Raw genomic sequence first — 43,946 nt, 5'->3', positions numbered from 1 at the left:
CCGGCCGTCCCGCCCGCGCCGTTCCGGCGCGTCGGGCACGACCGCGACGTCGACCGAAGCCGGTCGCGCCGCTGCCGCCGCGAAGAGCGACAACGCGACCGAAGCGGCCCCGGCCGCCGAGACCGCAGAAAAGACGGAGGGCTGAGACGTGCTCATCCCGCGCAGGGTCAAGCACCGCAAGCAGCACTCCCCGAAGCGCCACGGCGCCGCCAAGGGCGGTACCAAGGTCAACTTCGGCGAGTACGGCATCCAGGCGCTTGAGCACAGCTACGTGACGAACCGGCAGATCGAGTCCGCTCGTATCGCCATGACCCGTCACATCAAGCGTGGCGGCAAGGTGTGGACGACGATCTACCCGGACCGCCCGCTGACCAAGAAGCCGGCGGAAACCCGCATGGGTTCCGGCAAGGGTTCGCCCGAGTGGTGGATCGCCAACGTGAAGCCGGGCCGCGTGATGTTCGAGATCAGCTTCCCGAACGAGGAGACCGCCCGCGAGGCGCTCCGCCGCGCGATCCACAAGCTGCCCATGAAGTGCCGCATCGTGACCCGGGAAGGTGAGTTCTGATGGCTAACGGAGCCGCACAGGCATCCGAGCTGCGTGAGCTCACCGCCGAAGAGCTCGTGCTGCGTCTGAAGGAATACAAGGAGGAGCTCTTCAACCTCCGCTTCCAGATGGCGACCGGGCAGCTGGACAACAACCGTCGGCTGCGCACCGTCCGCACGGACATCGCGCGGATCTACACGGTCATGCGCGAGCGCGAGCTCGGCCTGTCCGTGGCTCCCGACGCCGAAAGTGAAGGTGCCGCATGAGCGAGGCTGCCACCGAGAAGACCGCCCGGAACTACCGCAAGGTCCGCGAGGGTTACGTCGTCTCGGACAAGATGGACAAGACGATCGTGGTCGAGCTCGAGGACCGCAAGAAGCACCCGCGCTACTCGAAGGTCGTCCGCACCACCTCCAAGGTGAAGGTGCACGACGAGAACAACGAGGCGGGCGTGGGCGACCGGGTCACCCTGATGGAGACCCGTCCGCTGTCGGCGACCAAGCGCTGGCGTCTGGTGCAGGTCGTGGAGAAGGCCAAGTAAGCAGGGCTCTTTCGGGAGTCCTTGGTTCCGCAAGGCTCGCGACAGCGAGAACCAGCGCGACATACAGGAGTTGACGTGATCCAGCAGGAGTCGCGGCTTCGGGTTGCCGACAACACGGGCGCGAAGGAAATCCTTTGCATCCGCGTGCTCGGCGGATCCGGGCGGCGCTACGCCGGCATCGGCGACATCATCGTCGCCACCGTGAAGGACGCCATCCCGGCCGCCGGGGTGAAGAAGGGCGATGTCGTCAAGGCTGTCATCGTCCGCACGGTGAAGGAGCGCCGTCGTCCGGACGGTTCCTACATCCGGTTCGACGAGAACGCCGCCGTGCTCATCAAGAACGACAACGAGCCCCGGGGCACCCGCATCTTCGGCCCGGTGGGCCGCGAGCTGCGCGACCGAAAGTTCATGAAGATCATTTCGCTCGCGCCGGAGGTGCTGTGATGAAGGTGAAGAAGGGCGACACGGTCGTCGTTATCGCCGGCAAGGACAAGGGCGCCAAGGGCAAGGTCATCCAGGCCTACCCGGACCGCGAGCGCGTTCTGGTCGAGGGTGTCAACCGGATCAAGAAGCACACCCGGATCACCCAGACCCAGCGCGGCGCGCAGTCCGGCGGCATCGTGACCCAGGAAGCGCCCATCCACGTCTCGAACGTGATGGTCGTGGACTCGGACGGCAAGCCGACCCGGGTGGGCTACCGCATCGGCGAGGACGGCAAGAAGGTCCGGGTCTCGCGCCGGAACGGCAAGGACATCTGACATGACCACCGCAGAGAAGATCGTGCCGCGTCTCAAGACCCGGTACCGCGAAGAGATCAAGGGCGAGCTCCAGAAGGAGTTCTCCATCCCCAACGTGCACCAGATTCCCGGCGTCGTGAAGATCGTCGTGAACATGGGTGTCGGGGACGCCGCCCGGGACAGCAAGCTGATCGACGGCGCGGTCCGCGACCTCGCCCTGATCACCGGGCAGAAGCCGGAAATCCGCAAGGCCCGCAAGTCGATCGCGCAGTTCAAGCTGCGCGAGGGCCAGCCGATCGGCGCGCGCGTCACGCTGCGCGGCGACCGGATGTGGGAGTTCCTCGACCGGCTGCTGACCATCGCGCTGCCCCGTATCCGCGACTTCCGCGGGCTTTCGCCCAAGCAGTTCGACGGCAACGGCAACTACACGTTCGGTCTCAACGAGCAGTCGATGTTCCACGAGATCAACCCGGACGACATCGACCGCCCTCGCGGCATGGACGTCACCGTCGTCACGACCGCCACCACCGACGACGAGGGCCGGGCGTTGCTGCGCAAGCTCGGTTTCCCGTTCAAGGAGAACTGAGCCGATGGCCAAGAAAGCGCTAGTCAGCAAGGCTTCGAAGAAGCCGAAGTTCGCGGTGCGCGCCTACACCCGTTGCAACCGGTGCGGTCGCCCGCACTCGGTGTACCGCAAGTTCGGCCTGTGCCGGATCTGCCTCCGGGAGATGGCGCACGCGGGCGAACTGCCCGGTGTCCACAAGTCCAGCTGGTAAGGCTCGAAACTCTATTCCCAGTTCGCCACAGGCCCCGCCGACCCGGCCGGAGACCGCTCCGGCCGGGCGAGGCGGGGAACCAGGCGAGAAAGGTTGACAGGTCACCATGACGATGACCGACCCCATCGCAGACTTCTTGACCCGTCTGCGCAACGCGAACTCGGCTTACCACGACGAGGTCGTGCTTCCGCACTCGAAGATCAAGGCGAACATCGCCGAGATCCTCAAGCGCGAGGGCTACATCGCGAGCTACCGCGACGAGCCGGGCGAGAAGCACAAGAACCTGGTCGTCGAGCTGAAGTACGGCCCCAACCGCGAGCGGAGCATCGCCGGCCTTCGCCGCGTCTCCAAGCCGGGTCTGCGGGTCTACGCAAAATCGACCGAACTGCCGTCCGTTCTCGGCGGCCTCGGCGTCGCGATCATCTCGACGTCCGGCGGCCTGCAGACCGACCGGCAGGCCAAGCGCAACAACGTGGGCGGCGAAGTCCTCGCCTACGTCTGGTAAGGAAGGGGGCACAGACATGTCACGCATCGGAAAGCTGCCGGTCGCCGTCCCCTCCGGGGTCGAGGTGACCATCGACGGCCAGAACGTCAAGGTCAAGGGGCCGAAGGGCACCCTGGAGCACACCGTCGCCGAGCCGATCGTCGTCGAGCGCGACGAGGACGGCGCCCTCCTGGTGAAGCGCCCGGACGACGAGCGCACGAGCCGCGCCCTGCACGGCCTCACCCGCACGCTGGTGAACAACCTCGTGGTGGGCGTGACCGAGGGCTACGAGAAGAAGCTCGAGATCCACGGCGTCGGTTACCGCGTGCAGGCCAAGGGCTCGGACCTCGAGTTCGCCCTCGGCTACAGCCACCCGGTCAAGATCGAGGCTCCGGAAGGCATCACCTTCAAGGTGGAGTCGCCGACCCGGTTCTCGGTCTCCGGCATCGACAAGCAGAAGGTCGGCCAGACCGCCGCGGTCATCCGCAAGCTGCGCCGCCCGGACCCGTACAAGGGCAAGGGCCTGCGGTACGAGGGTGAGAAGATCCGCCGCAAGGTCGGAAAGACGGGTAAGTGATGAGCGACACGACTACCACGAAGCGCAAGCCGGTCGGCAAGGACATCTCGACCCGCCGCCGCGTCGCCAAGACCCGTCGGCACTTCCGCCTCCGCAAGAAGATCAGCGGCACGCCGGTGCGTCCGCGCATGGTCGTCAAGCGGTCCTCGCGGCACATCACCGTGCAGGTGATCGACGACCTCGCCGGTCACACGCTGGCGTCGGCGTCCACCCTCGAGTCGGACCTGCGGTCCTTCGAGGGCGACAAGAAGGCCAAGGCGGCCAAGGTCGGCGAACTGGTCGCTTCGCGCGCCAAGGACGCCGGCATCGAAGCCGTGGTGTTCGACCGTGGCGGCAACGCCTACCACGGCCGCATCGCCGCGCTCGCCGACGCCGCCCGCGAGGCGGGGTTGAAGTTCTGATGCACATGCTCGTGAATGGAAGGAAAGCCTGATGCCGGGACGTACACGGCAATTCGGCGGCGGCCAGGGCGGACCGGGTCAGGGCGGCAACGACCGCGGTGACCGTCGGGACCGTCGCGACCGGCGCGACGGCGGCCGTGGCGGGGCGGCCCAGGACAAGACCCCGCACCTTGAGAAGGTCGTGACGATCAACCGCGTCGCCAAGGTCGTCAAGGGCGGTCGTCGCTTCAGCTTCACCGCTCTGGTGGTCGTCGGCGACGGCGACGGTCAGGTCGGCGTCGGCTACGGCAAGGCCAAGGAAGTTCCCGCGGCCATCGCCAAGGGCGTCGAGGAAGCGAAGAAGAACTTCTTCCGCGTTCCGCGCGTCGCCGGCACCATTCCGCACCCGATCCAGGGTGAGGAAGCCGCCGGGGTCGTGCTGCTCCGTCCCGCGTCCGCTGGTACCGGTGTCATCGCCGGCGGCCCGGTGCGCGCGGTGCTGGAGTGCGCGGGCGTCCACGACGTGCTGTCGAAGTCGCTCGGCTCCGACAACGCCATCAACATCGTGCACGCGACCGTGGCGGCTCTGAAGGGTCTGCAGCGTCCGGAGGAGGTGGCCGCTCGCCGCGGTCTGCCGCTCGAGGACGTCGCCCCGGCCCGGATGCTGCGCCAGCGTGCCGGCCAGGGGGTCTGACATGGCTCAGCTCAAGGTCACTCAGGTCAAGAGCAAGATCGGCACGAAGCACGCTCACCGCGAGTCGCTGCGCACCCTCGGGCTGCGCAAGATCCGCCAGAGCGTCGTGCGTGAGGACACCCCCCAGGTGCGCGGCCTGATCCACACCGTCCGCCACCTGGTGGAGGTCGAGGAGGTCCAGGCATGACCGCCATCAAGATCCACCACCTTCGTCCGGCTCCTGGCGCCAAGCGCGACAAGATCCGCGTCGGCCGTGGTGAGGGTTCGAAGGGCAAGACCGCCGGTCGCGGCACGAAGGGCACCAAGGCCCGGAAGAACGTGCCCGCCGGTTTCGAGGGTGGGCAGATGCCCATCCACATGCGGCTGCCGAAGCTGCGTGGGTTCAAGAACCGGTTCCGCACCGAGTACCAGCCGGTGAACGTGGGCGACATCGCCCGCGTGTTCGCCGACGGTGGCAAGGTCGGGCCGGAGGAGCTGGCTGCCAACGGGCTTGTTCGCAAGGGCAAGCTGGTTAAGGTTCTCGGGAACGGGGACCTGAACGGGGTCAAGCTTGAGCTGACCGCGCACGCTTTCTCCGGTTCTGCCAAGGAGAAGATCGAGGCTGCTGGTGGTTCGGCCACCGTTAGCTGATCTGGCTGCGTTTTAGGCGGGCCCGTCCGGTTTTCCGGGCGGGCCCGTTTTTTTGTTGCTGTGCGGGGCCTCGTCGCCTGGCGGCGACATTGGCCCGTCCNTTGTTGCTGTGCGGGGCCTCGTCGCCTGGCGGCGACATTGGCCCGTCCTGGTTGCGTGGGGCACCCCGAAGTTTGATTGTGCTGACGGTTCGGGGGTGCTTGTCAAGGCGGGAAAGATGCCTTGACAAGCACCCCCGAACCGCAGGGAGGCTTCGTATCGGGGTGCGGGGGAGGGGCTGGGTGCCTCGCTCGTTGGGTGCATCGGCTGCGGTTGGGGCCTCGATGCGGTCGGGTGCGTCGGCTGCGGTTTGCCGGTGGTGGGGGTTAGCGCCCCAATGTGGCATTGGGTGCGTTGGATGCACCCAATGTGGCGTTCGGTGCGTCCTATGCACCCAATGCCACATTGGGGCGGCATCCCGGCCAGCGGTTGCGGCTGGCGGCGGGGGCGGTCCGTGAAGGGCTCCTTGAGGGAATCTGAGTCTGTGAAGGAGCCCCTCACGACCAGAGGTGGGTCGTGAGGGGAACCCTGAGGGAATCAGAGTCAAGGAGGGTGGCCCTCACGTACGGCGGGCGGGCGTTGGCGGTGCTGTTTTCCGTGCTGCTGTGGGAAAGCCCGCCGAATGGTGCGGGCCGAACAGGTGATCATCTGTGGTCCGACCGGCCCTACCTGCGGCTCTTCTGCGGCGAAGCGGCCCGGGGTGAGACGTAAAACGCACACGCGCTGCGGGCGGCCCATGCGAAGCTGTTAGAGTCGGCGGCACGCTTCCGGGCCTGTTTGCCCTGAAGCGTTCCTGGCTTGCCAGTGAGTCAGACATCCCGCCGGTCTCGTACCGGCCAAGCCGATCGTCGGTTGGGACGACCGACGACGCCGAGGAGGTCCCCCGCGTGCTCAGCGCATTCCGCTCGGCTCTCGCGACGCCGGATCTACGCAAGAAGATCCTGTTCACGCTAGCCATCGTCGCGGTCTACCGGATCGGTGCAACCATCCCGGCTCCGGGGGTCTCGTTCGCCGCCGTGCAGGCCTGTACCGCACAGGCCGACCAGCAGGGCGTGTACCAGCTGCTCAACCTCTTCAGCGGCGGCGCGCTGCTGCAGTTGTCGCTGTTCGCGACGGGCATCATGCCCTACATCACCGCGAGCATCATCGTCCAGCTGCTCACCGTGGTCATCCCGCGGTTCGAGGAGCTGAAGAAGGAAGGCCAGTCCGGCCAGAACAAGCTGACCCAGTACACCCGGTACCTCACGATCGCGCTGGCGATCCTGCAGGCCACCGGCGTGGTCGCGCTGGCTGACCGCGGCACCCTGTTCCAGGGCTGCTCGCAGCCGATCATCCCGGACAACAGCATCTACTCGCTGACGCTGATCGTGGTCACCATGACCGCGGGCACCGCGGTGATGATGTGGCTGGGCGAGCTCATCACCGAGCGCGGCGTCGGCAACGGCATGTCGGTGCTGATCTTCCTGAACATCGCGGCCCGCATCCCGGCCGAGGGCGCCAACATCATCAGCAACGGCGGCGGCGTCGCGCTGGCCGTGGTGTGCGCGTTCGGTCTGGTGATCATCGCCAGCGTCATCTTCGTCGAACAGGGCCAGCGCCGGATCCCGGTGCAGTACGCCAAGCGCATGGTCGGCCGCCGGATGTACGGCGGCACCTCGACCTATCTGCCGATCAAGGTGAACCAGGCCGGTGTCATCCCGGTCATTTTCGCCTCGTCGCTGCTGTACCTGCCGCAGCTGCTCAGCCAGCTGATCGGCGACCCGAACAGCAACGCGGGCTGGCAGTCGTTCATTCAGAACTACCTGGTCAACCAGAGCAGCTGGGTGCACATCCTGCTCTACTTCCTGTTGATCATCTTCTTCACCTACTTCTACATCACGATCACGTTCAACGTGGACGAGCGTGCGGAAGAGATGAAGAAGTTCGGCGGCTTCATCCCGGGCATCCGGCCCGGCCGTCCCACCGCCGAGTACCTCAGCTTCGTGCTGGGCCGGATCACTCTTCCCGGCTCGCTGTACCTGGGCATCATCGCGATCCTCCCGAACTTCTTCCTGTCCCTCACCGGCAGCGGGAACAACCAGAACTTCCCGTTCGGTGGCACGGCTGTGCTGATCATGGTCGGGGTTGGCCTCGACACCGTGAAGCAGATCGAAAGCCAGCTGATGCAGCGCAACTACGAAGGGTTCTTGAAGTGACGCGACTGGTTCTCGTCGGACCGCCCGGCGCGGGCAAAGGCACGCAGGCGGTTGCCCTGTCCGAGCAGCTGCGGATCCCGCACATCTCGACGGGCGACCTCTTCCGGGCGCACGTCGGCCAGGAGACCCCTCTCGGCCAGGAGGCCAAGCGGTACCTGGACTCGGGCGAGCTCGTGCCGGACTCGGTGACCAACGAAATGGTCCGCGAGCGGCTGGCCGAACCGGACGCGAAGGCGGGCTTCCTGCTCGACGGGTTCCCGCGCAACACCAAGCAGGCCGAGGTCCTCGGCGAAATGCTGAGCGAGGCCGACACCAAGCTCGACGCGGTCATCCAGCTCGACGTGGCCGAGGACGTCGTCGTCGGGCGGCTCATGTCGCGCGGCCGCTCGGACGACACCGAGGACGTCATCCGCCGTCGCCAGCAGGTGTACGTGTCGGAGACCGCGCCGCTGCTGGAGTACTACTCCGACATCCTGGTGAAGGTCGACGGCGTCGGCGAAGTGCAGGAGATCTCGGACCGCGTGCTGAAAGCGCTGCGCGACCGCACGTGAATCTCGGAGGATTGCGTGTTCTGCAAGTGCTCCGCCGCGGGCGCATGATCGAGGTCAAGACGCGCGGCGAGCTGGAGGCCATGCGGGCGGCCGGTCTCGTCGTCGCCCGCACCCTGGCCGCCGTGCGCGAACTCGCCCGGCCCGGGGTCAGCACGGCCGACCTCGACGAGCTGGCCGAGCAGACGATCCGCGACGCCGGCGCGGTGCCCTCGTTCAAGGGCTACCACGGGTTTCCGGCGTCGATCTGCGCGTCGGTGAACGAGCAGATCGTGCACGGCATCCCGTCGGCCAAGCAGGTGCTCGCCGAGGGCGACCTGATCTCGGTCGACTGCGGCGCGATCCTCGAAGGCTGGCACGGCGACTCCGCGGTGACGCTGGAGATCGGCGAGGTCAGCGAGAAGGACCGCCAGCTGTCGGCCGCCACCGAGCGCGCCATGTGGGCGGGCATCGAGGCCGTCCGCGCGGGCTCCCGGCTCACCGACATCTCGTTCGCCGTGCAGACCGCCGCCCGCCAGGCCGGCGAGGACGACGGCCGCGAGTACGGCGAGATCCTCGAGTACGGCGGCCACGGCATCGGCCGGCAGATGCACATGGAACCGTTCCTGCCGAACGTCGGCAAACCCGGCAAGGGCCCCCGGCTCAAGCCCGGCATGGCGCTCGCGGTCGAACCCATGCTGACCGGCGGCAGCGGCGAAACCCTCGAACTGGACGACGGCTGGACGGTCGTCACCGTCGACGGTTCGCGCGCCGCGCACTGGGAGCACACCGTCGCCATCACCGAGGACGGTCCCTGGGTGCTCACCCTGCCCGAAGAGTCCTGAGCGACCACTCACACGGGTCTACTTACACCCCGGTCGACGGGGTACTGCACGGGTTGCGTACACTGTCAAGTCGGTGCGCTCATGCGCCGGTTCCAGCATGCTCGTGAATTCTCGCGAACCTCATGGACCCGGGGCCGAGTGTGGCCGAGCACCACCCAGTAAGCAAGGACTCGAGCTCAAAGCCGATCACGCTGTGCACATCAAGCGTGCATCAGGGATTGCGGAGGACATGGCTAAGAAAGACGGGGCCATCGAGGTCGAAGGCCGCGTGGTCGAGCCGCTCCCCAACGCGATGTTCCGTGTCGAGTTGGAGAACGGCCACAAGGTCCTGGCACACATCAGCGGCAAGATGCGGCAGCACTACATCCGCATCCTGCCCGAAGACAGGGTTGTCGTGGAGCTTTCGCCCTACGACCTCTCCCGTGGTCGCATCGTCTACCGCTACAAGTGATCACGCCAGAGCCGAGCAGAGCAGGAAGCAGGAAGACGTGAAGGTCCAGCCGAGCGTCAAGAAGATCTGCGACAAGTGCAAGGTGATCCGCCGTCACGGCCGGATCATGGTGATCTGCGAGAACCTGCGTCACAAGCAGCGTCAGGGCTGAGAACCGCACTGCAGCAGGCCGCTTGACGGCTAACCCACCCTCCCCGTACCTGCCGGGCCGCGCGAGCGGTCCGGTGCACCCCCGGACTTCAGGCCGGGGCCGGGACACCCGGGGCGCAAGCCACGGGCACGACAGGCGAGTCGGTTCCGGAACCGGACGGGGAGCAGACCTGAAGACAAACTCGATAAAGGAGCACCAGTGGCACGACTCGCTGGCGTCGACCTCCCCCGCGAGAAGCGGTTGGAGATCGCGCTGACTTACATCTACGGGATCGGCCGTACCCGCTCGAAGCAGATGATCGCTGCTGCCGAGCTGAACGCCGACACCCGCGTCAAGGACCTCAGCGACGAGGATCTCGTCAAGCTGAAGGACTACATCGACGAAAACTTCAAGGTCGAGGGTGACCTTCGCCGTGAGGTGAACGCCGACATCCGGCGCAAGATCGAGATCGGGACCTACCAGGGTCTGCGCTGGCGTCGCGGTCTGCCGGTGCGCGGTCAGCGCACCAAGACCAACGCCCGCACCCGCAAGGGCCCGAAGAAGACGGTCGCCGGCAAGAAGAAGGCTGGCAAGAAGTGAGCACCCAGGGCAAGAAGGTCGTTCGCATGGGCGGTTCCGTCCGTCGCTCCACGGCTTGTGTCTCGCCCAAGGCGCTCTACGCCCGCCCGATGGCGCTGCGGAACCTCTACACCGACGCCGGATCCATCATCCGCCGCGGGCAGCAGGAAGCCGTCGCCGCTCACCAAGAGAACGCGCGTTAACAGGAGAACCCTCAGACAATGCCACCCAAGTCCCGCACCGCGGGGGCCAAGAAGGTCCGCCGCAAGGAAAAGAAGAATGTCGCGCACGGTCACGCGCACATCAAGAGCACCTTCAACAACACCATCGTCTCGATCACGGACCCGACCGGCGCCGTGATCGCGTGGGCGTCGAGCGGCCACGTGGGCTTCAAGGGCTCGCGCAAGTCGACTCCGTTCGCCGCGCAGATGGCCGCCGAGAACGCCGCCCGCAAGGCTGCCGAGCACGGCATGAAGAAGGTCGACGTTTTCGTGAAGGGCCCGGGTTCGGGCCGCGAGACGGCGATCCGCTCGCTGCAGGCGGCCGGCCTCGAGGTCGGCACCATCCAGGACGTGACCCCGCAGCCTCACAACGGCTGCCGCCCGCCCAAGCGGCGCCGGGTCTGAGGAACGGGGAGGAGTACTAAGAAATGGCTCGTTACACCGGCCCCGCGACGCGTATTTCGCGTCGCCTCAAGGTTGACCTCATCGGCGGCGACCAGGCGTTCGAACGTCGCCCCTACCCGCCGGGCCAGCACGGCCGCGGGCGCATCAAGGAGTCCGAGTACCTCCTGCAGTCGCAGGAGAAGCAGAAGGCTCGCTACACCTACGGCGTTCTCGAGCGCCAGTTCGTCCGGTACTACAAGGAAGCCGTGCGGCGTCCTGGCAAGACCGGTGAGAACCTGCTGCAGATCCTCGAGTCCCGGCTGGACAACGTGATCTACCGCGCCGGCATCGCCCGCACCCGCCGTCAGGCGCGGCAGCTGGTGAGCCACGGCCACTTCCTGGTCAACGGCGTCAAGGTCAACGTGCCGTCCTACCAGGTCACCAAGTGGGACATCATCGACGTCAAGCCGAAGTCGGCGGGCACCCTCCCGTTCGTCGCGGCGAAGGAAGCCTTCGGCGAGCGCCCGGTTCCGGCGTGGCTGCAGGTCGTCCCGTCGAACCTCCGCGTGCTGGTCCACCAGCTGCCGGAGCGCGCGCAGATCGACGTTCCGGTTCAGGAACAGCTGATCGTCGAGCTTTACTCGAAGTAACCGGTCTCTGCGACTGGTTACGGGGCGGCGGCGCCCACAGTGCGCCGCCGTCACGCCATCCCTTCGACGTCATATGGCGGGCGTCGTCTGGAAAGGAAACTAAGAAATGCTGATTTCCCAGCGGCCGGCTCTCGGCGAAGAGACGGTCAACGAGACCCGCTCCCGGTTCACCATCGAACCGCTGGAGCCCGGCTTCGGCTACACGCTCGGCAACTCGCTGCGGCGCACGCTGCTGTCGTCCATCCCGGGCGCGGCCGTGACGAGCATCCGCATCGACGGCGTGCTGCACGAATTCACCACCGTTCCCGGGGTGAAGGAAGACGTCACCGACATCATCCTGAACCTGAAGGAACTGGTCGTGTCCTCGGAAGAGGACGAGCCGGTCACCATGTACCTGCGCAAGCAGGGCCCTGGTGAGGTCACGGCTGCCGACATCGTGCCGCCCGCGGGCGTCACCGTGCACAACCCGGATCTGCACATCGCGTCGCTGAACGGCAAGGGCAAGCTCGAGATCGAGCTCGTCGTCGAGCGCGGCCGCGGTTACGTTCCGGCCCTGCAGAACAAGCAGGCAGGCGCGGAGATCGGCCGGATCCCGGTCGACTCGATCTACTCGCCGGTGCTGAAGGTGACCTACAAGGTCGAGGCCACCCGTGTCGAGCAGCGCACCGACTTCGACAAGCTGATCCTGGACGTCGAGACCAAGCCGTCGATCACCGCGCGCGACGCGGTGGCCTCGGCGGGCAAGACGCTGGTGGAGCTGTTCGGTCTCGCTCGCGAACTGAACGTCGACGCCGAGGGCATCGAGATCGGCCCGTCGCCGCAGGAGGCGGACACCATCGCCGCCTACGCGATGCCGATCGAGGACCTGGACCTCACCGTCCGGTCGTACAACTGCCTGAAGCGCGAAGGCATCCACACCGTTGGCGAGCTGGTCTCGCGCAGCGAGGCGGACCTTCTCGACATCCGCAACTTCGGCGCCAAGTCGATCGACGAGGTCAAGCTGAAGCTCGTCGGCCTCGGCCTCGCGCTGAAGGACAGCCCGCCCGGGTTCGACCCGTCCGCGGCTGCCACCAGCTACGACGGCGAGGGCTGGTCGGAAGGTGTCGCCGGCATCGGCGGCGGGATTTCGGACGACGGCCACGACGATGGCCAGGACTACGCAGAGACCGAGCAGCTCTGAGGCCTCGTGCCCGGACGCTGTGAGCTGAACTAGGAGAAAGTCATGCCCACCCCTACCAAGGGAGCCCGGCTCGGCGGGTCTGCCGCGCACGAGCGGCTGATCCTGGCCAACCTGGCCACTCAGCTGTTCGAGCACGGCAAGATCACGACGACCGAGGCCAAGGCCAAGCGGGTCCGCCCGCTGGCCGAGAAGCTGATCACCAAGGCGAAGCGGGGCGACCTGCACAACCGTCGCCTGGTGCAGAAGGTCGTCCGGGACAAGGACGTCGTGCACAAGCTGTTCGCCGAGATCGGCCCGCACTTCGCTGAGCGCGCCGGCGGTTACACCCGCATCACCAAGACGATGCCGCGCAAGGGCGACAACGCCGCCATGGCCGTCATCGAACTGGTCGCGGAGAAGACCGTGACGTCCGAGGCCGAGCGGGCCCGCAAGACCAAGTTCGCCAAGGACGAGGTCGCCGCCGCTCCGGTCGCCGAGGAAGCCGCTGAGGCTCCCGCCGCGACCGAAGAGGCCCCGGCTGCCGAAGAGGCTCCGGCCGCTGACGAGGCCGCTGCCTCCGACGACGCCGACGCCAAGAAGGACTGAGTCCTGCCGGCACTGTCTACACCGGACGAGCCCGCCGCTCCCCACGGGGAGGGCGGGCTCGTTCGTCTGCGCTTGGACGTGAGCTACGACGGCACGGACTTCTCCGGCTGGGCCCGCCAGCCCGGCCGCCGCACCGTGCAGGCCGAACTGGAGCAGGCGCTGCAGCGTCAGCCGCCGGGGGAGTCGGTGCCGAAGTCCGTGGTCGTCGCGGGCCGCACGGACGCCGGAGTGCACGCGACGGGCCAGGTCGTGCACGTCGACGTCGTCCCGTTCGCGCCCGGTGCGCCAGGCCGGATTCCCGTGGACGACCAGGGAATCCCAGACCTGACGCGCATGCGCGGCCGCTGGAACAAACTCTTGCCCGCCGATGCGCGGGTTCTGCAGGCGCGCGTGGCCCCTTCGGGTTTCGATGCCCGGTTCTCCGCGATCCGTCGGCACTACCGTTATCGCGTCTCAGACGCTCCGTGGGGCGTCGATCCGTTGCGCCGCAACGACACCCTGGCTTGGGGCCGTCCACTCTCGACAGAGCGGATGAACGCCGCTGCTCGGGAACTCCTTGGCCTGCAAGACTTCGCGGCGTACTGCAAACAGCGCGAGGGCGGCACGACGATCCGCGAGCTGCAGCGTCTGGAGTGGACTCGGATCGACGAGCACCTGCTGGAAGTCCAGGTGAGCGCGGACGCGTTCTGTCATTCGATGGTCCGCAGCCTGGTCGGTGTCTTGCTGCTCGTGGGGGACGGCCGACGCGGAACCGATTGGCCCGGCGAGGTTTTGGCGAGCGGAACGCGGGACAGCGCGGTCGCCCCGGCACACGGACTGACGCTGACGGCGGTGGATTACCCGCCCGACGAGCTGCTGGCGGCGAGGGCGGAACAGACTCGGAACGTGCGGTCGTCGACCGAGCTTTAGGCCAGGGACGGCCGAAAAGAGCAGGCCAGAGATGATACCACTCTGGTATCATCGGCGTCATGGCGATGACTCTGCGGTTGAACGACGAGGTGGAGCGTGCGCTCGCGCTGCTGTCTGAGGCGGACGGGGTGAGCAAGCACGAAGCGGTGGTGCGGGCGATCACGGACGCCGCGGCGCGCCGGGTCCGGGACGACCGGGTGCACGAGCTTTCCCTCGAAGGCCGCTCCCGCTACGCCGCCCTGCTCGATCGCCTGGCGCAGTGAAAATCGAGTACCTGACGCTGGACGACCTGCTTCTGTTGTCGGCTGACCTCCGCGTGCCCGGAGTGCGCGACCTTGGCCTGCTCGACGCGGCGGCGCACCGGCCGCAGTCCTCGCTGATGGGGCAGGACGCTTATCCGGACCTGCATGAGAAAGCCGCGGTGCTGCTGGAATCCATCGTCCGGAATCACCCGCTGATCGACGGGAACAAACGGCTCGGCTGGATGTCGATGTACGTGTTCTACGGGCTCAACGGCTTCGACCTGGACGCGCCGGAGGACGAGGCGTACGACCTGGTGATCGCGACCGCGACCGGGACGTTGCCGTATCAGTCGGTGGCCGAGCGGCTGGCGGAATGGGCTCGCGCCCTGGACACCGCCGATCGCTGAAAACGACGAAGGCCTCCTTGCCGGAATCCCGCAAGGAGGCCTTCACCATTTCTCACCGCTTAGTCGCCCCGGCGAACCGGCCCGAGCAACTGCTGTTCCTTCTGCGTCGTCACCAGCCGCAGCGGGCGCCACAGGTTCGTGCCCAGCGCCACGACCTGGTCGTCCTTCAGCGTGGTCAGCTGGCGCATCATCTGCGGCGGCAGCCGCCAGATCCGGGCCGCCAGCTCAGCCTGTCCGGCGGGGAGCCGCTGCATCAGGACGAGGTCCGCGGCGTTCGCCGTCGTGCCCGCCTGCGGGTGCAGGTACGGCAGCACGTACACCGTGGTCTGCCAGGGCGACCGGGGCGGGAACAGGTCCTGCGGGGTCGGCCCGCCGTCGGTCACGACGAGCAGCGGGGCGTCCTCGGACGGGCGCGGCAGTTCGACTGGCGACAACCGGCGGATCTGCACCAGCGGCGAAGGGCGTCCGTCGCGGCTTCCGGCGGCCTGTTGCAGCACCTGCCACGCCGCGGGGCGTCCGGTGGCCACGACCACCCACGCACCCGTCGCCATGGCGCGCATCGCTACCTGGCGGGCCAGGTAGAGCCCGCCGACGAGCACGATGCGGGTCGGCTGCGAGCGCAGTGCGGAGACGGTCAGCGGTTCGCCCTTGAGGCCGGAGCCGAGGACGACACCGCCGCGGTCGCCGGACGGGCTGATCGCGTCGAGCATGGCCGGGTCGACCGTGAACTCCGGGGCGATGCCGGGGTTTTGCCCGGCGTCGCGGACTCGAGTGCTCATGCTGTGCCTCCGATCGGCAGCGTCGCGGAGAACGCCGAGATCTGCATGCCCTTCATCGGGGTCAGGTCGACGTCCAGCCGCTCCGCGATGCTCTGCAGCCGCTGGTCGGCGGCGTCCAGCTCGCGCGGGTTGCGGGCGCTCAGCCGCACCACGCCGCGCAGGCCGATGCGGCCCTCGTCCGCCGACGGCGAGATCGCCATGGCGACCGTCGCGGACAGGGCGCGCACGCTGGTCAGCCCGTTGAGGCTGCCGCTGATCTTGCCCTTGGGCCAGCCGGTGATCGCGTAGCTGGAGTGGCCGATGCCCGCCGCGGTGACGCCGGTCCAGCTTTCCTGCAGGCTGACCTTCTCGTTCGAACCGGCGACCGCGGTGAGCTCAGCCGCCGAGATGCTGGCGCGCAGCAGCTCGTCCGGGTCCAGCGGCCGGGTCGGCACGCCCTGGGACTCCAGTGCGTTGCGCACCCGCGACAGCGCACCGATCATCGCGCGGTGCGCGCCGACGACGCCGCCGCCGCGTTCCCGGATCGCTTCCGGGCAGCGCCGCGGGTCGAGCCGGACCGCGATCCACGTGGTCCGCCGGGCGGCCGCGGGCAGCGGGCCGAGCACCTCGAGATACGAGCTGAGCGCCGGGGCGTCCGCGGGCATCGCGGCCGAACCCGGGTAGCTGTGCCAGATCATCTGGATGGAGTCCAGCAGCACGCCGCGGTCTTCCAGGCACGGCGCGAGCGCGGACAGCGGAAGGCTGGGCGCGCCGCCTGCCTGGGAGATCATCGCCGGCATCGGCTCGACGAGCAGGACCGCGGTCCACGTCCCGTCGTTCCAGGCGATGCCGACCTCCTGCCGTTCGTGGTCGACGGCGTGCGCCACCACGAGGTCCGGCACGGCCAGCCGCAGCAGGCTGACGCGCGCGTCCTCCGGGCCGGTGACCGCGCTTTCCTCGGCGAGTTCCTCGATGCTGGTCGGCGGCGGAGGGGTCGCCACACGGCCGTGCGAGCGGAACCGGTACCGCAGCGTCAGCGCGAGCCACTGGGTGAACCAGCGCCCGCCCACACGCAGGAAGGCGAGGATCAGGCCGAGCGCCGCGACGCCGATCGCGACGTACTTGAGCTGCATGTTGATCGCCAGCAGCACGAGTCCGATCGCGACGCCGACTTCCAGCACGACCAGGTTGACCACCGGCAGCGGGCCGAGCGAGATGCCGCCGGAGCGCCGCCGCGAGGGCGGGGCCATCCGGAGCGCGGTCGCGGTGCCGCCGCCCGTCGGTGCGGGTTCGCTGTTTTCCGGGCCGCCGCCGCTGGGACCGCCGGGCCCGCCTGGGCCGCCAGGTCCGCCGGGGCCGCCGCCGCCGGGACCACCCGGACCGCCGGGGCCACCGCCGCCGGGTCCGCCCGGGCCTCCGGGGCCACCAGGTCCTCCGGGGCCGCCAGGGCGCGGACCGTTAGGACCGCCGCCGCCAGGACGTCCCGTCCGAGGGCCAGTGGGACCACCAGGCCCGCCGGGCCCACCCGGACCGCCAGGCCCTCCAGGACCGCCGGGCTTGGGTCCGCCCGGACCAGGCTTGGGCCCGCCGGGACCACCGGGTCCGCCAGGCTTGGGCCCGCCCGGGCCAGGAGCGCCGGGAACCCCGGGCTTGGGAACGCCGGGCCCGGGAGTGACCGGTCCGCCGGGGCGTCCGGGTCCACCAGGTCCGCCGGGACCGCCCGGGACGCCGGGAGGGGGAGTGCGCGGGGGCATTCCGGGTCCGCCGGGAGCAGCGCCGGGTCCGCCGGTTCTTCCGGGCCGCTGCGGCGGACCCGGGGGACGTCCCCCGGGAGGCGGTGGCGGTCCCTGCGGACCAGGCGGACGTGGAGGCGTGCTGACGGACATCCGCGCGTTCTCTTCCCCTCGTGAGTGCTGCGTACCCGGAAAGCCGGTCCCGGGATGCCTGACCCTAACCGGAGTTGGTAGAAACCCCACACCAGACGGTCCCCGTACGGCTATCCTGCGGAACCGTACCGCGACGGGGAGGACTGTAGGTCGAGAATGCCATCAACACCCACGACTAAGTCTCAGGTTCAGGCATACAAGTTCGTCCTGCGCCGGATGCAGTCCGCGCTGGTCCGCCGTGACGCGGTGATGTTGCACGACCCGATGCGCTCCCACGGGCGCGCGACCGCGGTCGGCGTGATCCTCGGCGTGCTGGGCGCCGTCGTCTTCGTGCTGTGGGGCCTGTTGAGCCCCGCGCCGTCGGTGCCCGCGTCGGACAACATCGTGATCGGCGAGCAGTCCGGCACCGTGTATGTCGTCACGGGGAATCCGGCGCGGCTGATCCCGACGTTCAACCTCGCGTCGGCGCGGCTGATCCTCATGGCGCAGAAGCAGCAGGGCGCACCGGGGCAGCAGGGCGGCGGACAAGGCGGCCAGCAGGCGGCGGAGGTGAAGAACCCGACCGTCGTCTCGGATGAACAGTTGAAGAACATGCCGCGCGAGAAGCTCACCGGCATCCCGGACGGCCCGCAGCTGCTCCCGTCGATGGACCAGCGGACCACCCCCAACTGGGCGGTGTGCGACGAGGTCGTGCTCGACCAGTCGCTGCCGCAGCCGGACTCGGTCAACAAGACCAACACCGACGTGATCGCCGGCATCGACAAGCTCGGCACCGAGCTGCAGGAGAACCAGGCGCTGCTCGGCGACACGGGCAACGGCAAGACCTACCTCATCTACCGGCTGGCCGCGACGCAGAGCCACCCGAACGCGAACACCGTGCGCGCCGAGGTGCCGTCCGGCAGCGCCGACCCGGTGCGGGCCGCGCTCCATCTGCCGACGAAGGCGCGCAAGGTGTCGCAGGCTCTCCTCAATGCGATCCCCGAGGTCACCAAGCTGGTTCCGCCGCTGGTGGCGGGCGAGGGCACGGCGCCGTCGAGCAACTTCGACGGGCTGACCGTCGGCAGCGTCTTCTCGACCCAGCCCTCCGGCGGTGCGCTGGAGTTCTGGCTCATCGCCAAGAGCGGCATCCAGAAGGTGTCGCCCGCCGTCGCGGACATCGTGCGCACGGCCAAGAGCGGCGGTTCGGCCATCACGCCGACCCTGACCCTCGACAAGATCAACAACGTCAAGGTGCTGCAGAACGGCGACCCGGACTACGTGGACGTCGACACCTACCCGAAGGTCGTCCCGACCGTCCTCGACGCCGTGCCGAACCCGGTGGCGTGCCTCGGCTGGTCGCTCAACGCCGGTGGCACCCAGGCGCACACCTCGGTCTACATCAACAAGCAGGTCCCGGTCGAGAAGAACGCCGACGGCAGCTCGAAGATCATCAGCGTCAGCAACACCGGCCCCAACGGCGTGCCGATCACCGGCTTCTACATGCCGACCGGCTACGGCGCGGTGGTGCAGTCGGCCACCGAATCGGAGAAGACCTTCGGCAAGGGCCCGATCCAGCTGATCTCCGACCGCGGCATCCGCTACGGCGTTCCGGACGCGGCGACCGCGGACGGGCTGGGGCTGAACAACCGGCTGCCCGCGCCGGAGTCGATCATCGGGCTCCTGCCGACCGGTGCGTCGCTGAACGTGCAGAACGTGATGAAGCAGTTCGACTCGGTGCCGATCGACCCGAACGCCGGCTCGTACAAGCAGCAGGCGGCCGGACAGCAGCAACCTGCCGGGAACTGACGGCGGGTTCCGCCCGTCACACTCGGACATAGCCGGGTGAGCGGAGGGTTGAACGTGGCAGCGCCGGGAAGCAGTCCGGGAACGAGCGCCGTGCGGATCGACGGCGCGGTCGTCGGCGGCTACGCGGCGAAAGTCGCGCGGGCGGCCGACGAACTGGAGGCCGCCGCGGGCGAGGTGGGCACGAGAGCGACCACCGTCGAGGCCTACGGCGAGGTGGCCGGGCAGCTGGGCGTGCCGGAGTCGTACGCACAGGCCTCGCAGGCGTTGCGCGGCCAGCTCTCCGCCGGGGTGGCCGCGCTGCGGTCGGTCACCGCGGCGCTGGAGCAGCTCACCACCGGCCACGCCGAGCGGGACGCCGACGCGGCCGAGCGGATCGAGCGCGCCGGGAGGATCTCGTGACGGAGCCGTCTCTGGCGTACGTGACCGAGCTCGCCCGCGAGCTGGGCGTGACGGATCCGGTCGCCGCGTACTACCGGCCGCTCACTGGTCGCTGGGAGGAACTGGACGCGGAGGCCGAGAGCCTGCGCGCCGCGGCCCGCACGGCGGCAAGGGTGTCCACGGACCTCGCGGACGATCTCGGCCGGATCGACGCGTCGTGGTCCGGTCCCGACGCGGACGCGTTTGTCGCCTACCTGGGTGAAATCCGCGCCGCGAGCGAGGGCGCGGAGGACGCGCTCGATGCGCTCGCGGACTCGATCGACCAGCTCACCGAATCGCTGCGCAAGATCACCGGCGCGGCGGAAGAGGTACTGGTCGACGCGGCGGATCTGCTGTCCGAATCGGCGATGCTGCCCAAGGGCGGCGCTTCCCGGGCGCGGTCGCAGATGCGGGAGACCGAGCAGTCGCTGAAGTCCTTGCACGAGGCCGCGGAGGACGTCCTGCGCGAGTTCGGCCGGTTGTGCGCCGGAGTGGACGCGCCGGCCGGGAGCCCGTCGAGCATCGAACTGCGGCACCACTATCCGGCGCAGCAGTTCCGGCTGCACGACGCCGACGCGCCCGCGGGAACGGCTCCGGCTGCCGCCGGAGAGTCCACAGTGGCCTCTTCAGCGTCCTCTTCGGACGATTCGGTGAGCCCGTCCGCCGCGGAGAATCCCCACCACGGCAAGGAAACCGCCGCCGACCCGCGGCTGGAGCAGGGCCAGGCGGGCCTCCCGCCGGTCGAGCCGGTCACCCCGGCCCCGCAGCCCGCGTCGGCGAACCAGGGCTCGGGCATGTCGATGATGCCGATGATGGGCTTCGCCGGAATGGGCGGCGGAGGCGGTGGCGGCGGCAGTTCGCAGCACAAGCCGCGGCAGCGCACGGCGGCGAAGACGTCGGAGATCTTCGGCGAGCCCGCGCAGGTGACTCCGCCGGTGATCGGCCAGGACCCGCCTGCGCGGCGGCCGGAGAAGGACGGCAAGCCGCCGAAACCCGGAAAGTGACCAGGAAGGCCGCCGCCGCGACATCCGCGGCGAGCGGCCTTTTCCATGCCCGGAACCGAGTCGCTTCTGGCCGCAAAAGCAAAAAAGGGCCGCTCCCCGCTGCGATCGCGGAGAAGCGGCCCCTTTTCTGATGCCTATTTTGTCGGCGGCGACGACCTGGAGCGGTTCCGCCGGATCGTGTGCACCACGAACAGCGTGATCAGCAGCGCCGCCACCCCGCCGCCAGTGCCGGCGAGCGCGACGATCATCGGGGTCGAGCTGATCCCGTCGGCGGGCGGCAGCTTGGCCTCCTGCACCACTGGCTTAGGCAGCGCGAGGTTGCCGGTGTCGCCCGGCAGATTCGCAGTGAGCGCGGCCACCGGGTCGATCACGCCGTAGCCGACGAAGTTGTCGCGCCCGCCAGGAGCGGCCGGGTGCTGCGCGGTCGCCTTGAGCCGCTTCACCACGTCGCGCGCCTTCATGTCCGGGAACATCGAGCGGACCAGCGCGGCGACGCCCGCCACGTACGGGGCGGCGAAGCTGGTGCCCTGGATCGGCGACGGGTTGCCGTTCGCGATGGTGAGGTTCGCGAGCCCGGTCGAATGCTCCGCCGGGTCGAGCGACACGATCTTGGTGCCCGGCGCGGCGACGCCGACCCACGGGCCGTGCACGCTGAACGGCGCGACGCCGCCGTCTTCCTGGATGGCCCCGACGGACAGCACGTCGTCGGCGAACCACGGCGGGGTGACGATCGACTTCGGCTTGTTCGGGTCGGCCTGGTCGTTCTGCGGGCAGTTTTCCGAGACGTTGCCCGCGGCCGCGATGACCACGATGTTGCTGTCGGCCGCGTAACGCACCGCGGCCTGGACCTGGCGCTCGCCGGTCTGGATGTCGCCCGGCGCGGTGCCGGCGCGGCAGTGGTCGACCGACATGTTGATCACGCCGGCGCTGTGGGTGTCGGCGATGCTGCGGATGATCTGCGCGAGCGTGTTCAGCGTGCCCGCGGTGCCTTGCTTCGCCAGATCCCGGTTGTCGCCCTTGTTGTCCTGCTGGGGCGCGGTGCCGGTGCCGCTGCCGGTGCCGCCGCCCGAGGACGGGGGCAGCTGGCTGTTGCTGCTGCCCGCCGGGGGCTGCTGGCTCTCGCCGCCCGAGGGCGGTGCGCCGGTCCCGCCGGACGGGGGAGCCGAGGGCTGCTGCGGGCTGTCGTCCTTGGCGTAGTTCTCGCTCAGCTGCCGGTAGGACACGATGTGCGCGTCCGGGGCCACGCCGATGAAGCCGACCTGCGGATCCTGCGGATTGCCCGCGATGATCCCGGCGACCTCGGTGCCGTGGCCGTCACAGTCCTGCAGCCCCGGCTGCGCTCCGTTGTCCGGGGTGGCGACGTAGTCCCCGCCGCTCTCCACCCGGCCCTGGAACCACGGATGCGGCGTGACGCCGGTGTCGATCACCGCGACCTTCTGGTTGCCGCCGACCGATCCGGTCGCCGCGCGGACGATCTGCTGCGCCCGGTCCAGTTGCAGGTAGTCCTGACCCCACGGGCGGAAGTTGATCTTGACGTCCTGCCCGAGACTGCGCTGGACGCATTCGTTCTTCTTCTTGTACGTGGTGTCCGGGTGGCCGGTGGCCGCGGGCGGCGCGTCGCCAGGGCCCAGCGGCGGCGGGGTGGCCCAGGTGCCCGCGGGCGCGTCCGCCGTCTGCGCCGACGCCGGAGCGGCGGCGAACGGCGACATCAGCCCGAGGCCGGCGGCGAACAATGCCACCCCGGTCCGGCCGGGAAGGCCGAGCCTGCGGGGGAAGGAACGTCGGGAGCCCATCGCGCGGCTCACTTGAGGTTGAGGTGGCGCAGCGTCGAGTAGAGGTCCATCACGCCGAGGGCGAGCGGCAGCACCACGGCGATGCAGATCGCCTCGATGATTTCCACGGTGCGCCGCAGCGGCGGCGAGAAGCGCTGGTCCGGGAAGATCACGCCGACCACGAGAGCGGCCGCGGCGATCAGGATCAGCGCGCCGAAGACGTACAGCAGCCGCTGCTCCGCGGTGGCGGAGAAGAACAGCCAGCCGAGCAGGATGCCCGCCGCGGCGACCATGCCGGTGGTGAGCAGCGCGATGGCCTGCGCGCCGTTGGCGTAGGCGCGGGCGCGCAGCAGCAGGACCAGCGTGGCGATGATGCCGAGGATGATGCCGAAGGCGTTCGGCGCGGTGGCCGCGAGGACCGCCGCGACGGCCGTGGTGGCGCCGCAGCCGATCATCAGGCCGGTCATGTAGTCGTGCGCGACCGCGGTGCGCTGCTCGATCGCCTTGTAGTCCGGGAAGCCGGAGTCTTCCTTGAGTTCCTCGGCGGTGCTCGGCACGTAGGGCAGCGGCAGCTTGGCGAGCCAGATCGTGGCGCGCGGCAGGAACGAGATGCAGCCCAGCGCGACGGCGACCGTGCCCGCCGCGACCGCCGCGGTGTCGGCGCTGGTCACGAGGGTCGCGACGAGGAAGGCGAGCGCGCCGAACACGCCCGCGGTGGCGGTGGCGATGAAGACCCGGATGCCCGCGCCGACGACGAGGATGCAGACCGCCGAGACGATCAGCACCAGCACCGCGCCGAGCAGCAGGTTCGCCCGGACCGACAGGCCGGGCACGATGTAGAACCCGCTCACGAAGGCCAGCGGGAGGCCGCCCGCGGAGGCGATCAGCACGCCGGTGGCCTCGGCCTGGTAGGCCTTGGTGAGCGTGGCGCCGATCGCGACGCAGGCGATCGCGCCGAGACCGCCCGCGATCGCCGGGCCGAGCGCGGAACCGCCGTAGAGGGAACCGCTGAAGAACAGGGCCAGCGCGGAGAAGAACAGGGCGAGCCCGCCCGCGGTGTGGCCGAACCGGCGCGCGGTTTCCTTCGTCCACGGACGGAAGGTGTCCGGGTCGGCCTCCGCGATGGCGTCGACCACGTCGTCGTACATCGGCGGCGGCGGGTTCTCGTTGCGCTTGCGCAGCTGCAGCAGCTCGCCGTCGACCACGCCGAGGGACGCGAGCGTCCGGCTCGGGTCGAGCGGGGCGTCGCCGAGCTTGGCCAGCGCCCAGCCGCCGTGCCGGGCCCCGCCGTCCGGAGTGACCTCCTTGGCCATCTCCAGAAGCATGGGCAGCAGGTCGGCCACCGCCACGTCGGCCGGAAGCGCGACGTCGATGCGTGTCGTCGGTGCGACCACCGTGACCCTGCTGAATACCGTCGTGCCCGTTGCCACTAGATCCCCCGCTCTGAAGAGTCAGCTCCCGGGGGAACTTATACCGAACCTGGTGACAGGTTTCAGCGCGTCTCCGCAAATCATCGGCGAAAGTACCCGTCCAGGCCTGGTTGGGCCATACCGACCAGCGGGTTCGTCCGCCTGGTCCGATAACTGTCGGTGGTGGTCCTTACACTCGGGCGCACTGGGAGGACGGGTCCCGCCGGGGCCCGAGGAGGGGGTGTGAGATGCCGATCCTGGAGTTGGCCGGATTTCCGGGACGACGTTCGATAGGTTGTCCCGCGCACCCGGGTGCAGGCGTCGAGCAGGAATAGAGGGGTCCTTCGAGATGAGCACGCTGCAGTTCAAGAAGTCGCCGCGGCTGGCCGCGCCGCGCCCGCCCGGCGGCGAGGTGCATCTCGAGCCGCCGCCCGAGGTGCCCCGGACGATCCCGGGAAGCATCGTCGCCAAGGCGATTCCCGGCGTGATGATCTTCGCGTCGCTCGGGATGATGGTTTTCATGTTCACGGCGGGCGGCGCGAAAAACCCGACCACGATCATGATGAGCGGCATGATGCTGATGGGCACCGTCGGCATGCTCGCGGGCGGCGGCGGCAAGGGCGGCGGCCAGAAGAAAGCCGAGATGGACGAGGACCGCAAGGACTACCTGCGGTATCTCGGCCAGATGCGCGACCGCGCCCGTGAGGCGATGGTCGACCAGCGCGCGGCGCTCGAATGGGTGCACCCGGACCCGCAGTCGCTGTGGTCGCTCGCGGCCAGCCGCCGGATGTGGGAGCGCAGGCAGAACGACCAGGACTTCCTGCACCTGCGCGTCGGCCGGAGCTCGCACCGCCTCGCCACCCGGCTGGTCCCGCCCCAGACCGGCCCGGTGGACGAACTGGAGCCGATCGCCACCCTCGCGCTGCGCCGGTTCGTGCGCGCGCACTCGATCGTGCCGGACCTGCCCACCCAGATCACCCTCCGCGGGTTCGCGGCGGTCAGCATGCAGGGCGAGCGGCACCGCACCCGCGCGCTGACCCGCGCGATGCTGGCCCAGCTGGTCGCTTTCCACAGCCCGGACGACGTCATGATCGCGGTCGCCACCGCGGGCCGGGCGAAGGAAGAGTGGGAGTGGGCGAAGTGGCTCCCGCACGCCCAGCACCCCACGTTGTCCGACGGCATCGGCCAGCTGCGCATGATGGCGGGCTCGCTCAAGCAGATCGAAGACTGGCTGGACGAGGAGCTGCGCGACCGGCAGCGGTTCTCCCGCAACGCGACGCCCGCTCCGGACCAGCCGCACGTCGTGATCATCATCGACGACGCCGAGGTCACCCGCGAGGAGCAGATCATCCTCGAGGAGGGCCTGGTCGGCGTCACCCTGGTCGACCTTTCCGACTCGATCGGCAACCTCGCCGCGCGGCGCGGCCTGCGGCTCGTGGTCGAGGAGGAGCGGCTCGGCGCGCGCAGCGCGGGCGGGGTCGAGTGGTTCGGCCGCCCGGACAGCCTCAGCGTGGTCGAGGTCGAGGCGCTGGCCCGGCTCATCGCGCCGTACCGCGTCGGCGGGGGCGGCGGAGCGGACGTCAGCGAGGAAGAGCCGCTGCTGTCCAACCCGTCGCTGCTGGAACTGCTCGGCATTCCGGGCGACCCGATGACGTTCGACGTCCAGCAGGCGTGGCGGCCCCGGCCGATCCGCGACCGCTACCGCGTCCCGTTCGGCGTCGGCGAGTACGGCCAGCCGGTGGAACTGGACATCAAGGAAGCCGCGGCCGAGGGCATGGGCCCGCACGGCCTGTGCATCGGAGCGACCGGTTCCGGTAAATCGGAGTTCCTCCGCACGCTGGTGCTGGGCATGCTGGCCACGCACTCGTCGAGCACGCTGAACTTCGTCCTCGTCGACTTCAAGGGTGGCGCGACGTTCCTGGGCCTGGACAAGGCCCCGCACGTGTCCGCGGTCATCACCAACCTCGCGGACGAGGTCACGCTGGTCGACCGCATGAAGGACGCGCTGGCGGGCGAGATGAACCGCCGCCAGGAAGCGCTGAAGAACGGCGGCAACTTCAAGAACGTCTGGGAGTACGAGAAGGCCCGCGAGAACGGCGCCGACCTCGACCCGCTGCCCGCGCTGTTCATCGTCTGTGACGAGTTCTCCGAACTGCTGGCGGCGAAGCCGGACTTCATCGACCTGTTCGTCGCCATCGGCCGGCTGGGCCGGTCGCTGCAGATGCACATGCTTCTCGCGTCGCAGCGGCTGGAAGAGGGCAAGCTGCGCGGTCTCGACTCGCACCTGTCCTACCGGATCGGCCTGAAGACGTTCTCCGCGGCGGAATCCCGCGCGGCGATCGGCGTGCCGGACGCGTTCGAGCTGCCGTCGGTCCCCGGTGGCGGTTACCTGAAGTACGACACCTCGACCCTGGTGCGGTTCAAGGCTTCCTACGTCTCGGGTCCGTACCGGCCCGCGGGCATCAAGGCGGCCGGCCCGGCCGCCACGGTGGTGCGCGCGGACAAGCGGCCGCAGCTGTTCGTGCCGGACTTCGTGGAACTGCCGAAGGAACCCGAGCCGGAACCGGTCGTCGAGGAAGAGGCTCCGAAACAGCAGGAGTCCGAAGAGGCCGTCGAGCCCAGCGAACTGGACGTCATCGTCAGCCGCCTGGTCGGGCAGGGCCCGCCGGCGCACGAGGTGTGGCTGCCGCCGTTGAACGAGCCGAACTCGCTCGACACGATGCTGCCGAACCTCAACCCCACCGACGACCGCGGTCTTTCCCCGGTCGGGTTCTTCGGCAACGGCAGGCTGCAGGTGCCGATGGGCATCGTCGACCGGCCGTACGAGCAGCGGCGCGACCTGCTGTGGGCGGACTTCTCCGGTGCGCAGGGCCACGGTGTCATCGCGGGCGGCCCGCAGTCGGGCAAGTCGACCATGCTCCGGACGCTGATCATGTCGATGGCGCTCACCCACACCCCCGAGGAAGCGCAGTTCTACTGCCTCGACCTCGGTGGCGGTACCCTCGCCGGCCTCGCGGACCTTCCGCACGTCGGCGGGGTCGCGGTGGCCCGGCGCGAGCCGGACAAGGCGCGCCGGATCGTGGCCGAGCTGACCACGCTGCTGACCGAGCGCGAAGGCCGGTTCGGCGCGCTGGGCGTCGACTCGATGACGGAGTTCCGCAACCGGAAGCGCCGCGGCGAGATCACGCCGGAGCAGGACGCGTTCGGCGACGCGTTCCTGATCGTGGACAACTGGCGGGCGCTGCGCGACGACTTCGAGGAGCTCGAGACGTCGATCACCCGGCTGGCCACGCAGGGTCTCGCCTACGGCGTCCACGTGATCATCTCGGCGAACCGGTGGGCCGACCTCCGGCCCGCGATCAAGGACATGCTCGGCACCCGGTTCGAGCTGCGCCTCGGTGACCCGACGGAGTCCGAAATGGACCGCCGGATCGCGGTCAACGTCCCGGCCGGGCGGCCGGGACGCGGGCTCACCCGCGACAAGCTGCACCTGCTCACCGGCCTGCCGCGGATCGACGGGTCGAGCGACCCGGAGACGGTCGCGGCGGGCGTCGCGGACGCGGTCGCGAAGATCCGCGGCGCGTGGCGCGGCCGGGTGGCCCCGCAGGTGCGCCTGCTGCCGGAGATGATCACCTACGAAGAGGTCCTGCGGATCGACCAGAAGCGGGACACGAAGCTCGTCCCGATCGGCGTCAACGAGGAAGACCTGCAGCCGATCTACCTGGACTTCGACGCGGACCCGCACTTCTTCGCGTTCGCCGACGGCGAGTCCGGCAAGACGAACCTGCTGCGGCAGATCGCGCGCGGCATCACCGAGCGCTACACGCCGCAGGAGGCCGTGATCCTGCTGGTCGACTACCGGCGCACGATGCTCGGATTCCTCGAGGGCGATTCGCTGCTCGGCTACGCCGTCTCGTCGGCGCAGCTGGACAGCATGGTCCAGGACGTGCACGGGTCGATGACGCGGCGGCTGCCGGGTCCGGACGTCACCCAGGAGCAGCTGAAGACCCGGTCCTGGTGGACCGGTCCGGAGCTGTTCGTCCTGGTCGACGACTACGACCTGGTGGCGACGCAGTCCACCAACCCGCTCAAGCCGCTGTCGGAGTTCCTCGCCCAGGCGAAGGACGTCGGCCTGCACTTGATCGTGGTCCGGCGCACCGGTGGTGCGTCGCGGGCGGCGTACGACCCGGTCATCGGCAAGCTCAAGGAGCTCGCGGCCACCGGCATGGTGATGAACGGTTCCCGCGACGAGGGCAACCTGATCGGCAACATCCGGCCGAGCGCCATGCCTCCGGGCCGGGGCAACATGCTGAGCCGCAAGAACGGGAAGCAGCTCGTGCAGGTGTCGTGGATCCAGCCCGACTGACCGACCGGGGAGCCGTCGCGGTTGACGGAAGGGGTGCCCGGTGACGGTGCGGGTCGCGGTCGACTTCGGGACCTCGAGCACCTGCGTCGTCGTGTCGGTCAACGGCCGCGAGCCGCAGGTCGTGGTGATCGACGGGCAGCCGCTGATGTCCTCGGCGGTGTACGCGGCGTCCGACGGCACCCTGTTCGTCGGCCAGGAGGCCGAGCGGCAGGCGGCCGTCGACCCGTCGCGGTACGAGCCGAATCCGAAGCGGCGGATCGACGAGGGCGATCTGCTGCTCGGCGATTCGGTGCTGCGGGTCATCGACGTCGTGCACGCGGTGCTGGACCGGGCGGTCGCCGAGGCGCGGCGCGTCGCGGGCGACGTCGAAGTGGACCTGCTGGTGCTCACCCACCCGGCGGACTGGGGCGCGATCCGCACCCGGCTGCTGCGCCAGGCCGCGGGCAGGCTGGCGCGCGAGGTGGCGCTGGTGCCGGAACCGGTGGCCGCGGCGGTGTACCACGCGGCCACCTTCGCCCCGGAGATTTCGCCGGGCGGTCGGACGGTCGAGTTCTCCGGCCGTCCTGGCGACGCGCTGGCGGTGCTCGATCTCGGCGGCGGCACGGTCGACGTCAGCGTCGTCCAGCGGTCGCCGGAGGCAGCGCGCGCGGCCCGCGTGCCGGGTGCGCCCCCGCAGCGGGGCGGGTTCCAGGTGCTGGCCACGCGAGGCGATCCGAGCTTCGGCGGGGCCGACATCGACCAGGCGTTGCTGGAGCACGTCGGGTCGCTGGTGTCCGGCACGGATCCGCAGGCTTGGCAGCAACTCGTCGAAGGCCGCGAGCTGGCTGAGCGCCGGCGGCGCCGGGTGCTGCGCCAGGACGTCCGAGGTGCCAAAGAAACGCTGTCGCGGCACACGTACACCGATGTGCCGTTGCCGCCGCCGTTCGCGGACGCGCACGTGACGCGGGTGGACCTGGAACGGCTGATCGCGGCTCCGCTCGGCCGGGTGGTCGAGCTGACCAGTGCCGCGATCGCGGATTCCGGCCTGCGCCCCAAACAGCTCGCGGCGATCTTCCTCGTCGGCGGTTCGAGCCGGATCCCGATGATTTCCCGGCTCGTGCACGAGCGCACCGGCGTGGTGCCGACGAGCCTGGACCAGCCCGAGACGGTCGTGGCACGCGGCGCGCTCCGGGCGGTGCTGCTGGAACCGGACCGCACCGGCGTGCTGCCCGGTTCGTCGATCCCGGGGCACTCGGAGCACCGCACCGAGATCGTCCGAGGAGACGCGCCGATCCGCCGTGGTCCGCCGCCGGCACCGAACGCACTGAACGCGCCGCCGCGGAGTGCTCCGGCGCAGCCGTTGCCGCCGCGGGGGTTCTCGCCCGCAGATCCGGCGAGGGGGCCGCAAAGCGCGCCGTTCGGCGTCGCGGTGCCCGCCGGGCCGAGTCCATTGCAGACTGGACCGGGCAAGAACTCGTTGGGGCAGAACAGTTCCGCGAACGGCGGGTTCACCGCTCCCGGCGCGGACGCCGCGGGCGACTCCGGCGGAAAGGCGAAGAAACGCCGTCGGCTGTGGTTGATCACCGCGGCGGTGGCGGTCGTGGCGCTGATCGCGGGCGGAGTCGTCTACTTCGTCAGCAGCGGAGACAGCTCCGATCAAGGCCGTTCGTTCTCCCAGTACGACTTCAGCCTCGTCGCGCCCAACGACTGGATCCAGACCACCGACGAGGTCGCCGACCGGCAGGTCATCCTGCACCCGCAGGACGCCGACAAGGGCAACGATCTCGTGCTCGCGCAGGAGTTCGTGATGGACTACGACGCGACGGCCGACCGGCAGAAACTCGTCGACGCCTTGCGGTCCGGGGTCAGCGGAAACGCGAACTACACTGCGTTCCAGCCTGATCTGACTTACGGTGGCCGGAACGTGATCGGCTACGTCGAGAGCAAACCGGAACGGATTACCGTCCGCTGGTATGTGCTCGTGCAGGGCCGGATCCGCGTGCACGTCGGCTGCCAGTACCAATCACCCGCGGTGCAGCAGCGCGTCGACGCCGCGTGCGAGCAAGTGGTGCGCACGCTGAAGATCACCAGCTGAAGGAGCATCTGTGGCCTCCGAACCGGAATCCGCGCCGGCGGCCTTCACCCGAGCCGGACAGGACGCCGTCACCTTCTCGCGCCGCGTCGCGGGCACCGCGCTCGCGCGCAGCGAACGGCACCGCAATGAGAACCGGGAATTGCTGAAGGAGTTCGGCAGGCGGCGGCTTTCCGGCGCCGCGGAACCCGCGCCGTCCGCGTTGCGCGGGGCCGCCCGCCGGTTCCGTGCGGCCCGCGGATTGCCGATGCCGGCCGAGCCCGTCGCGCCCGAGCCGGTTCCCCTTCGTCCGGAGATTCCGCCCGAACAGACACGGACGAGTGAAGAGGACGAGGACTTTTCGCAGTCGCGAATCATGAGCCGGGACTCCTGAAAGTTTCCGGGAACCGGCTGTGCGTGTGCTAACCACGCTGGTGGACAAGGTTTTTTCGGGGTCGCCGGCACGCCGTTCACCCGGCCGTTGCCGACCGGTTCCCTGATGGCGCGTTCACGCAAGCAACTACTTGCGAAGAAGTCGCGACAAGTGTGAACCGAACTGGCAATGTCTTCGTCGTAGGTGCAGTGCCGGAAACACCAGCCGGCGCGCACAACCACTGACGAAGGGGGTAGCTCCCATGGCTGCTGGCGGTTTCACTGGGGATCCGAAGGAATTCACCGCGGCGGAAGGGCGCGTCGTCGACGCGACCAGCCGGATGAACAAGAACCTGAGCGACCTGCGCTCCAACATCGAAGCGACCCGCGCGGGCTGGGAAGGCGACGCCCAGCGTGCCTTCGACAACGTCATGCGCCGCTTTGACGACTGCGGTCGCGGCCTGAACGACGCGCTGCACCGCATCGGTGAGCTGCTCCAGGAAGCGGGATCCACCTACGCCAAGAGCGAAGCGGCTCAGCACGAGCACATCAACTCGCTCAACAAGGGCTTCGGCGTTCTCGGCTGATCCAGTTCTTTTCCGTTCCAGATTCGCCTCCATCTTTCATTCTTTCTTCTGACAGGAGTTCGACATGCCTGACGGCCGCATTGTTGTTGATCCGGGTACCATCCACCGCGCCGCTGAGGACTGCACCGCCACCGGTGGCGAGCTGCGCACCCTCTTCGACAACCTGCAGAGCGACCTCGCTCCGCTGACCAACAGCTGGACCGGTGAAGCGAAGGACCAGTACCACCAGGCCCAGAACGAGTGGAACCAGAAGTTCGAGGAGTTCGGTCAGCTTCTCGCGCAGATCGCCGCTGTGCTGCCGCAGATCGCGGACGGCTACACGGCGACGGACCGCTCGGTGCAGAACCTGTTCTGAGCCAAGCTCCGAAACCACGGCGGGCCAGGCACCTTCGGGTGTCGGCCCGCCGTTTTCGTTTTCGGGAAAGGCTTTCGCCGGGGGGCGATGGAATATTCTGGCTAGCCGCCGAGTGCGCTGCCCCGGCTGAAAGCTCCGGTTCCGGAACGACCCTCGCTGCTCAGTGCGGAGCGCCGACGGAATATTCTGGCTTGTCGTTGAGCACGCGCACGGTGACCTTCTTCGGCTGTCCGCCGACCTGCACTGTGCAGTCGAAAGTGGTGCCGTTCTCGATCGTCTGGCCGGAGGGGCAAGCGACGTTCTTCACGTCCGGCTCGCCGTAGCTCTCGTTGAGAACTCGGGAAACGCCTTCCTGCAACGACTTCTGGTCAAGGGTGTCCCCGCGGAACACTCCGGTCGCCCACGCGATCCCGCCCGCCGCGGCGAGCACCACAACGACCGCTCCGGCGATCAGGAACGGTTTCTTCGACCGCGGTTTTCCCGGCTTGGCAGAGGAAAACGCGCCGAGCCCGCCGTATTCGGATGGCTGGAACCCGCCGCCGTAAGGGTTTCCTCCCGACGGCTGCTGCGCCGGGGTCGGCTGGCTCTGCGGCTGACCGTAGGGCGGATAACCCTGCTGCGGATACTGCGACGGTGGGTACTGCCCCTGCGGAAACTGTTGCTGCGCCGGAGGTTGTGCCCACTGCCCTTGCTGTCCGGAACTGTCCACTCCGGACGGATAACCCTGCTGCTGCGGCGCGTTCGTCCCCGGCTGCCACCACTGCGGCTGCCCCTGCGGGTACTGGTCGGGAGGCTGGGTCATCAGTGCTCACCTCGGAGATCGATCGGCGGAAGGGCGCGCATCAGCGACCCTGCAGTTCGCCGAGCCTGCGGTAGAAGTCCTGTTTGGCCGCGTCGTCCGCGAGGACGGTGACCTGCGAGGCGTCCGGCACCGTCGGCAGGTCCGAGGAGGTGGCCTCTCCGGTGAACTTGAACTCGTAGCGCAGTTCGACCTTGTGCCCGTCGCCCTCGAACTTGGCTCCCATGGTGAACGCGGCGAGCGAGCCGTCCGGCTTGAGCGTGATCGTGCTCGGCACGACTGCCTTGCGCAGTTCCGGCCCGACCTGGTTGAGCACCTTGTCCGGGAGCAGTTCGACGCGCCGGTCGAGGAAGATCGGGAACGGCACGTTCACGGTCAGCTGCTCGGTGCCGTCCGCGGAGCTCTTGGCGCCGCGCAGCGCTTTCTTGTCCGCCTTGTACGCGCTGTCGACCGCGTCGCCCATCTTGCACGCGATCTGCACCCCGCCCCACGCGCACGGCTGGACGAGCCCGGCCTCCGGCTTGGGCATCGATACCCACGGCGTCGGCGCGAGCGTTTTGTAGGCCGGGCCGAGGTAGAGGTACTCGACGGCGCCGTCGGCCGGGGTGAACGAGTCGAGGAACTCGTTGGGGTTCTTCTGCGACCGGTTGTGCACGATCCGGCTCTCCGGGCTGCCGGTGCGCGCGGAGGTGACGATGTTGTGCAGGTACTTGTCGTCGAACTTGAAGTACCGGTCCGCGGAGTTGGTCACATTGCGCGGCTCGACGATCGTGTCCGCGAGCTTCGACATGGCCTTCTCGAACTTCGCGCCGACGTACGCGGCGGCCTGGTCGCCGTCGGGCAGCGCGGTGCCGGCGCGGGCCTGCCCGCACGCGGTCGCGAGAGCCAGCACGGCGGCGACGGCTCCCGCTGTCCGTGCGGCTCGGATCGTCCTCGCTCGTGTCTTCAACTGCTGTCCCCAGGTGCTCGTCGTGCTCGCGCGTCCGCGCGTCGGAATCGTCTCATCCTGGTTCGACCCGCGCGGCGGCGTGGTGGTTCCGGGAACCGGTCGGGTACGCTGTGACCGGCCGACGAGGCGCCTTCGCACCCCCGCTGCACAAGAGGCGGGACCACAGGGGTATCTTCATATGTCGTTGTGCGTTGCGGCGCGTCAGCGCTCGGCCCGCACATTACCCACACGCAATGACGACGAGGTAGACCCTTGCCCACGTACAGCCCCAAGCCCGGCGACGTCACTCGTGCCTGGCACGTGATCGACGCCGAGGATGTCGTGCTCGGACGGCTCGCGACCGAGGTCGCCACGCTGCTGCGCGGCAAGCACAAGCCGACCTACGCCCCGCACGTGGACACCGGTGACTTCGTCATCATCGTCAACGCCGAGAAGGTCGCTCTCACCGGTAACAAGCGCGAGCAGAAGTTCGCGTACCGGCACAGCGGTTACCCCGGCGGTCTGCGGAAGCGCTCCTTCGGCGAGCTGCTCGACACCAAGCCTGAGCACCTCGTTGAGAAGGTGGTCAAGGGCATGCTGCCGAAGAACAAGCTCGGCCGCGCCATGGCCAAGAAGCTGAAGGTGTACGCCGGCCCGCAGCACCCGCACGCCGCGCAGCAGCCGCAGGCGCGCGAGATCACCAAGATCGCGCAGGTCGCGCAGTGAGTGAGGAACAGTTGACCAGCACCGAGACCGAGGTCGTCGCTTCGACCGAGACCCCCGCCGAGGCCGTGGCGACCAGCGAGTCCGCCGCCGCCCCGCGCCCGTCGCGTGCCGCCGGTGGCAACGCGCAGACGGTCGGCCGCCGCAAGGAGGCCGTGGTCCGCGTCCGCGTCGTGCCGGGTACCGGTGAGTTCAAGCTCAACGGCAAGTCGCTCGAGCAGTACTTCCCGAACAAGGTGCACCAGCAGCTCATCAAGGAGCCGCTCGTCACCGTCGAGAAGCCGGACTCCTTCGACATCTTCGCCAACCTCAAGGGCGGCGGGATCTCGGGCCAGGCGGGCGCGCTGCGTCTCGCCATCGCCCGTGCGCTGGTCGAGGTCGACGCCGACGACCGCCCGGCCCTGAAGAAGGCCGGCTTCCTGACCCGTGACGCGCGCGCCACGGAGCGGAAGAAGTACGGCCTCAAGAAGGCCCGCAAGGCCCCGCAGTACTCCAAGCGCTGATTTTCGCGCCTGGCGCAACCCCGGAAGCGCCCATCCGTCCATCGGATGGGCGCTTCCGGCGTTTTCCGGGCTGGTTGATGCGTTTTCCGCCGCCGGCACGACTCTCTTGGGGTAGGGCAGGGGATCACCCCTGCCGGGTCCGGCGCTAGGTTTGTCGAGGCCCGGCGCGCCCCGAGGCCGGTGAATCAAGGGACAAGGAGGTCGAGATGGCTCGACTGTTCGGCACCGACGGGGTACGCGGTCTGGCCAATGCCGACCTGTCCCCGGAGCTGGCCCTGTCGGTCGCGGCGAGCGCCGCCCGAGTGCTGGCGGCGCACGACCGTTCGCACCGTCCGGTGGCCGTGGTCGGCCGCGACCCGCGCGCCAGCGGCGAGATGCTGGAGGCCGCCGTGGTGGCGGGCCTCGCGTCGGCCGGTGCGGACGTCCTGCGGCTCGGCGTGCTGCCGACGCCCGCCGTCGCGTACCTCGTCGGTGCGCTGGAGGCGGACCTCGGCGTGATGATCTCCGCCTCGCACAACCCCATGCCGGACAACGGCATCAAGCTCTTCGCCGCCGGCGGGCACAAACTGCCGGACAGCATCGAGGACGAGATCGAATCCGGCCTCGACGCGACCGGCGTCACCCGCCCGACCGGCGACGGGGTCGGCCGCGTCACCGACGTCCCGGACGCGCTCGACAAGTACATCGAGCACCTGGTCGCCGCGACGCCGCATCCGCTGGCCGGCCTGAAGGTCGTGGTGGACTGCGCGAACGGCGCGTCGTCCGCGGCCGCCCCGGAGGCGTACCGCCGGGCAGGCGCCGAGGTCGTGGCCCTGCACGCGGAGCCGGACGGCATCAACATCAACGACAGCTGTGGCTCAAACCACCCTGACCTGCTGCGCGCGGCAGTCGTCGAACACGGCGCCGACCTCGGCATCGGCCACGACGGAGACGCCGACCGCTGCGTGGCCGTCGACGCCGCGGGCGAACTGGTGGACGGCGACCAGATCATGGCCGTCCTGGCGCTGGCGCTGGCCGAAGAGGGCGCGCTGGTGAAGGACACCCTGGTCGCGACTGTGATGAGCAACCTCGGCCTGCACCTGGCGATGAAGGCACACGGCATCACGGTCGTCACGACCGCGGTGGGTGACCGCTACGTGCTGGAGGAACTGCGCGCCTCGGGCCTGGCCCTCGGCGGCGAACAGTCCGGCCACGTGGTCCTCCCCGCCCACGCCACCACCGGCGACGGCCTCCTGACCGCGATGCGCCTGATGGCCCGGATGGCCGCGACGGGCAAACCGCTCGCCGAACTGGCCGCGGTGATGAACCGGCTGCCGCAAGTCCTGGTCAACGTCCCGGTCGCGGACAAAGCGGCGGTGGCAGGCTCGGCTGAAGTCCGCGACGCGGTCGGCGAGGTCGAAGCGGAACTCGGCGAGGAGGGGCGGGTTCTGTTGCGTCCGTCGGGAACCGAGCAGCTGGTGCGGGTCATGGTCGAAGCCCCGGCCCACGCCACGGCCCAGGCCGCGGCGGACCGGCTGGCTGGAGTCGTGTCCGCGGTCTCCTGACCGAACTGCCCGAATCGCTGCGCCCCTCGTCACTCTCCGGGTACATTCCGTAGACGAGTGTCCGGCACCGCCGACGGCTTCCGTGCGTCCAAGGTCCGGAAAAACTCGGCAGTCGAGGAGGGGCGAGCGTGGGGAACCGACAGAACGTCGATCCGCAGATGCTGGAAACGGCGGGCGGATTTGTCCGGGACGCGGCGAAGGACCGTCTGCAGACGACGCTGCCCGCGTTGAAGCAGATGCAGATCACCGAGGCGGACTTCGGGCGCAAGCACCACGGCTCGTTCCAGCTGTACAAGACCGGCATCGAAGCGGTCGGCAAATGCGTCGACAGCTACGTGAAGGCGTCTGAGGACTTCGGGAACAACCTCGGGTCGGCGAGCAAGAAGTACACCGCCAACGAGGCGAGCAGCTCGGATTCCATCACGAAGAGCGGCAAACGCTGATGGCCGAGCGCAACGGGACTATCCCGTCCTTCCAAGAGTTCCAGCAGTTGATGAACGACCCCAGCGTTCCCGATAACACCAAACGGGGTCTGGCGCTTCGCTACTTCGACTACGTCGAGGACGAAGAAGAAGAGGGCGACGCGCAGAGTTACGGCTTCCAAGGGGACGAGGACCGCAACCACTGGCGGGACTTCTACAAGAAACGGTTCAACATCTCCGAAGGGGATATGGACTGGGAGACGTCGAGCGCTGGCGACGTCGACAAGTGGTACAGCATGGCGAAGGGCGACGCCGACAAAGGCGCGAAGGCTGCGCAGGACAAGCAGCAGCAGGCGGTCGACGGCGACAAGCAGAAGCTGAAGGACCAAGGGGCCAAGAACACTGACACCGACCCGGGTGTCGCGAACTCCAACGAGATCCTCGACCTCGGCGTCTCGGGTCTGCAGCCGTTCCGGAACCTGCTGCCCCTCTACAACCGCGCCCGCGGTCTCGTCGCGCAGAACCTGCCGGAGCACCCGTTCCAGCCGCACGTCGGCGACCCGTTCGACGAGCAGCGGGACATCCCGTTCGACAAGTTCAAGGCCGCTGCCAAGGAATTGACGGACGTCAACGCGTCCATTGTGGACGCCGCGGCCGACCAGGACAACCGGATGGCGACCGTGTTCGCCAACTGGTCGGGCAACGCGCGGGATTCGGCTCAGCAGTCCTGGAAGGGGATCACCGACGGCACCAAGGCCGTCGAGCAGACCCTGAAGGACGGGGCGGGCCTGATCGACCGCAGCATCGCCTCGATCGCGAAGCTGATCCGGGCGAAATGCCAGTGGCTGCAGGAGTACTACATCACCGAGTACCCCACCAAGGGGCAGTTCTCGCCCGGCGACATCGATCGGTTGATCCGGGTCGCCGAGATGGGCCGCAACGCGAGTGACGACGACTTCAAGCACTTCGTCCGGTTCATGCCCGAAGACTTGAAGAACACCGTCAACGGAGACAAGTGCGACCTCGGCGACGACACCAAGGACGCCGGGCAGGAGTGGGCCAAGAAGTGGCTCGCCGGGTTCTGCGGGTTCATGGACAAGCACGTCACGAACTGGCAGCAGGTCTGCGAGCACACGCGCACGAGCGTCGACCAGGTGTGGAACGAGCTGGGCGCTTCGCTGGGCAAGGCTCGCGAGGATCTCTTCACCACGTCGTCGAAGCCCGCTGACCAGGGCGGCGGCAAGCAGTCCGACGGGGGCGGCCAGCAGACCACGCCGTCGTCCTCCGGCGGCGGTGGCAAGGACTCGGGAATGCCGAGCACCGGCGGCTCCGGGCCGACCCCGGCCGCGGCGCAGACGCCCAAGATGCCGGAGACTCCGCAAACCCAGCCGCAGTCGGCGGAGGGGCTCAACCCGGTCACTCACCAGCCGCTCGAGGTCGATCCGAAGACCGGGCAGCCGTATCCGATCGACCCGAAGACGGGCGCGGCGCTCAAGCCCGAAGAGCCCGAGACGATGACCGTCGAGCACGACGGGCACAAGATCTCCATGTCCGAACCCGGCAAGGACGGGCACATGGGGATCAGCGTCGACGACGGCACGGGCAAGCAGAAGACCTACGACCTCGACTTCGGCGACCAGGCAAAGCCGGACGCGACGCAGCCGCCGGGGACCCCGGTGCCCGGGCAGCAGCACCCGGACCCGGCGACCGGGTTCGGACCGCAGGGCCACGACGGTGCGCAAAGCCACGACGGTGCGCAAGGGACCAGCCAGGGCCACGACGGAACCCCGGGCCAGGACGCCGCGAAGAACCAGGACGGCGCGCAGAAGTACCAGCCGGGTCCGGACGGCAAGATCCACATCCAGGACGGCAAGCTGTCGATCGTGGCCGAACGGCCGTCTGGAGCCGACGGCCCGACGGTCGTGACGATCGACGACGGCTCGGGCCATCCCACGAAGTACACCCTCGGTGACGACGGTGCGCTCAACCCCAGCGGCCACACCGCCGGCGGTGGAGCCGCGGTCGGCGGGCAGGCTACTCCGGGCGGACCGACGCCTCCCGGAACGCCGGTGCCGGACGCAGCGGCAGCAGCGGGCCAGCCGGTCGCCGCTGCCGCGAACCAGGCTGTCCCGGACCAGGTCGCCGCGCAGGGCCACCAGATCGTTCCCGAGCAGCCCGCCGCGCAGAGCCACCAGGCTGCTCCTGACCAGCCCGCTGCGCAGGAGCACCGGATCGTCCCGGGCCAGCCGCCGTCGCACGAACTGCCGGTGACTCACGAGCCAGCGAGCGCGCCCGCCGCGGCGGCGTCGGGACCGGACGAGTCGACTACCGCCCAATCGGTGCTCGACCCGTTCTCCTCCGACCCCGGCATCGGCACCGTTCCGCACGACGGCCTCGGCGACACCGCCGACCCGATGGCCGCTTCGGCAGGCGACGCTCCGCCGACCGACACCTCGCAGCTCGGTACCGCGCCGGTGCACCACGACGCGACCGGTTCCGGCACTCCGGCCATGATGGGCGGGGGCATGATGGGCGGGCTCGGCAACGCGCCGGGCGGCGGACAGGAGCAGGAACGTTCGTCGAGCGCGTACCGGGTCGACGGCGGTCTTTTCGGTTCGCAGTCCAACTCGAACCGGATCAGCGGGTCGTTGCTCGACGACGATCAGCCTGGCCGTTAGGACGGGGGAGGACGCGGTGAGCAGCGAAGACCTGGGGGCGGGATTCCGCCACAAGATGGCTCAGATCGAACGCGAGGCGGAGGAACGGCTCGCGTTGATCGGCAGCCGGGTCCGGAAAGACCTCAAGGAAAGCAAAGAGGCCAGCGACAAGCAGTTGCGCACGGTCGGCCAGGTGATCGTCCGCGTGCAGGAGAGCGCTCGTCGCGCGGCGAAGGCCGGCGGCTGGGTGATGGAGTCGACGGTCGGCGACAAGGCCAAGGGCGAGGTCAGCTTCGGTTTCGAAGACGACGAAGCGGAGAAGGAACGTCGCGCTGACTACCCGGCGGCCGAGCCTGCTCCGCAGCGGCCGAGCACGCCTCCGCCGGCTCCCGCTCCGGCACCGCCCGCGGCTCCGTCGGGGCGGCATCGTCGCGGCGTGCACCACGACGAGGACGACTTCACGAACACCGACTGGTTGGCTACCTGATCAGGCAGCCGGTTCCTCGTCCTCAGGAACCTCGATCGGCGCCCGCTTTACATCCGCGTCCAGCAGCGGCAGGTACTTGTCCGTCCCCGTCAAATGCGTGAGAAAGAACGCAGTGAACAGCGCCTTCGTCAGCTGCTGAGTCGCCCGCTGCGGTTTGCCCTGCAGCAGCAGCTGGCTCCAGTGCCGGCCCTCGGTCACCGCGAGGTGGGATGACTTCGCCAGCGTCCGCAGTTGCACCGGACCGGCCCACGCCTGGGCGATCGCGTCCGCGTGGCCGACTGCCGGGGCGACCAGGTCGCCGTCCACGGCCAGGTGCAGGCCGGGGGCGCTGATCAGCTTCGCGGCGTCCGTCGCGGGCGGGAAGGTCTGTGCCGCGGCTACCGTCGCCACCGCGCGGACCTTCGGGCGGGCGTCGTCGCCTGCTCCGGCGGACTGGGCGGCTGCCAGCACTGCCGAACCGCCGCCGGTGGAGTGGCCTGCCAGGCCCAGTTTCTCCGGGTCGACGCTGATGCCGTCCGGGCCGAGGCGGACCGTGGTGACGACGTCGAGCGTCGTCAGCAGGTCGCCGGCCAGCAGGCGGTGCGACGGGAGCGGGCCGAGCTGGGTCGCGGGGGCCGCGGCGACCACTCCCCAGCTCGCGAGGTGGCGCAGCAGCTGCCGGTAGCGGGTGGCCGGCTGCATCCAGCCGTGCCCGAACGCGATGGCGGGCAGGCCAAGGCCTTGGCGCGGGGTGAACACGACGCCGGGCAGTCCGACCAGGGCGAGGTTGCCGCGCACAACCTCGTGGGGTCCCGGGTGGGACAGCTCCGTGAGCAGCTGCTTGGGCTTGCTGGCCATGCGCGTGACCTTACTGCCCGTGCCCCTCCCCGGCCCGGTGCGCCACCCCGATCGGTTTAGGGGTCGGCCGCCACACTGCGCGAAGACCCGGTCAACGGTTGTCCGGGACGTCGCCCGCCCAGCTCAGCGGCACTGAAAACCCCGCTCTAGGGACCGGAGTAGGGGACTGGACTTGTCTCGTTACGCTAGTTCGCGTGTGTGGAATCGTGGGATACGTCGGACACCGCCCGGCTCTGGACGTCGTGCTCGGTGGGCTCCGCCGCATGGAATACCGGGGCTACGACTCGGCGGGCGTGGCGGTGCTGGACGGCGCCGGCGCGCTGACCGTCGAGCGCAAGGCCGGCCGGCTGGCCAATCTGGAGGCCCGGCTCGACGAGGTCGGCCGCGACGCGTTCGAGGGCACCGCGGGCATGGGCCACACCCGCTGGGCCACGCACGGGGCTCCGATCGACCGCAACTCGCATCCCCACCGGGACACCGCCGGCCGCGTCGCGGTGGTGCACAACGGGATCATCGAGAACTTCGCCGCCCTGCGCGCCGAGCTCGAGGCCGCGGGCATCGAGATGGCCAGCGACACCGACACCGAGACCGCCGCGCACCTGGTTTCCCTCGCCTACGCCGAGGGCGACACCAAGGGTGACCTGCCGGCCAGCGTCGCCGCGGTGTGCCGTCGGCTGGAGGGCGCGTTCACCCTCGTTGTGACGCACGCGGACGAGCCGGACACGATCGTCGCCGCGCGCCGGTCGTCGCCGCTGGTGGTCGGGGTCGGCGAGGGCGAGCACTTCGTCGCGTCCGACGTCGCGGCGTTCATCGAGCACACCCGCGAGGCCGTCGAACTGGGCCAGGACCAGCTGGTCGTCATCACCCGCGACGGCTACCAGGTCACCGACTTCCACGGCGACGCCGCGCAGGCCAAGCCGTTCACCGTCGACTGGGACCTGTCGGCCGCCGAGAAGGGCGGCCACGAATACTTCATGCTCAAGGAGATCGAGGAGCAGCCGGAGGCGCTGGCGAACACGCTGCGCGGGCACTTCGAGGCCGGCCGGATCATCCTCGACGAGCAGCGCATTTCCGACCAGGACCTGCGCGACGTCGACAAGGTCTTCGTCATCGCCTGCGGTTCGGCCTATCACTCCGGGCTCGTCGCGAAGTACGCCATCGAGCACTGGTGCCGGCTGCCGGTCGAGGTGGAGCTGGCCTCGGAGTTCCGCTACCGCGACCCGGTTCTCGACCGCGACACGCTCGTTGTCGCCGTCTCCCAGTCCGGCGAGACCGCGGACACCCTCGAAGCCGTGCGGCACGCGCGCGAGCAGAAGGCCCGCGTCCTGGCGGTCTGCAACACCAACGGCGCGCAGATCCCGCGCGAGTCCGACGCCGTGCTGTACACGCACGCCGGGCCGGAGATCGGGGTCGCGTCGACCAAGGCGTTCCTCGCGCAGATCGCCGCGAACTACCTCGTCGGCCTCGCGCTGGCGCAGGCGCGCGGCACGAAGTACCCGGACGAGGTCGCCCGCGAGTTCGCCGAGCTGGAAGCGATGCCGGCCGCGGTGCAGAAGGTGCTGTCCACTGTGGAGCCGACCCGCGAGATCGCGCGGCGGATCTCCGACTCGCGCGCGGTGCTGTTCCTCGGCCGCCACGTCGGGTTCCCGGTGGCGCTGGAAGGCGCGCTGAAGCTGAAGGAACTCGCGTACATGCACGCGGAGGGCTTCGCGGCGGGCGAACTGAAGCACGGTCCGATCGCGCTGATCGAGGAGGGCCTTCCGGTCGTCGTCGTGATGCCGTCGCCGAAGGGCCGCGCGGTGCTGCACTCGAAGCTGGTGTCGAACATCAGCGAGATCCAGGCGCGGGGCGCGCGCACGATCGTGATCGCCGAGGAGGGCGACGAGACCGTGCGCCCGTTCGCCGACGAACTCATCGAGGTGCCCGCGGTGCCGACGCTGCTGCAGCCGCTGGTTTCCACCGTTCCGCTGCAGGTGCTTGCCGCGGAGATCGCGAGTTCGCGCGGGTACGACATCGACAAGCCGCGTAACCTGGCGAAGTCCGTCACCGTGGAGTAGGGAGCCGCCGCCGTGCAGGGAATCTGGACTACAGAACGGATTCGCGCGGCGGAGGACCTGCTGCTCGCGCGCACTCCGGACGGCGAGCTGATGCGCCGGGCCTCCTTCGGCCTCGCCGCCGAAGTGGCCGGGTTGCTGGCTGAGGACACTGGCGGTGTCTCCGGTCGGCGGGTGGTGCTGCTGGTCGGCTCGGGCAACAACGGCGGCGATGCCTTGTGGGCTGGCGCTTTCCTGCGTCGGCGCGGGGTCGCGGTGGCTGCGGTATTGCTGAAGCCGGAGAAGGCTCATCCGGCGGGATTGGCCGCACTGCGGCGATCCGGCGGGCGCGTGGTGTCCATAGCGGACAGTCCACAGTGGATCGAGCGGGCGGATGTCGTCGTGGACGGCATCGTCGGCATTTCGGCTCGCGGCCCGTTGCGTCCGGAAGCGGCCGAGCTGGTCGCGCGGATCGAAGCGCCGGTGGTGGCGGTGGATCTGCCGAGCGGCGTCGATCCGGACACCGGCGCGGTCGACGGCCCGCACGTCACCGCCGCGCGCACGGTCACTTTCGGGGCGCTCAAGCCCGTGCACGTGCTGGCCCCGGAGGAATGCGGCGAGGTCGTGCTGGTGGACATCGGCCTGCGGCCCTGGCTGAACGAACCGGATCTGCACCGCCTTGACCTGGCCGACGTCGCCGAGGCGTGGCCGATCCCCGGTCCGGAAGACGACAAATACACCCAGGGCGTAGTCGGGATCGCGGCCGGATCGGCGACCTACCCCGGCGCGGCGGTGCTCGCGTCCGGTTCCGCGGTGCGTGCGACGGCGGGCATGGTCCGCTACGCCGGACACGCCGCGGACGTCGTGCGCTCGCGCTGGCCGGAGATCGTCGCGACCGGCTCGGTCACCGACGCGGGCCGGGTGCAGGCGTGGGTGGTCGGCCCGGGCATCGGCACTGGCGGCGAGGGCCGCGAGATCCTGCGGCACATCCTCGGCCAGGGCCTCCCGGTGTGCGCGGACGCCGACGCCACCACGATCATCGCGAACACTCCCGAAGTCCTCGACGCCCGCGACCCGGACACTCCGCTCGTGCTCACCCCGCACGCCGGCGAGTACGAACGCCTCATGGGCCGCCGCCCAGGCGCGGATCGGGTCGCCGCGGCGCGGGAAGCGGCGAAGAAGTACGACGCTGTCGTGCTGCTGAAGGGCCATTGCACCGTCGTTGCCGCTCCGGACGGCCGCGTCGCGGTGAACACCCCGCGCGGGTCGTGGCTGGCCACCGCTGGTTCCGGCGACGTGCTGACCGGCCTGGTCGGGTCGCTGCTGGCTGCCGGACTCGATCCGTGGCTGGCCGCCGCGGCTGCTGCTCAGGTGCACTCGCTGGCGGGTGCGCTCGCCGCGGAGGACGTGCCGACGTCGGCGTCCGGTCTGGTGGACGCCATCCCCGCCGCGCTCCGGCTGATCCGCGCGACCGCACCCTGACCCGGCGCTGGCTCGCTCCAGTTGACGTACGTGAGGGCCACCCTGAGGGAATCTGATTCCCTC

At 69.4% G+C, this 43,946-nt stretch carries 50 protein-coding genes; 43 read left to right on the top strand and 7 right to left on the bottom strand.

From position 1 onward, the window contains the following. The first annotated feature begins 148 nt into the window (after window positions 1-148). The 27 genes from rplP to EIZ45_RS43710 all read left to right on the top strand — a co-directional run bounded on the left by rplP (window position 149) and on the right by EIZ45_RS43710 (window position 14,707). The gene (gene rplP / locus EIZ45_RS43840) at window positions 149-565 is read left to right on the top strand and encodes a 50S ribosomal protein L16 (RefSeq protein ID WP_009072313.1); all 417 of its coding nucleotides are present in this window, start codon (window positions 149-151) and stop codon (window positions 563-565) included. Next, complete coding sequence (gene rpmC / locus EIZ45_RS43835; RefSeq protein ID WP_009072314.1) at window positions 565-810, top strand: 50S ribosomal protein L29; 246 nt, start codon at window positions 565-567, stop codon at window positions 808-810. Before rplP ends, rpmC begins: the two co-directional genes overlap by 1 nt. Further along, on the top strand, window positions 807-1,085 hold the full coding sequence (gene rpsQ, locus EIZ45_RS43830; RefSeq protein ID WP_037816263.1) for a 30S ribosomal protein S17: 279 nt from the start codon (window positions 807-809) through the stop codon (window positions 1,083-1,085). Before rpmC ends, rpsQ begins: the two co-directional genes overlap by 4 nt. Window positions 1,086-1,160: 75 nt before the next feature. Continuing rightward, the gene (gene rplN / locus EIZ45_RS43825; protein ID WP_004558867.1) at window positions 1,161-1,529 is read left to right on the top strand and encodes a 50S ribosomal protein L14; all 369 of its coding nucleotides are present in this window, start codon (window positions 1,161-1,163) and stop codon (window positions 1,527-1,529) included. After that, window positions 1,529-1,843, top strand: a complete 315-nt coding sequence (gene rplX / locus EIZ45_RS43820) for a 50S ribosomal protein L24 (RefSeq protein WP_009072317.1) — start codon at window positions 1,529-1,531, stop codon at window positions 1,841-1,843. The genes rplN and rplX overlap by 1 nt, the downstream gene beginning before the upstream one ends. 1 nt (window position 1,844) lies before the next feature. Next, entirely contained in the window at window positions 1,845-2,408 is a 564-nt protein-coding gene (gene rplE / locus EIZ45_RS43815) for a 50S ribosomal protein L5 (protein ID WP_037816262.1), read from the top strand. Between the two features lie 4 nt (window positions 2,409-2,412). Further along, window positions 2,413-2,598 carry a type Z 30S ribosomal protein S14 gene (locus EIZ45_RS43810; protein ID WP_020662790.1) on the top strand — a complete coding sequence of 62 codons (186 nt, stop codon included), beginning with the start codon at window positions 2,413-2,415 and terminating at the stop codon, window positions 2,596-2,598. Window positions 2,599-2,704: 106 nt separating this feature from the next. Further along, window positions 2,705-3,103, top strand: coding sequence for a 30S ribosomal protein S8 (gene rpsH, locus EIZ45_RS43805; RefSeq protein WP_020662789.1), 399 nt, complete (start codon window positions 2,705-2,707; stop codon window positions 3,101-3,103). A gap of 16 nt (window positions 3,104-3,119) precedes the next feature. Beyond that, entirely contained in the window at window positions 3,120-3,659 is a 540-nt protein-coding gene (rplF, locus tag EIZ45_RS43800) for a 50S ribosomal protein L6 (protein WP_037816261.1), read from the top strand. Beyond that, window positions 3,659-4,060 carry a 50S ribosomal protein L18 gene (rplR, locus tag EIZ45_RS43795; protein ID WP_037816260.1) on the top strand — a complete coding sequence of 134 codons (402 nt, stop codon included), beginning with the start codon at window positions 3,659-3,661 and terminating at the stop codon, window positions 4,058-4,060. Before rplF ends, rplR begins: the two co-directional genes overlap by 1 nt. A 31-nt stretch (window positions 4,061-4,091) precedes the next feature. Beyond that, a complete protein-coding gene (rpsE, locus tag EIZ45_RS43790; protein WP_009072328.1) occupies window positions 4,092-4,733 on the top strand; it encodes a 30S ribosomal protein S5 in 642 nt (213 codons plus the stop codon). A 1-nt stretch (window position 4,734) separates the two neighbouring features. Further along, window positions 4,735-4,920: a 50S ribosomal protein L30 gene (rpmD, locus tag EIZ45_RS43785; protein WP_004558875.1), complete on the top strand. Its 186-nt coding sequence runs from the start codon at window positions 4,735-4,737 to the stop codon at window positions 4,918-4,920. Next, window positions 4,917-5,363: a 50S ribosomal protein L15 gene (gene rplO, locus EIZ45_RS43780; protein ID WP_009072329.1), complete on the top strand. Its 447-nt coding sequence runs from the start codon at window positions 4,917-4,919 to the stop codon at window positions 5,361-5,363. Before rpmD ends, rplO begins: the two co-directional genes overlap by 4 nt. 926 nt (window positions 5,364-6,289) lie before the next feature. Continuing rightward, window positions 6,290-7,597, top strand: coding sequence for a preprotein translocase subunit SecY (gene secY, locus EIZ45_RS43775; protein ID WP_037816259.1), 1,308 nt, complete (start codon window positions 6,290-6,292; stop codon window positions 7,595-7,597). Beyond that, on the top strand, window positions 7,594-8,148 hold the full coding sequence (locus EIZ45_RS43770) for an adenylate kinase (protein WP_037816258.1): 555 nt from the start codon (window positions 7,594-7,596) through the stop codon (window positions 8,146-8,148). The genes secY and EIZ45_RS43770 overlap by 4 nt, the downstream gene beginning before the upstream one ends. Before the next feature lie 44 nt (window positions 8,149-8,192). Then, the gene (gene map, locus EIZ45_RS43765; protein ID WP_043835297.1) at window positions 8,193-8,969 is read left to right on the top strand and encodes a type I methionyl aminopeptidase; all 777 of its coding nucleotides are present in this window, start codon (window positions 8,193-8,195) and stop codon (window positions 8,967-8,969) included. A gap of 229 nt (window positions 8,970-9,198) precedes the next feature. Beyond that, entirely contained in the window at window positions 9,199-9,420 is a 222-nt protein-coding gene (gene infA / locus EIZ45_RS43760; RefSeq protein ID WP_004558881.1) for a translation initiation factor IF-1, read from the top strand. Between the two features lie 37 nt (window positions 9,421-9,457). Continuing rightward, the gene (gene rpmJ / locus EIZ45_RS43755) at window positions 9,458-9,571 is read left to right on the top strand and encodes a 50S ribosomal protein L36 (RefSeq protein WP_004558882.1); all 114 of its coding nucleotides are present in this window, start codon (window positions 9,458-9,460) and stop codon (window positions 9,569-9,571) included. 198 nt (window positions 9,572-9,769) lie between these two features. Continuing rightward, window positions 9,770-10,150, top strand: a complete 381-nt coding sequence (gene rpsM, locus EIZ45_RS43750; RefSeq protein WP_009072337.1) for a 30S ribosomal protein S13 — start codon at window positions 9,770-9,772, stop codon at window positions 10,148-10,150. Beyond that, window positions 10,147-10,332, top strand: coding sequence for a hypothetical protein (locus EIZ45_RS43745; RefSeq protein WP_009072338.1), 186 nt, complete (start codon window positions 10,147-10,149; stop codon window positions 10,330-10,332). The genes rpsM and EIZ45_RS43745 overlap by 4 nt, the downstream gene beginning before the upstream one ends. Before the next feature lie 18 nt (window positions 10,333-10,350). Beyond that, complete coding sequence (gene rpsK, locus EIZ45_RS43740) at window positions 10,351-10,755, top strand: 30S ribosomal protein S11 (protein ID WP_009072340.1); 405 nt, start codon at window positions 10,351-10,353, stop codon at window positions 10,753-10,755. A 23-nt stretch (window positions 10,756-10,778) separates the two neighbouring features. Continuing rightward, window positions 10,779-11,384: a 30S ribosomal protein S4 gene (gene rpsD, locus EIZ45_RS43735; RefSeq protein ID WP_037816256.1), complete on the top strand. Its 606-nt coding sequence runs from the start codon at window positions 10,779-10,781 to the stop codon at window positions 11,382-11,384. 106 nt (window positions 11,385-11,490) lie between these two features. After that, window positions 11,491-12,564: a DNA-directed RNA polymerase subunit alpha gene (locus tag EIZ45_RS43730; protein WP_009072342.1), complete on the top strand. Its 1,074-nt coding sequence runs from the start codon at window positions 11,491-11,493 to the stop codon at window positions 12,562-12,564. A gap of 42 nt (window positions 12,565-12,606) precedes the next feature. After that, window positions 12,607-13,149 (top strand): 50S ribosomal protein L17, encoded by a 543-nt coding sequence (gene rplQ, locus EIZ45_RS43725; RefSeq protein ID WP_037816255.1) that lies wholly within the window; start codon window positions 12,607-12,609, stop codon window positions 13,147-13,149. A 72-nt stretch (window positions 13,150-13,221) separates the two neighbouring features. Then, a complete protein-coding gene (gene truA, locus EIZ45_RS43720) occupies window positions 13,222-14,058 on the top strand; it encodes a tRNA pseudouridine(38-40) synthase TruA (protein ID WP_134663744.1) in 837 nt (278 codons plus the stop codon). A gap of 59 nt (window positions 14,059-14,117) precedes the next feature. After that, window positions 14,118-14,321, top strand: coding sequence for a CopG family transcriptional regulator (locus EIZ45_RS43715; RefSeq protein ID WP_067587897.1), 204 nt, complete (start codon window positions 14,118-14,120; stop codon window positions 14,319-14,321). Beyond that, on the top strand, window positions 14,318-14,707 hold the full coding sequence (locus tag EIZ45_RS43710) for a type II toxin-antitoxin system death-on-curing family toxin (protein WP_134663745.1): 390 nt from the start codon (window positions 14,318-14,320) through the stop codon (window positions 14,705-14,707). Before EIZ45_RS43715 ends, EIZ45_RS43710 begins: the two co-directional genes overlap by 4 nt. A gap of 59 nt (window positions 14,708-14,766) precedes the next feature. Here EIZ45_RS43710 and EIZ45_RS43705 read toward each other — a convergent pair whose 3' ends face one another. Continuing rightward, window positions 14,767-15,486: a hypothetical protein gene (locus EIZ45_RS43705; protein ID WP_037816254.1), complete on the bottom strand. Its 720-nt coding sequence runs from the start codon at window positions 15,484-15,486 to the stop codon at window positions 14,767-14,769. After that, window positions 15,483-16,715: a type VII secretion protein EccE gene (gene eccE / locus EIZ45_RS43700; RefSeq protein ID WP_037816253.1), complete on the bottom strand. Its 1,233-nt coding sequence runs from the start codon at window positions 16,713-16,715 to the stop codon at window positions 15,483-15,485. Before eccE ends, EIZ45_RS43705 begins: the two co-directional genes overlap by 4 nt. A 792-nt stretch (window positions 16,716-17,507) precedes the next feature. Here eccE and eccB point away from each other — a divergent pair. Genes eccB through EIZ45_RS43680 form a run of 3 tightly spaced genes read left to right on the top strand, consistent with a single transcriptional unit; the run spans window position 17,508 to window position 20,557 of the window. Further along, on the top strand, window positions 17,508-19,136 hold the full coding sequence (gene eccB, locus EIZ45_RS43690) for a type VII secretion protein EccB (RefSeq protein WP_134663746.1): 1,629 nt from the start codon (window positions 17,508-17,510) through the stop codon (window positions 19,134-19,136). A 54-nt stretch (window positions 19,137-19,190) separates the two neighbouring features. Next, entirely contained in the window at window positions 19,191-19,535 is a 345-nt protein-coding gene (locus tag EIZ45_RS43685) for a hypothetical protein (protein ID WP_240690677.1), read from the top strand. Beyond that, window positions 19,532-20,557: a WXG100 family type VII secretion target gene (locus tag EIZ45_RS43680; RefSeq protein WP_134663748.1), complete on the top strand. Its 1,026-nt coding sequence runs from the start codon at window positions 19,532-19,534 to the stop codon at window positions 20,555-20,557. Before EIZ45_RS43685 ends, EIZ45_RS43680 begins: the two co-directional genes overlap by 4 nt. 134 nt (window positions 20,558-20,691) lie before the next feature. On the opposite strand, the gene EIZ45_RS43675 is transcribed toward EIZ45_RS43680, so the two are convergent. Both EIZ45_RS43675 and eccD read right to left on the bottom strand, forming a co-directional pair. Next, window positions 20,692-22,350 (bottom strand): S8 family serine peptidase, encoded by a 1,659-nt coding sequence (locus tag EIZ45_RS43675; RefSeq protein ID WP_037816250.1) that lies wholly within the window; start codon window positions 22,348-22,350, stop codon window positions 20,692-20,694. 8 nt (window positions 22,351-22,358) lie between these two features. Then, on the bottom strand, window positions 22,359-23,759 hold the full coding sequence (gene eccD, locus EIZ45_RS43670) for a type VII secretion integral membrane protein EccD (protein ID WP_037816249.1): 1,401 nt from the start codon (window positions 23,757-23,759) through the stop codon (window positions 22,359-22,361). Between the two features lie 328 nt (window positions 23,760-24,087). Between eccD and EIZ45_RS43665 the strand changes: the two genes are divergently transcribed. The 5 genes from EIZ45_RS43665 (at window position 24,088) to EIZ45_RS43645 (ending at window position 31,468) form a co-directional block, all read left to right on the top strand. Further along, entirely contained in the window at window positions 24,088-28,104 is a 4,017-nt protein-coding gene (locus tag EIZ45_RS43665) for a type VII secretion protein EccC (RefSeq protein ID WP_037816248.1), read from the top strand. A 40-nt stretch (window positions 28,105-28,144) separates the two neighbouring features. After that, the gene (locus EIZ45_RS43660; RefSeq protein ID WP_134663749.1) at window positions 28,145-30,178 is read left to right on the top strand and encodes a type VII secretion-associated protein; all 2,034 of its coding nucleotides are present in this window, start codon (window positions 28,145-28,147) and stop codon (window positions 30,176-30,178) included. Window positions 30,179-30,188: 10 nt separating this feature from the next. After that, entirely contained in the window at window positions 30,189-30,548 is a 360-nt protein-coding gene (locus EIZ45_RS43655; RefSeq protein ID WP_037816246.1) for a hypothetical protein, read from the top strand. Between the two features lie 241 nt (window positions 30,549-30,789). Beyond that, a complete protein-coding gene (locus EIZ45_RS43650; protein ID WP_009072357.1) occupies window positions 30,790-31,113 on the top strand; it encodes a WXG100 family type VII secretion target in 324 nt (107 codons plus the stop codon). A 64-nt stretch (window positions 31,114-31,177) separates the two neighbouring features. Beyond that, window positions 31,178-31,468 carry a WXG100 family type VII secretion target gene (locus EIZ45_RS43645; protein WP_037816245.1) on the top strand — a complete coding sequence of 97 codons (291 nt, stop codon included), beginning with the start codon at window positions 31,178-31,180 and terminating at the stop codon, window positions 31,466-31,468. Window positions 31,469-31,628: 160 nt separating this feature from the next. Here EIZ45_RS43645 and EIZ45_RS43640 read toward each other — a convergent pair whose 3' ends face one another. Both EIZ45_RS43640 and EIZ45_RS43635 read right to left on the bottom strand, forming a co-directional pair. Further along, on the bottom strand, window positions 31,629-32,270 hold the full coding sequence (locus tag EIZ45_RS43640; RefSeq protein WP_134663750.1) for a DUF4333 domain-containing protein: 642 nt from the start codon (window positions 32,268-32,270) through the stop codon (window positions 31,629-31,631). A gap of 40 nt (window positions 32,271-32,310) precedes the next feature. Continuing rightward, window positions 32,311-33,159 (bottom strand): hypothetical protein, encoded by an 849-nt coding sequence (locus EIZ45_RS43635; protein WP_093572674.1) that lies wholly within the window; start codon window positions 33,157-33,159, stop codon window positions 32,311-32,313. A gap of 309 nt (window positions 33,160-33,468) precedes the next feature. Here EIZ45_RS43635 and rplM point away from each other — a divergent pair, with 309 nt between their 5' ends. From rplM to EIZ45_RS43605, 6 genes are all read left to right on the top strand, one after another. Further along, the gene (rplM, locus tag EIZ45_RS43630) at window positions 33,469-33,921 is read left to right on the top strand and encodes a 50S ribosomal protein L13 (RefSeq protein WP_009072361.1); all 453 of its coding nucleotides are present in this window, start codon (window positions 33,469-33,471) and stop codon (window positions 33,919-33,921) included. A gap of 11 nt (window positions 33,922-33,932) precedes the next feature. Beyond that, window positions 33,933-34,421, top strand: coding sequence for a 30S ribosomal protein S9 (gene rpsI, locus EIZ45_RS43625; protein ID WP_037816243.1), 489 nt, complete (start codon window positions 33,933-33,935; stop codon window positions 34,419-34,421). A 206-nt stretch (window positions 34,422-34,627) separates the two neighbouring features. Beyond that, on the top strand, window positions 34,628-35,965 hold the full coding sequence (gene glmM, locus EIZ45_RS43620; protein ID WP_037816242.1) for a phosphoglucosamine mutase: 1,338 nt from the start codon (window positions 34,628-34,630) through the stop codon (window positions 35,963-35,965). Between the two features lie 128 nt (window positions 35,966-36,093). Beyond that, a complete protein-coding gene (locus EIZ45_RS43615; protein WP_235146890.1) occupies window positions 36,094-36,408 on the top strand; it encodes a hypothetical protein in 315 nt (104 codons plus the stop codon). Continuing rightward, window positions 36,408-39,065, top strand: a complete 2,658-nt coding sequence (locus EIZ45_RS43610) for a WXG100 family type VII secretion target (protein ID WP_134663751.1) — start codon at window positions 36,408-36,410, stop codon at window positions 39,063-39,065. Before EIZ45_RS43615 ends, EIZ45_RS43610 begins: the two co-directional genes overlap by 1 nt. Window positions 39,066-39,081: 16 nt before the next feature. Further along, window positions 39,082-39,531 carry a hypothetical protein gene (locus tag EIZ45_RS43605; RefSeq protein WP_134663752.1) on the top strand — a complete coding sequence of 150 codons (450 nt, stop codon included), beginning with the start codon at window positions 39,082-39,084 and terminating at the stop codon, window positions 39,529-39,531. Here EIZ45_RS43605 and EIZ45_RS43600 read toward each other — a convergent pair whose 3' ends face one another. Beyond that, window positions 39,532-40,368 (bottom strand): dienelactone hydrolase family protein, encoded by an 837-nt coding sequence (locus EIZ45_RS43600; protein ID WP_043835277.1) that lies wholly within the window; start codon window positions 40,366-40,368, stop codon window positions 39,532-39,534. A 194-nt stretch (window positions 40,369-40,562) separates the two neighbouring features. Between EIZ45_RS43600 and glmS the strand changes: the two genes are divergently transcribed. Next, the gene (glmS, locus tag EIZ45_RS43595; protein ID WP_043835275.1) at window positions 40,563-42,425 is read left to right on the top strand and encodes a glutamine--fructose-6-phosphate transaminase (isomerizing); all 1,863 of its coding nucleotides are present in this window, start codon (window positions 40,563-40,565) and stop codon (window positions 42,423-42,425) included. 12 nt (window positions 42,426-42,437) lie between these two features. Then, entirely contained in the window at window positions 42,438-43,883 is a 1,446-nt protein-coding gene (locus tag EIZ45_RS43590; protein ID WP_043835273.1) for an NAD(P)H-hydrate dehydratase, read from the top strand. Window positions 43,884-43,946: the final 63 nt, after the last annotated feature.

It is taken from the genome of Amycolatopsis sp. CFH S0740 (assembly GCF_004522315.1).
Lineage (GTDB): Bacteria > Actinomycetota > Actinomycetes > Mycobacteriales > Pseudonocardiaceae > Amycolatopsis > Amycolatopsis nivea.
The sequence above is the reverse complement of the archived record's forward strand: the minus strand, read 5'-3'. Positions and strand labels throughout refer to the sequence as shown.

Coding starts and splice junctions, on each gene's coding strand:
- rpmC (WP_009072314.1), top strand. CDS start 565: ATGGCTAACGGAGCCGCACAGGCATCCGAGCTGCGTGAGCTCACCGCC.
- rpsQ (WP_037816263.1), top strand. CDS start 807: ATGAGCGAGGCTGCCACCGAGAAGACCGCCCGGAACTACCGCAAGGTC.
- rplX (WP_009072317.1), top strand. CDS start 1,529: ATGAAGGTGAAGAAGGGCGACACGGTCGTCGTTATCGCCGGCAAGGAC.
- rplE (WP_037816262.1), top strand. CDS start 1,845: ATGACCACCGCAGAGAAGATCGTGCCGCGTCTCAAGACCCGGTACCGC.
- EIZ45_RS43810 (WP_020662790.1), top strand. CDS start 2,413: ATGGCCAAGAAAGCGCTAGTCAGCAAGGCTTCGAAGAAGCCGAAGTTC.
- rpsH (WP_020662789.1), top strand. CDS start 2,705: ATGACGATGACCGACCCCATCGCAGACTTCTTGACCCGTCTGCGCAAC.
- rplF (WP_037816261.1), top strand. CDS start 3,120: ATGTCACGCATCGGAAAGCTGCCGGTCGCCGTCCCCTCCGGGGTCGAG.
- rplR (WP_037816260.1), top strand. CDS start 3,659: ATGAGCGACACGACTACCACGAAGCGCAAGCCGGTCGGCAAGGACATC.
- rpsE (WP_009072328.1), top strand. CDS start 4,092: ATGCCGGGACGTACACGGCAATTCGGCGGCGGCCAGGGCGGACCGGGT.
- rpmD (WP_004558875.1), top strand. CDS start 4,735: ATGGCTCAGCTCAAGGTCACTCAGGTCAAGAGCAAGATCGGCACGAAG.
- rplO (WP_009072329.1), top strand. CDS start 4,917: ATGACCGCCATCAAGATCCACCACCTTCGTCCGGCTCCTGGCGCCAAG.
- map (WP_043835297.1), top strand. CDS start 8,193: ATGATCGAGGTCAAGACGCGCGGCGAGCTGGAGGCCATGCGGGCGGCC.
- infA (WP_004558881.1), top strand. CDS start 9,199: ATGGCTAAGAAAGACGGGGCCATCGAGGTCGAAGGCCGCGTGGTCGAG.
- rpsK (WP_009072340.1), top strand. CDS start 10,351: ATGCCACCCAAGTCCCGCACCGCGGGGGCCAAGAAGGTCCGCCGCAAG.
- rpsD (WP_037816256.1), top strand. CDS start 10,779: ATGGCTCGTTACACCGGCCCCGCGACGCGTATTTCGCGTCGCCTCAAG.
- EIZ45_RS43730 (WP_009072342.1), top strand. CDS start 11,491: ATGCTGATTTCCCAGCGGCCGGCTCTCGGCGAAGAGACGGTCAACGAG.
- rplQ (WP_037816255.1), top strand. CDS start 12,607: ATGCCCACCCCTACCAAGGGAGCCCGGCTCGGCGGGTCTGCCGCGCAC.
- EIZ45_RS43715 (WP_067587897.1), top strand. CDS start 14,118: ATGGCGATGACTCTGCGGTTGAACGACGAGGTGGAGCGTGCGCTCGCG.
- EIZ45_RS43705 (WP_037816254.1), bottom strand. CDS start 15,486: ATGAGCACTCGAGTCCGCGACGCCGGGCAAAACCCCGGCATCGCCCCG.
- eccE (WP_037816253.1), bottom strand. CDS start 16,715: ATGGCCCCGCCCTCGCGGCGGCGCTCCGGCGGCATCTCGCTCGGCCCG.
- eccB (WP_134663746.1), top strand. CDS start 17,508: ATGCCATCAACACCCACGACTAAGTCTCAGGTTCAGGCATACAAGTTC.
- EIZ45_RS43675 (WP_037816250.1), bottom strand. CDS start 22,350: ATGGGCTCCCGACGTTCCTTCCCCCGCAGGCTCGGCCTTCCCGGCCGG.
- EIZ45_RS43665 (WP_037816248.1), top strand. CDS start 24,088: ATGAGCACGCTGCAGTTCAAGAAGTCGCCGCGGCTGGCCGCGCCGCGC.
- EIZ45_RS43650 (WP_009072357.1), top strand. CDS start 30,790: ATGGCTGCTGGCGGTTTCACTGGGGATCCGAAGGAATTCACCGCGGCG.
- EIZ45_RS43645 (WP_037816245.1), top strand. CDS start 31,178: ATGCCTGACGGCCGCATTGTTGTTGATCCGGGTACCATCCACCGCGCC.
- EIZ45_RS43640 (WP_134663750.1), bottom strand. CDS start 32,270: ATGACCCAGCCTCCCGACCAGTACCCGCAGGGGCAGCCGCAGTGGTGG.
- glmM (WP_037816242.1), top strand. CDS start 34,628: ATGGCTCGACTGTTCGGCACCGACGGGGTACGCGGTCTGGCCAATGCC.
- EIZ45_RS43610 (WP_134663751.1), top strand. CDS start 36,408: ATGGCCGAGCGCAACGGGACTATCCCGTCCTTCCAAGAGTTCCAGCAG.
- EIZ45_RS43600 (WP_043835277.1), bottom strand. CDS start 40,368: ATGGCCAGCAAGCCCAAGCAGCTGCTCACGGAGCTGTCCCACCCGGGA.